This is a genomic window from Ruegeria sp. AF8 (assembly GCF_056541825.1).
This window is the reverse complement of record NZ_JBQFYW010000022.1, coordinates 1-57,671: the sequence shown is the minus strand read 5'-3', so window position 1 is coordinate 57,671 and position 57,671 is coordinate 1. Positions and strand designations below refer to the sequence as shown.

At 55.9% G+C, this 57,671-nt stretch carries 49 protein-coding genes (1 of these 49 running past the window's edge); 29 read left to right on the top strand and 20 right to left on the bottom strand.

The annotated features are described in order from the left end of the window. Window positions 1–834: the 5' portion of a LysR family transcriptional regulator gene (locus tag ACR0AO_RS22045; RefSeq protein WP_480608559.1), read on the bottom strand. 60 nt of this gene lie to the left of the window's left edge; the window shows 834 of its 894 coding nt (coding positions 1–834); it begins with the start codon at window positions 832–834; its stop codon lies beyond the left edge, outside the window. A 136-nt stretch (window positions 835–970) separates the two neighbouring features. Here ACR0AO_RS22045 and ACR0AO_RS22040 point away from each other — a divergent pair, with 136 nt between their 5' ends. From ACR0AO_RS22040 to speB, 4 genes are all read left to right on the top strand, one after another. Then, complete coding sequence (locus tag ACR0AO_RS22040) at window positions 971–1,987, top strand: TRAP transporter substrate-binding protein (protein WP_480608558.1); 1,017 nt, start codon at window positions 971–973, stop codon at window positions 1,985–1,987. 81 nt (window positions 1,988–2,068) lie between these two features. Continuing rightward, entirely contained in the window at window positions 2,069–2,674 is a 606-nt protein-coding gene (locus ACR0AO_RS22035; protein WP_480608556.1) for a TRAP transporter small permease, read from the top strand. Further along, the gene (locus ACR0AO_RS22030) at window positions 2,671–3,951 is read left to right on the top strand and encodes a TRAP transporter large permease (protein WP_480608554.1); all 1,281 of its coding nucleotides are present in this window, start codon (window positions 2,671–2,673) and stop codon (window positions 3,949–3,951) included. Before ACR0AO_RS22035 ends, ACR0AO_RS22030 begins: the two co-directional genes overlap by 4 nt. A 22-nt stretch (window positions 3,952–3,973) precedes the next feature. Continuing rightward, on the top strand, window positions 3,974–4,939 hold the full coding sequence (gene speB, locus ACR0AO_RS22025; RefSeq protein WP_480608553.1) for an agmatinase: 966 nt from the start codon (window positions 3,974–3,976) through the stop codon (window positions 4,937–4,939). 266 nt (window positions 4,940–5,205) lie between these two features. Here the strand turns inward: speB and ACR0AO_RS22020 are convergent, their stop codons facing one another. Continuing rightward, window positions 5,206–5,367, bottom strand: a complete 162-nt coding sequence (locus tag ACR0AO_RS22020; RefSeq protein ID WP_480608551.1) for a hypothetical protein — start codon at window positions 5,365–5,367, stop codon at window positions 5,206–5,208. A 436-nt stretch (window positions 5,368–5,803) separates the two neighbouring features. On the opposite strand from ACR0AO_RS22020, the gene ACR0AO_RS22015 reads away from it, so the two are divergent. Together ACR0AO_RS22015 and ACR0AO_RS22010 are read left to right on the top strand one after the other, a co-directional pair. After that, window positions 5,804–5,962, top strand: a complete 159-nt coding sequence (locus ACR0AO_RS22015) for a hypothetical protein (RefSeq protein WP_480608549.1) — start codon at window positions 5,804–5,806, stop codon at window positions 5,960–5,962. A 9-nt stretch (window positions 5,963–5,971) separates the two neighbouring features. Continuing rightward, window positions 5,972–6,715, top strand: a complete 744-nt coding sequence (locus tag ACR0AO_RS22010) for a 3-methyl-2-oxobutanoate hydroxymethyltransferase (RefSeq protein WP_480608563.1) — start codon at window positions 5,972–5,974, stop codon at window positions 6,713–6,715. A 72-nt stretch (window positions 6,716–6,787) separates the two neighbouring features. On the opposite strand, the gene ACR0AO_RS22005 is transcribed toward ACR0AO_RS22010, so the two are convergent. After that, window positions 6,788–6,934, bottom strand: coding sequence for a hypothetical protein (locus ACR0AO_RS22005; RefSeq protein WP_480608547.1), 147 nt, complete (start codon window positions 6,932–6,934; stop codon window positions 6,788–6,790). 94 nt (window positions 6,935–7,028) lie between these two features. Here ACR0AO_RS22005 and ACR0AO_RS22000 point away from each other — a divergent pair, with 94 nt between their 5' ends. Continuing rightward, complete coding sequence (locus tag ACR0AO_RS22000; protein WP_480608546.1) at window positions 7,029–7,340, top strand: non-heme iron oxygenase ferredoxin subunit; 312 nt, start codon at window positions 7,029–7,031, stop codon at window positions 7,338–7,340. Between the two features lie 89 nt (window positions 7,341–7,429). On the opposite strand, the gene ACR0AO_RS21995 is transcribed toward ACR0AO_RS22000, so the two are convergent. Then, on the bottom strand, window positions 7,430–8,365 hold the full coding sequence (locus tag ACR0AO_RS21995) for a LysR family transcriptional regulator (protein ID WP_480608544.1): 936 nt from the start codon (window positions 8,363–8,365) through the stop codon (window positions 7,430–7,432). Window positions 8,366–8,476: 111 nt separating this feature from the next. On the opposite strand from ACR0AO_RS21995, the gene ACR0AO_RS21990 reads away from it, so the two are divergent. From ACR0AO_RS21990 to ACR0AO_RS21965, 6 genes are all read left to right on the top strand, one after another. Continuing rightward, window positions 8,477–10,936, top strand: a complete 2,460-nt coding sequence (locus ACR0AO_RS21990; protein WP_480608542.1) for a CoA transferase — start codon at window positions 8,477–8,479, stop codon at window positions 10,934–10,936. A 63-nt stretch (window positions 10,937–10,999) separates the two neighbouring features. Then, on the top strand, window positions 11,000–11,167 hold the full coding sequence (locus tag ACR0AO_RS21985) for a hypothetical protein (RefSeq protein WP_480608541.1): 168 nt from the start codon (window positions 11,000–11,002) through the stop codon (window positions 11,165–11,167). Then, window positions 11,168–11,377 (top strand): BCCT family transporter, encoded by a 210-nt coding sequence (locus tag ACR0AO_RS21980; protein ID WP_480608561.1) that lies wholly within the window; start codon window positions 11,168–11,170, stop codon window positions 11,375–11,377. 1,045 nt (window positions 11,378–12,422) lie between these two features. Further along, window positions 12,423–13,928, top strand: coding sequence for a tyrosine-type recombinase/integrase (locus tag ACR0AO_RS21975; RefSeq protein WP_480608539.1), 1,506 nt, complete (start codon window positions 12,423–12,425; stop codon window positions 13,926–13,928). Window positions 13,929–13,969: 41 nt separating this feature from the next. Beyond that, the gene (locus tag ACR0AO_RS21970) at window positions 13,970–16,906 is read left to right on the top strand and encodes a VPA1269 family protein (protein ID WP_480608537.1); all 2,937 of its coding nucleotides are present in this window, start codon (window positions 13,970–13,972) and stop codon (window positions 16,904–16,906) included. Window positions 16,907–17,147: 241 nt separating this feature from the next. After that, the gene (locus ACR0AO_RS21965; RefSeq protein WP_480608536.1) at window positions 17,148–17,930 is read left to right on the top strand and encodes a hypothetical protein; all 783 of its coding nucleotides are present in this window, start codon (window positions 17,148–17,150) and stop codon (window positions 17,928–17,930) included. A gap of 138 nt (window positions 17,931–18,068) precedes the next feature. On the opposite strand, the gene ACR0AO_RS21960 is transcribed toward ACR0AO_RS21965, so the two are convergent. The 3 genes from ACR0AO_RS21960 to ACR0AO_RS21950 all read right to left on the bottom strand — a co-directional run bounded on the left by ACR0AO_RS21960 (window position 18,069) and on the right by ACR0AO_RS21950 (window position 23,187). Further along, a protein-coding gene (locus ACR0AO_RS21960; RefSeq protein WP_480559386.1) for an IS3 family transposase occupies window positions 18,069–19,228 on the bottom strand; the annotation gives its coding sequence in 2 pieces (ribosomal slippage) (window positions 18,069–18,979 and window positions 18,979–19,228; 1,161 coding nt in all). 148 nt (window positions 19,229–19,376) lie between these two features. Further along, the gene (locus ACR0AO_RS21955; protein WP_480608535.1) at window positions 19,377–22,745 is read right to left on the bottom strand and encodes a DEAD/DEAH box helicase family protein; all 3,369 of its coding nucleotides are present in this window, start codon (window positions 22,743–22,745) and stop codon (window positions 19,377–19,379) included. 238 nt (window positions 22,746–22,983) lie between these two features. After that, the gene (locus ACR0AO_RS21950; protein ID WP_480555544.1) at window positions 22,984–23,187 is read right to left on the bottom strand and encodes a hypothetical protein; all 204 of its coding nucleotides are present in this window, start codon (window positions 23,185–23,187) and stop codon (window positions 22,984–22,986) included. Window positions 23,188–23,788: 601 nt separating this feature from the next. Between ACR0AO_RS21950 and ACR0AO_RS21945 the strand changes: the two genes are divergently transcribed. Next, complete coding sequence (locus ACR0AO_RS21945; RefSeq protein WP_480608534.1) at window positions 23,789–24,541, top strand: IclR family transcriptional regulator; 753 nt, start codon at window positions 23,789–23,791, stop codon at window positions 24,539–24,541. 1 nt (window position 24,542) lies between these two features. Here the strand turns inward: ACR0AO_RS21945 and ACR0AO_RS21940 are convergent, their stop codons facing one another. The 5 genes from ACR0AO_RS21940 to ACR0AO_RS21920 all read right to left on the bottom strand — a co-directional run bounded on the left by ACR0AO_RS21940 (window position 24,543) and on the right by ACR0AO_RS21920 (window position 30,092). Further along, entirely contained in the window at window positions 24,543–25,526 is a 984-nt protein-coding gene (locus tag ACR0AO_RS21940; RefSeq protein WP_480608532.1) for a GlxA family transcriptional regulator, read from the bottom strand. Next, on the bottom strand, window positions 25,523–27,010 hold the full coding sequence (locus tag ACR0AO_RS21935) for an aldehyde dehydrogenase (RefSeq protein WP_480608530.1): 1,488 nt from the start codon (window positions 27,008–27,010) through the stop codon (window positions 25,523–25,525). The genes ACR0AO_RS21940 and ACR0AO_RS21935 overlap by 4 nt, the downstream gene beginning before the upstream one ends. Window positions 27,011–27,013: 3 nt before the next feature. Then, window positions 27,014–28,537, bottom strand: coding sequence for a tripartite tricarboxylate transporter permease (locus ACR0AO_RS21930; RefSeq protein WP_480608528.1), 1,524 nt, complete (start codon window positions 28,535–28,537; stop codon window positions 27,014–27,016). A 9-nt stretch (window positions 28,538–28,546) separates the two neighbouring features. Beyond that, window positions 28,547–29,083 carry a tripartite tricarboxylate transporter TctB family protein gene (locus ACR0AO_RS21925; RefSeq protein WP_480608526.1) on the bottom strand — a complete coding sequence of 179 codons (537 nt, stop codon included), beginning with the start codon at window positions 29,081–29,083 and terminating at the stop codon, window positions 28,547–28,549. Between the two features lie 67 nt (window positions 29,084–29,150). Then, a complete protein-coding gene (locus ACR0AO_RS21920; RefSeq protein WP_480608524.1) occupies window positions 29,151–30,092 on the bottom strand; it encodes a tripartite tricarboxylate transporter substrate binding protein in 942 nt (313 codons plus the stop codon). A 149-nt stretch (window positions 30,093–30,241) separates the two neighbouring features. On the opposite strand from ACR0AO_RS21920, the gene ACR0AO_RS21915 reads away from it, so the two are divergent. The 6 genes from ACR0AO_RS21915 to ACR0AO_RS21890 are packed head-to-tail and all read left to right on the top strand — an operon-like array spanning window position 30,242 to window position 38,104. Beyond that, window positions 30,242–30,967 (top strand): helix-turn-helix domain-containing protein, encoded by a 726-nt coding sequence (locus ACR0AO_RS21915; protein WP_480608522.1) that lies wholly within the window; start codon window positions 30,242–30,244, stop codon window positions 30,965–30,967. After that, window positions 30,964–33,414 (top strand): FAD-dependent oxidoreductase, encoded by a 2,451-nt coding sequence (locus tag ACR0AO_RS21910; protein ID WP_480608521.1) that lies wholly within the window; start codon window positions 30,964–30,966, stop codon window positions 33,412–33,414. The genes ACR0AO_RS21915 and ACR0AO_RS21910 overlap by 4 nt, the downstream gene beginning before the upstream one ends. Before the next feature lie 24 nt (window positions 33,415–33,438). Beyond that, the gene (locus ACR0AO_RS21905; RefSeq protein ID WP_480608519.1) at window positions 33,439–34,674 is read left to right on the top strand and encodes a Tm-1-like ATP-binding domain-containing protein; all 1,236 of its coding nucleotides are present in this window, start codon (window positions 33,439–33,441) and stop codon (window positions 34,672–34,674) included. 1 nt (window position 34,675) lies between these two features. Next, window positions 34,676–36,715, top strand: coding sequence for an oxidoreductase (locus ACR0AO_RS21900; protein WP_480608517.1), 2,040 nt, complete (start codon window positions 34,676–34,678; stop codon window positions 36,713–36,715). 14 nt (window positions 36,716–36,729) lie between these two features. Next, the gene (locus tag ACR0AO_RS21895; protein ID WP_480608515.1) at window positions 36,730–37,839 is read left to right on the top strand and encodes an aminomethyl transferase family protein; all 1,110 of its coding nucleotides are present in this window, start codon (window positions 36,730–36,732) and stop codon (window positions 37,837–37,839) included. Continuing rightward, on the top strand, window positions 37,808–38,104 hold the full coding sequence (locus ACR0AO_RS21890) for a hypothetical protein (RefSeq protein ID WP_480608514.1): 297 nt from the start codon (window positions 37,808–37,810) through the stop codon (window positions 38,102–38,104). The genes ACR0AO_RS21895 and ACR0AO_RS21890 overlap by 32 nt, the downstream gene beginning before the upstream one ends. A gap of 492 nt (window positions 38,105–38,596) precedes the next feature. Here the strand turns inward: ACR0AO_RS21890 and ACR0AO_RS21885 are convergent, their stop codons facing one another. Together ACR0AO_RS21885 and ACR0AO_RS21880 are read right to left on the bottom strand one after the other, a co-directional pair. Continuing rightward, on the bottom strand, window positions 38,597–38,950 hold the full coding sequence (locus ACR0AO_RS21885) for a cupin domain-containing protein (protein ID WP_480608512.1): 354 nt from the start codon (window positions 38,948–38,950) through the stop codon (window positions 38,597–38,599). Between the two features lie 15 nt (window positions 38,951–38,965). Then, complete coding sequence (locus tag ACR0AO_RS21880) at window positions 38,966–40,348, bottom strand: NAD(P)/FAD-dependent oxidoreductase (protein WP_480608510.1); 1,383 nt, start codon at window positions 40,346–40,348, stop codon at window positions 38,966–38,968. A 246-nt stretch (window positions 40,349–40,594) separates the two neighbouring features. Between ACR0AO_RS21880 and ACR0AO_RS21875 the strand changes: the two genes are divergently transcribed. Beyond that, a complete protein-coding gene (locus ACR0AO_RS21875; protein ID WP_480608509.1) occupies window positions 40,595–41,197 on the top strand; it encodes a helix-turn-helix domain-containing protein in 603 nt (200 codons plus the stop codon). Window positions 41,198–41,636: 439 nt separating this feature from the next. Beyond that, a complete protein-coding gene (locus tag ACR0AO_RS21870) occupies window positions 41,637–42,239 on the top strand; it encodes a hypothetical protein (RefSeq protein WP_480608508.1) in 603 nt (200 codons plus the stop codon). A gap of 159 nt (window positions 42,240–42,398) precedes the next feature. Here ACR0AO_RS21870 and tnpC read toward each other — a convergent pair whose 3' ends face one another. Further along, entirely contained in the window at window positions 42,399–44,069 is a 1,671-nt protein-coding gene (tnpC, locus tag ACR0AO_RS21865) for an IS66 family transposase (protein ID WP_480608507.1), read from the bottom strand. A 1,584-nt stretch (window positions 44,070–45,653) separates the two neighbouring features. Here tnpC and ACR0AO_RS21860 point away from each other — a divergent pair. The 6 genes from ACR0AO_RS21860 to ACR0AO_RS21835 all read left to right on the top strand — a co-directional run bounded on the left by ACR0AO_RS21860 (window position 45,654) and on the right by ACR0AO_RS21835 (window position 51,651). Continuing rightward, on the top strand, window positions 45,654–47,105 hold the full coding sequence (locus ACR0AO_RS21860; RefSeq protein ID WP_480608505.1) for an alpha/beta hydrolase: 1,452 nt from the start codon (window positions 45,654–45,656) through the stop codon (window positions 47,103–47,105). Window positions 47,106–47,698: 593 nt separating this feature from the next. Then, the gene (locus ACR0AO_RS21855; RefSeq protein WP_480608504.1) at window positions 47,699–48,412 is read left to right on the top strand and encodes a hypothetical protein; all 714 of its coding nucleotides are present in this window, start codon (window positions 47,699–47,701) and stop codon (window positions 48,410–48,412) included. Between the two features lie 8 nt (window positions 48,413–48,420). After that, window positions 48,421–48,867, top strand: coding sequence for a very short patch repair endonuclease (locus ACR0AO_RS21850; RefSeq protein WP_480608502.1), 447 nt, complete (start codon window positions 48,421–48,423; stop codon window positions 48,865–48,867). A 56-nt stretch (window positions 48,868–48,923) separates the two neighbouring features. Beyond that, complete coding sequence (locus ACR0AO_RS21845; RefSeq protein ID WP_480608501.1) at window positions 48,924–50,249, top strand: DNA cytosine methyltransferase; 1,326 nt, start codon at window positions 48,924–48,926, stop codon at window positions 50,247–50,249. Then, the gene (locus ACR0AO_RS21840; protein ID WP_480608499.1) at window positions 50,249–51,037 is read left to right on the top strand and encodes an endonuclease; all 789 of its coding nucleotides are present in this window, start codon (window positions 50,249–50,251) and stop codon (window positions 51,035–51,037) included. The genes ACR0AO_RS21845 and ACR0AO_RS21840 overlap by 1 nt, the downstream gene beginning before the upstream one ends. A 14-nt stretch (window positions 51,038–51,051) precedes the next feature. After that, window positions 51,052–51,651, top strand: coding sequence for a hypothetical protein (locus ACR0AO_RS21835; RefSeq protein ID WP_480608497.1), 600 nt, complete (start codon window positions 51,052–51,054; stop codon window positions 51,649–51,651). Window positions 51,652–52,004: 353 nt separating this feature from the next. Here ACR0AO_RS21835 and ACR0AO_RS21830 read toward each other — a convergent pair whose 3' ends face one another. From ACR0AO_RS21830 to ACR0AO_RS21810, 5 genes are all read right to left on the bottom strand, one after another. After that, complete coding sequence (locus ACR0AO_RS21830) at window positions 52,005–52,973, bottom strand: O-methyltransferase (protein WP_480608495.1); 969 nt, start codon at window positions 52,971–52,973, stop codon at window positions 52,005–52,007. Then, window positions 52,970–54,310, bottom strand: a complete 1,341-nt coding sequence (locus ACR0AO_RS21825) for an ATP-binding protein (RefSeq protein ID WP_480608493.1) — start codon at window positions 54,308–54,310, stop codon at window positions 52,970–52,972. Before ACR0AO_RS21825 ends, ACR0AO_RS21830 begins: the two co-directional genes overlap by 4 nt. A gap of 235 nt (window positions 54,311–54,545) precedes the next feature. After that, window positions 54,546–55,646, bottom strand: coding sequence for an AAA family ATPase (locus tag ACR0AO_RS21820; RefSeq protein ID WP_480608492.1), 1,101 nt, complete (start codon window positions 55,644–55,646; stop codon window positions 54,546–54,548). A gap of 76 nt (window positions 55,647–55,722) precedes the next feature. Then, window positions 55,723–56,073 carry an IS66 family insertion sequence element accessory protein TnpB gene (gene tnpB / locus ACR0AO_RS21815; RefSeq protein ID WP_480608490.1) on the bottom strand — a complete coding sequence of 117 codons (351 nt, stop codon included), beginning with the start codon at window positions 56,071–56,073 and terminating at the stop codon, window positions 55,723–55,725. Beyond that, window positions 56,070–56,474 (bottom strand): transposase, encoded by a 405-nt coding sequence (locus ACR0AO_RS21810; protein WP_480608488.1) that lies wholly within the window; start codon window positions 56,472–56,474, stop codon window positions 56,070–56,072. Before ACR0AO_RS21810 ends, tnpB begins: the two co-directional genes overlap by 4 nt. A gap of 244 nt (window positions 56,475–56,718) precedes the next feature. Between ACR0AO_RS21810 and ACR0AO_RS21805 the strand changes: the two genes are divergently transcribed. Then, window positions 56,719–57,351, top strand: coding sequence for a tyrosine-type recombinase/integrase (locus ACR0AO_RS21805; protein ID WP_480608486.1), 633 nt, complete (start codon window positions 56,719–56,721; stop codon window positions 57,349–57,351). Window positions 57,352–57,671 lie beyond the last annotated feature (320 nt).

Genomic DNA, 57,671 nt, shown 5'->3' with positions numbered 1-57,671 from the left:
GTGCAAGTTGGTGGGTCGGGTCGCCAAAAAAAAATTCGAAAACCAATGCAACCGGCTTGGCGCAAGCTCTCTGAGTGCGCCGTTCTGCCGGCGACTGTCCACGAAATGCACTGGCAACGGTCCCAGATAGTGGCCGGTTTCGATCAGTGTCGCCATCGCTTCCATGTTCGCCACGACGGCTTTCGGCTCATTGGATTGGAGTTGCGGAGACATCAGTGTATTGTAGGATCTTTGGCATATTTGGTATTGTGAAATGAGATCGAGATCGATCTTGTCATTGTGCAATTCAAACAGCGGATGGTCGCGGCCGCAATACAACCTATGCTCTTCCTTACACAGCTCAGTATAGGTCAGTTCAGCAACCTGATTGCGAAAGGGCGCGATTGCGACGTGCAGTTCGCCGGTTATTAGTTTCTGCGTCAGCTCCGTTGGAGAAGCGACAACGATTTCCAGACGGACTTCGTTGGGTCGATCTAGAAACCGTTTGATCGCCTGAGCCAGTTTCAGGTCTGAAAGCGTGTTCACCGCATCGATGATTCCGATACGCAGGTCGCCGGTAATAGTACCGCGAAGTTCCAACAGTTCTGCGTCGAAATCACGTGCACTGCGCAGGATATCCCTAGCTTTACCATAGGCGATTTCACCCCGTTCCGTTAGGTGGAATCCGCCACGACCGCGTTCGCACACGCGATAACCGAGCGCGGTTTCCAGATCGCGGATTCGGATGCTGATCGCGGATTGAGTGATGCCCAACGCAAACTGTGCGTCAGTGAAACCTCCGCAATCCACGACCGCCACAAATGTCTCGAGAAGTGTATTTCTAAGCAGTTTCAATTGTTAGTCCTGATGCTGGGTCAATACATAAAAACTCTGAATGTTAACATTAGCAAGATGATATTTTTTCATGAAAGATTCCATGATGTGATCCTGCCCAGAAGTGACAAGCAAAGCGAAATGGGAGGACATTCGCGTGACATTCTCTTTCAAAACGATGAAGACGACCGCAGCCGTTGCGATACTCGGCCTGACGCCGCTTGCGGCCTTGGCCGAGGACTGGAAGTTTGCAATCGAAGAGATTCCGGGCTCGATCATGGACGCCTACGCGCAGGAATTCAAATCGCGCATCGAAGCGGCCACCGACGGCGAAGTGACCGTGACGGTCTATCCAATGGGCACGCTGGGAACCCCGACCGAAACGGTTGAACAGGCCGCCGATGGCATCATCCAATTCACCAACGTTTCGATCGGCAACCTGGGTACAATTGTTCCCGAAAGCCAGGTGTTTCTGCTGCCCTACCTTCTGCCGTCCGATCCGGCGGCGATTTCGAATATCCTCAGCAGCTCGGAAACCATCTACGGTCCATTGAACGACGATTTCCGCCAGCGTGGCCTGGAAGTCATGACCATGTATTCCGAAGGCCCGCAGGTCTGGACCACCAACCGCGAAATCCGCACCCCGGAAGATTTCGACAATTTCAAGATGCGGGTGATGGTGTCGCCGATCCTGCTGGAAACCTACAAAAACATGGGCGCCAGCCCGACGCCGCTGCCGTTTGGCGAAGTGTTCGGCGCGCTGCAGCTGGGTGCCGTTGACGGTCAGGTCAACCCGATCCCGACCATCGAAGAAATGAAGTTCTACGAAGTCACCAGCCACCTGATCTGGGCTGGTGAGCAGGAGCTGGTGACCACCGTTGTCGCGGGTTCGGACTGGTTCGAAACCCTCAGCCCCGAGCGTCAGCAGTTGGTGCGCGACACAATGGCCGACATGACCGGCTTCATCGATGGTGTCGTCACCGACTTCAACCAGCAGCGTCTGGACATCATCAAGGAAGCCAAGCCCGACATCGGCCTGGTGGTTCTGACCGAGGAAGAGCGTGACGTCTTCCGCGCTCAGAGCACCGACACCTCTGCCGCCTATGTTGAGATCGTTGGCGACCGTGGTCAGGAACTGCTGGACGCGCTTCAGTCTGAACTGGCAGGCAACTGATCCCGGGCTCCACCACCGCTCAATCATAACCACTGCCTCACGCGCAATGTTGCGCGTGAGGTCTACCAAAGGGGGGAAACCATGCAGACCGGTACTTCCACTCCCTTCGGCTTTTTGGGAAAGATAGACGCCGTCATCGGGCGGATCGAAGTCTGGATCCTGAGCTGGGGGATCATCCTGATGGCCGTGAACACAATCGCCAACGTCTTTGGCCGGTATGTGTTCAACCAGTCCATCTATTTTTCCGAGGAACTGAACGAGTTTCTGATCGTGATCGTCACCTTCATGGGGCTGGGCTACGCCACCCGTAAAGGCATACACATCCGAATGTCCGCCATTTATGACGCGCTTCCGATCAAGATGCGCAAGGGCCTGATGGTCGTCATTGCGGCAACCACGGCGGTCGTCATGGCGGTGCTGGCCTGGTACGCGTTGGAATACGTTCAGAAAGTTGCCTCGCGCGGGCGGATCACCCCGGCGCTGCAAATGCCGCTTTATCTGACCTACGTCTGGGTGGTGATTGGCCTGAGCCTTGCGTCTTTCCAATACCTGCTGACGGCAATCCGCAATCTGAATTTCGCCGAGGAAGAGGTTTATGTCTCGTACCTCGAGGTCGACAGCTACGAAGACCCCGAAACCGCTGCGGCGATCCAACGCTATGAAGAATCCGAGGAGGCGGGCAAATGACCGAGTTGATGCTGATCGTCATGATCGTCCTGCTGCTGGCAGGCTTTCCGATGAAAATGCCGCTGATTTCGGCGGCGGTACTGGGGTTCCTCGTCTATTTCCCCGACATGAACATGCAGATCCTGATCCAGCAGATGATCGGGGGCGTGAAACCTGCCGCGCTGATCGCGGTGCCAATGTTCATTTTGGCCGCCGATATCATCACCCGGGGGCATTCCGCCAACCGGCTGATTGATCTGGTGATGAGTTTCATGGGTCATATCAAGGGCGGCCTGGCCATCTCAGTCACCTCGGCCTGCGCATTGTTCGGCGCGGTCTGCGGCTCGACCCAGGCGACCGTTGTGGCGATCGGTGGGGCAATGCGGCCCCGGATGCTGAAATCCGGCTACAGCGACAGTTTTTCGATCGGTTTGATCGTGAACGCCGCCGATCTGGCCTATCTGATCCCACCCTCCATCGGTATGATTATCTATGGCGTTGTTTCGGGCACTTCGATCTCGCAACTGTTTATCGCGGGCATTCTCCCGGGATTGCTGATCGTGGTTCTTTTCTCGGCCTATTGCATGGTCTATGCCTATCGCCACGACATCCCCGTGCTGCCGCGCGAGGGCTGGGGACAACGGTTCACTGCCCTGCGCAAGGCCCTGTGGCCGATGGGTTTTCCTGCCATCATCGTGGGCGGTATCTATGGGGGTATCTTTTCACCCACAGAAGCGGCGGCGATCTGCGTGCTCTATGCCGTCGTGCTGGAGGTGGTGATCTTCCGCTCGATCAAAGTAGGCGATCTGTTCGATATCGCTCTGTCCACGGGCGCCATCACCTCAGTCGTGTTCATCCTGATCGCGGCAGGCGCGGCGTTTAGCTGGACCCTCAGCTTTGCACAGGTACCGCAGACTATCATCGCAGCGCTGGGGCTGGAACAGGCTGGCCCGCTGATGGTGCTGCTGGCGATCAACGTGGCCTTCTTTATCGGTTGCATGTTCGTGGATTCGATTGTGGTCATCCTGATCCTGGTACCGATCTTTGCACCGATGATCAAAGCCAGCGGGCTTGACCCGGTGCTGGTGGGCGTCCTGATCACGTTGCAAGTCGCCATCGGCGCCGCAACGCCGCCCTTCGGCTGCAACCTGTTCACCGCTATAGCCGTCTTCCGTCGCCCCTTTGTCGAGGTGGTGCGCGGCGTTCCCCCGTTCCTGATCATTCTGTTGATTGTAACGGGCTTGCTGATAGCTTTTCCCCAAATCGCGCTGTTCCTTCCGGAACTGGCCTATCGCTGAACCATAAGAAACGGAGAATTTCATGTCGGGACATGGTTACGAAGCTGGTCGTCTGAACCTGCCCTTTGTCGGCATCTCAACCTTTGGCAAGAAACCCTATGTCGAGAACTGGGACGAGATCGAAGCCGATGTTGCCATCCTTGGCGCACCGTTCGATTTCGGTTGCCAGTTCCGCTCTGGCGCGCGGTTCGGCCCGCGCTCGGTGCGCGAGGCATCGACCCTGTTCAGCTTCGGCCACGCCGGGGCATACGATCACGAGGATGACGCCACATATCTGGGCGAGGACGTCCGCATTGTCGATCTGGGCGACGCCGACATCATCCACACCAAAACCGAGGAAAGCCACGCCAATATCGAATACGGCGTCAAAAAGATCCTCGACGCGGGCGCCATTCCGGTCACCATCGGCGGCGACCATTCGGTCAACATCCCCTGCATCAACGCCTTTGCCGAGGATTGCGCCGAAAACGGTCCGATCCACGTGATCCAGATCGATGCGCACCTGGATTTCGTCGATGAGCGCCACGGCGTCACCGTCGGCCACGGCAACCCGATGCGCCGCGCCATCGAAAAGGACTATGTCACGGGCATGACGCAGCTGGGCATCCGCAACGTGTCCTCGACCGCGAAAGAGGGGTATGACGATGCCCGCGCCCGCGGCTCCGACATCCTGTCGGTGCGGCAGGTGCGCAAGCTGGGCACCCAAGGTGTACTGGACCGTATCCCCGAAGGCAGCCGTTACTATGTGACCATCGACATCGACGCCTTCTGCCCCTCGATCGCGCCGGGCACCGGTACGCCCAGCCATGGCGGGTTCCAGTATTACGACGTGCTGGAAATCCTGCAGGGGCTGAGCAAGCGCGGCGATGTGGTCGGAATCGATCTGGTCGAGGTCGCACCGGCCTATGACTCGACCGAAAGCACGCAGATTCTGGCTGCCCAGCTTTTGCTGAATTTCATCGGCTTCATCTTCCACAACAAAAAATAAGCTCCCTCCCACGGCGTTGTTTCACTTCAATGCCACGGCGTTCCGGCACGGGGTAATCTTGCGCTTCGTGTCGGAACAAATCGGACAGGTACGCTCCAGATGGTTCGGTGATGACGCTGGCCGCCGAATTGATCGGTGTTCAATTCCAGAAGTATTGCTCCGATTGAACGATCCTGTCGAAGGCGCTCAGCGGCAGTTCCGAAATGCCGACTGAAAGCATGTTTAAAGCGAGGCCAAAGCAAAATTTCGACCCCGCCATGAATGGGTTATTGATGGACGTTGATTTTGCGGATTAACATGTTTTCGACTTCGACCCAGTCGATATCAAGTCCCAAGCCTGCGCCACCGGATGCGTTGACGTAGCCTTCGCGATCGACCTCGAACCGACCAAGCGCGTCGACCTGGAAGTCTGCGTAGGGGACGGGCATTTCGAAGTAGTCGCAGCTGCATCCATTTCCAGATGTCTTCGCGCCGCGCGGACCGGCAGCCCTTTTAGCAGCGGGCGCATCCCTTCGGCCACGGCCCGGTCGAAATCATGCTCGGTGCAGGAAAACACGTCGCCGGCACCCTCGTACCGGTCTGAGGTGGTGATTCTGGCGATTGTATTTGTCGTCAGCAATGCGGGCATGGTGGGCGACCATGAGAATTTGGAAATTCCTGTCTTGACCACATGGACCTGGATTCTTTCGATCCTACCAAAACGATCTTCTATCATTTCAGTCATTTGCGCGCCTTCGGATGCGGGGGGTGAGGTTGAGTTTTCTTCCTGCGCGTAGCCCAACTATGACAAGCAATAGATATATCAACTAATGCGCCAAAATCGCCCTTCACCCATTGGCATGTCAGATGAAGAGGAGACCGCAATTGGCCAGCCTTGAATCGCAGTGGCAGAGCACTTGCAAGGAAACACCGCAAAGCAATCTTCCTGTGTTCGCCGATGTCGACGTTGTCGTTGTTGGCGGTGGGGCCGCTGGTGTTGCGGCGGCAGAAACGATGGGGCGCAAGGGGCGTTCGGTTTTCTGATTGAACGGTGTGGTTTTTTGCGGCGGCGGTGCCGTGGCGGGCCTGTCCGGCACCATTTGCGGTATGTTCCTGTCGACCGAAAACGAAAAGGCCGCGCCCGAGCAGGCGGTCTTTGGCTGGGCCGAGAAATTCCGCGCCGCTCTGGAAAGCCGCAATGGCGTCAGTGGACCGCAGCGCTATGGCAAGACCTTTACCGTCACCCATGACCCGCTGGTCTGGCGCGAGGTCGCCGACGGGTTCCTGCGCGAGGCCGGTGTGCAGATCCTGTATCATTCACACGGTCTGATCCCCACCTTCAGCCACCATTGCGGCGGATTGCGGGCCTTTGGCCGTAGGGCGGATGAAGCGATGGAAATCTGGGCGACGCTGAAGCGCATGGAAGATGTCGGCGTTTTCGCCGTCGAGGCCGAATGCATCGCCGAAGAGGTCCTTGAGGCGGTGAACGACAAGACCACGGTTGTCACCTTCTCGCTGGGATCGGGCATGGCCGGAGATGCCATTTTCTCGTTTTTGGCCGATGTCTGCGGCGAGACCAGTGAAGAGGACAAGCCGCCCAAACACGCCCATGCTTTTGGCCAGGTCGGGCGGTTGCACAAGCAGATACACGACGAACGTGTCGCAGCCTTGGGCGAATTCCACCGCGAGGTCGCGGCAGGTAACTTCCCTTACCCGCAAACCAATATCTCGATGCATGCGGGCGAGAAAGATAAGTTCCTCGAGGCCCTCGATAATTGGACGCCGACCCACCAATGAACGACGGAACCGACTACAGACAGGCTTTTGCGGCGAAACCCCAGCCGTTGACGCTTGAACCGGCGGCATGGATCACATCCTCCGATGCAGGCGGTCGATACGGAAGGGTTGATCGACGTGCCGTGCATGCGCCGGTATCGTCAGAACCGGCTGCGCGAACAGATCAGGGCGTAAGACCTTGATGCGGTCATTCTGGTTCAGCCGCTTTCGATCCGCCATTTGACCGGCGTGCGCAACTGCGTCGTGTTCCAGATGCACACCCTCTCACGATATCCCTTTGAAGAAGAACCAATGACAAAAGAGGTCTAGGCACATGAGCAACTGGGTACAGGCGTGCAGCACGGATGACGTCGATGAAGAAGACCTGATCCGCTGGGATCATGGTGGTCAGACCTATGCGATCTACAACACCGAAAAAGGGTTCTTTGCCACCGACGGGCATTGCACGCACGAAGAGCAGCATCTGGAAGACGGCCTGGTCATCGATTGCGTCATTGAATGCCCTCTGCACGGGGGCCGGTTTGACATCTGCACAGGCAAGGCGCTGTCGGCCCCATGCACCGAAGACCTGAGAACCTATCCGGTCAAGATCGAAGGGCGGCAGGTTTTTGTCAAACTTGGCTGACACCCCTCTGATGGAATACGGCGCCTCAATCTTCCAAACATAAAAAAAAGGCGCCATCAGGCTAAAAGCGAACCACCATGATTGGTGATTCATAAGGGTCGCTGAATTGTCCGCCGTTCGGATGCTGCACGTTCAAACCACTGCAGCATCCGCCCCAGAACACTGCCCTCGTTGCGAACCGGGCGATGCTGAAGATAATAGGACACCGCCCGATCCGAGACGGTCGGCCCAAGGCGCAGCACCTCGCCTTTGGCCAACGACTGATCCACGAGGCCGCGCCAGCCAAGGCCGATACCTTCTCCGCGGCGAACGGATTGCAGCAGGAAAGGGTAGGCATCGAACGCCGTAAATCGCCCAAAGGCAGGCGGTTCGAGCCGAGCCTGAGCGAACCACTTGTCCCAGGTCATAAATCCCGACTCTCCAATGTCGAAATGAAGGAACAGATTTGCAGAAATCTTGGATATGGACTCTTTTACTTCGGGGTGCGCTTCGAGGAACCCAGGGCTGCAAATGGGAAAGGTTTCCGCCGGAATCAGCGGAAAGCAGGGGCGGTCCGGCTGGCGCGACGGGTCCCATACCACCGCGGCATCCAGCCGGCTGAGGTCAATATCCCCCAACTGATCGGTCGTCACCACTCGAACGCGCCCGTCGCCCAGATGGTGCCGCAGATCAGAAAACCGCGGCATCAGCCACTGATCGGCAAAGCCGAACGTGCAAGCCAGAGTAACCTCTTTCCGGTCGCGGGGGGTCAGAATTTCGGCCCAGATCTGATCCACATGCCCGAACCCCAGCGCAATGGCATCGGCCAGTCGTGCCGCGTTCGCCGTCGGGGTGATCTGGTTGTTGTTACGCTCGAACAGGGGCTGGCCAAGCCGGTCTTCCAGCGTCGTGATGTGGCGCGAAACCGCAGGCTGGCTCAGCCCCAGTTCCTCTGCCGCGCGCGACAGGCTGGAATGGCGAACCGCCACTTCAAGGACCAGCAAGGCATTCAGCGAGCCGGAGATGGGTCGTATCAGTCTTTCCATAACAAAACATTAGGGAGCGCATCAGGTTTAGACCAGTGTCCATTTTCTATGTTCGTGCGTAGGTTCCACGAGAACGAAACGCCCATACGAAAAAATTAGCGCAGGTCTGACATGTCTGAACGTCCTCTTTCCCACATCCGCGTCCTTGATTTCGGGCAATACCTTGCCGCGCCGCTGGTTGGCATGATGCTGGCCGATATGGGGGCCGAGGTGATCCGCGTCGACCCACCCGGTGGCCCCGCCTTCGATGATCCGGCCTTTGACATGATCTCGCGCGGCAAAAAGGTGCTGACGCTGGACCTCAAGTCGGATGAGGGCCGTGAGACCGCCCTTGAACTGGCAAAACGCGCCGATGTGGTTCTTGAGAATTTCCGCCCCGGCGTAATGGACCGTTTGGGGCTGGGGGCCGATGCCCTGCGGGCTGTGAATGACCAACTGATCTATCTGTCGATGCCCGGCTTTGCCTCGACCGATCCCACGCTTGCTGATCTGCCCGCATGGGAGGCGGTGATTGCCGCCTATACCGGGCAATTCACCGATATGGGGTTGAACCGGCGGCTGATGGGGATCAACCCGTCCTTTACCCCGCTGACCCTGGCCTCGGCCTATGGTGCCAGTTTCGGGGCGATGGCGGTGCTTTTCGCCCTGAACGCGCGGGACCGCAACGGTGGCGACCATATTGAGGTGCCTCTGGCCTCGGCCCTGCTGGAGGGTCTGATCTACAATTGCGAGCAGATCGAGGATTACCCCGAACGCTATAAATCCCCGCGCGAGGTGGAACTGGACCGGCGCGCCGCCGAAGGCCTGCCGATGAATCTGGAATTCCACGAGCTTTCAGAATTCCTTGACCCGTTCTACCGAACCTATACCTGCGCTGACGGGCGCGGCTTTTATGTGGTGTCTGGATCGGTCGCCACGCATCCGCGCCGCGTTCTGGAAACCCTGGGCCTCAAGGGACTGGCGGATAAGTTGCCGGATTTCTCGGCCTATCTGGATACGCAGGATTGGCCTGCCGAATGGTCGATGCGCAATTATCCCGTGGGGCCATCGGACCGGGCGCGGGTGTCTGCGGCCATGAAAGAGGCGTTTCTGACCCGTCCCGCCCATGAATGGGAGGAATTGTTCGGCACCGCCAAGGCCCCGGCCACGTCGCAGCGGTTCAGCAAGGAATGGCTGGCCGACCGCCATGCGCTGGCCTCGGGTCTGGTGCTGCGGGTCGAGGACGCGCGCCACGGCGAGATGCGCCAAATGGGCAACGTAGCCTGGCTGTCGGGGGACGCCGAGGCAGCGGTGAAAACCGGTCCGGTCGCGGCAGATCTTGCGACGCTACTGGCCGACAGTCCGCGCAGCGGTGGGAATGCCGGCACCGGCAGCTGGCTGGACGGGCTGAAGGTTCTGGACCTGACCAATGTGATCGCAGGCCCAACTATTGGCTCGACGCTGGCCCGATTTGGGGCAGAGGTGACCTTGGTCCAGCCGGTCGAGCCGTCGGTTGACCCGTGGAACACGGTTGTCTTCGGCATCCATGCGCAGCGCGGCAAGGAAAGCATCCTGCTGAATCTGCGCAGCGAAGAAGGGCAGGAGGCGCTGGCCAAACTCATCGCGCAGGCCGACGTCATCACCATGAACGCCACCGATGAACAGCGCGACAAGCTGGGCCTTGCGCCGGATCGTCTGGCTGCGATCAACCCGCGGCTCATTCTGGTGCAACTGGATGCCTTTGGCGGGCCGATGCGCGGGCCGAAATCCGATCATCTGGGCTATGACGACCTGGCACAGGCCGCGACCGGGGTCATGGTGCGGTTCGGCGGCGGCATGGAAACACCCGAAGAACACGCGCATTTCGGCACTATCGACGTTTTGACCGGGTTCTGTGCCTGTGTTGCCCTTGGCGGGGCGCTGCTGCGGTTGCGCGAAACAGGGCAGGGTGGTATCGCGCGGGCATCACTGGCGGGGGCTGGCAACCTCATTCAGGCGCAGTTCATGTATGATTTCGACGGCCGCGCGCCTTTTGACGAACCTTCGGGGCGAAAGGCATTGGGCTGGGGCCCGTTCTATCACTGCTATCAGGCCGAAGATCAGTGGATGTTCTTCGCTGCCCCGACCGAAGGGCGGGCGGTGTTGGCTGGTATTCCTGAACTCTCCGACCTTGCTGACATGGACACAGAGGACCTGCACGATGCACTGGCTGAGCATTTCAAGCTCAAACCGCTTTCGTACTGGCAACAGACCTTTACTGGGGCAAGTACGGTGGTCCCATTGGCTTCGCTGCTTGAAACCCGTGACAAGGCTCTGCAATTGGAAAGCGCGGGCGACATCGACATTGCCAATGATACGTTCCGCGTCATCCGCCACGATCAGCACCCTATGGGACGGTGGTGCGATCTGGTTGCGCCGAACGCGGTGCGGCCGACAACGGGCCGGATCACCATTCCCGGACCAATGCCCAAATACGGAGCGCATACGGCCAGCATTCTGACGAGAATCGGATACGACAAAGAGCAGGTCGAACAGATGATTGCGCGCGGCGCAGCGGGCACCAGCTGGTCCGAAAAGTACCTACCCGAATAGGTCGGGCTGCAATGGGGGGGTCTGGAGAATCCGCCTTCATTTCGTCAATGAAGGCGGACCCATATGTCCGACGAAAACCCCAATGCCCATCTGGTGGCCAAGTCAGGTTTCTTTACCGGCCTGCACCCCGGAATGGGCATGGCTTCAAAGGCGATGATCGCCGCTTTCGTGATTTTCACGATCCTGAACGTGGATTTTGCTGGCGGTACCTACCCGTCGATCCGGTCCTGACTGGAGAGCGGCCTGAGATGGTATTACATCTCGGTCGTGGCCGGGATCATGCTGCTCTGCTTTTTCCTGATGTTCTCGAAATACGGCTCGCTCCGTTTGGGGGATGACGATTGCCTCGAGCTCGCCGGCAATCGAGCGGAGCAGCACGGCGCGACGCGCTCGGCTGGCCCGCCCTTTGAGCAGCATCGTACAGGCTGTAGATGCCGATGATATTACCCTGCAAAACCGGCTCAAAAGGTTGCTCGACCAATACGCCGCCCAAGTGCAACACCGCGTCGCAGCCTACTGCCAAGCGGTCGACAAAGTCTGCGCCCGCCAGGTCTCCGACTATTAGCTCTTTCTTGGGTCCGTTGAGGCGAATGTCGCGTCGTGCAGTCACGCGTAGCGATTTTGCGAGGTGGTCAAGCCGGGGGCGCATCATGTTGCCCGTTCATTGGTCTCCTGAATACCAGGCGGCGACGCAGAGAACGCGAGAAGCTGCTCAGCAGTTCAAGGTAACGCATCATGAACGACGATTGGACCGGAATCACCGGGCGCGCGTGCCTGGAATACGATTCCAATGCGCAAACCTCACATAGGTCGTTGATTTAATAGAGATATTCTGGCGACCCGGGGAGGACTCGAACCCCCAACATCCTGATTAGAAGTCAGGTGCTCAATTTACCCCCTAAAGGAACTCACCACTTCCCACCATTACTTTGATTTTTCCACTTCTGAACCAAAATTTTCGCGACTATTTTTTGGAATCCACCCCCTTTACCACATCACCAATTTCAGAACTTCTTTTCGAAGTCATAGAACCAGTGAAGCAACATTCGATTGTAGGCCTGCTGAGCGGAGCCCCGCGTAGCTCAAGCGAAGCAGGCCGGGTGCGACCTGCGTGCAAAGTGAGCCTGCTCCCATATTGCCCAGTGCACCCAGACCTAGTTTCTTCTCTGAATACTTGGACCCGTACTCGCAAACTCATCTTTGTATACCACTCGAAGGGAACGGCACCGCAAGACAATGGGCAAACCGGCGAAAGCTCTTCAAACGAATCATCAACCTCATCGAACCAAATTCGATTTTGGGAGGTAGTAGCGGACACAAGGATAGTTCTTCTATCTATTCTTGAAAAATGGAAAATCGGCGACAATTTTTCAAATCTATCCTTTATTATTAATAAAAAACAATACGTTGGCAGAAATTAACGCCTGTGCTCGGCTAGTTGGAGAAATCCTATTGAGCTGAAAGTCAAACTGGCAGGGTAAGTGAATTGAAAAACATTGATCAGATCTCAGGCAGGCACCACGCGGTGCTGATCCACAAACCAGAGAACAAATCTCACCCAATCACGCCCGTTCTTTGGCTTTTTGATGAGACAAACCCAAGAGTGTTCCAACCGCTCCTAGATTACTTTGCAGACAACCAGGACAAGAGCCTTGGGTGGAAGCGTCGATCTGCAAGAGCAATCGGTCTCTTCTTCGACTTTTGCTCTGTCTATGAGTTCAACGATAGTAATAGCGTACGAAACGTGCACTCAGCCGCGTGCAAGGCATTCATTCGGGCGGTCCAGAGAGGGACAATCAACAAAGACGGTGTCGACAAGACGGGTTTATTTTGGGCGCCGATGTCACCCAAGGTCGTTTGTGAGCTAGCTCGACACTTAGATCATTTTGTCGACGGAATCCTACACAATTTAAGTGACCTAAGAGATGACCACCCCCTCAAGCAATTGGCACGTTCTTTTTCTTCCAAGCCTCGTAATGACGGCGAGTTGGTTCGATTTCTGGTCGGCGCCAGAAGGCGGCACGAAAAGTGCTTTCTGAGACATCTAAAAAACGATGACAAGGAAGCAGCGAAACTGCGCAGATTATCGAGGGAGTCACTGGGGCTCGAAAAACTTGCTTCTGGGCAAAGAACTGTAAAACGAATGAACCCCCAGCTAATCGTCAGATTGCTGGAAGTTGGATTTGTAAAGAACGAGTCTGCCGAAAACCTCTTCGACCGCGAAGACGTTACGGCAAAAATGATCTTTCTACTACTAATGGGTGCAGGCCTAAGGTTGTCCGAACCATTGCAACTTTGGTTCAACGACGTGGTTTATCTTACCTTTGGTGAAGAAGAGCGCTGCGTTCCTATGCTGCGCCATCCTGACCAAGCAGAAACCTTCCTTGTTGGTGAGACAGGAACTAGGCGCCAGTTCCTCGATAGGTTGGGATTACCGCCGCGAAAAGAAGCCGCTGAGAAATCACTGCGAGCATACTGGAAAAATTTGGACTTAGATCCAAGCACGAACCAGACTGAAGCATTCTTTTTCCATACCTCACTCGAAGAACTGTTTTCTTCCTACTACAACGCCTACTTGGACTATCGGCGCAGACTCGTTGGCATGCGGGTTGCTAGAGGTGAATGTCCGCACCCATTTCTGTTTGTCGCCAAAGGAGAAGATCACTCCTCGGGACAGTCGTGTATTGGAAATCCCTATTCATACTCAGCTTTCGAACGAGCTTGGGAGCGTGCCTTAAGACGTATTGAAGCAAGGTTCGTGGAACCCATTCCACGAGGCAAAAAACTTGGCACGACTCCCCACGCACTAAGACATGCATATGCCCAAACGCTTGTGAACGCGGGCATTGTTCCGCAGGCGATCAAGAAGGCAATGCACCACCGTCATATCGAAAGCCAGCGAGTTTACACCGAGCCCGAATGGGAAATGGTGAATGCTGCTCTCAGCAAAGCCAAAACAGAGTTTCAAGCACTTAGCCCAAACCCAAATTGAAACGGCTACTAGTCAATTGTTAATTGAAGGAGCGTCGGTAGATGGCGGCAATCGAAATCAATGGGTGTCTTATCAACGGTTCAATCGGCAATTTTTGTTGCTTGCAACATGGGAAACTCGATGGCGCTACTGTTGGCAAGATTGTAGCACTGACAAAACAATTCGAAACCGCCGCAGACCCATCCCTGGTCGCAGAAATACTAAGTATCGCCGGCAATGGTAGCATTTTATTTCCACTCAGATTTGCCTTTGACGTTGCACGCAAAAATGCACAAGCATCTAAGATTTTCGCGGATACCGTCGATGTATTTCCGGCAGACTTTGATAGAGTTAACTCCTATTTACACCAAACCGACCTTCCGAGAAGCACTCACCCATACGTACGCCGTATTTTGCATTCTTTGTATTTCTCCACCACGCTTTCTTCCATTTCTGGCATCTCAGAAGAGTTTTGGACAAATTTTGTTCTTCAGTTCAAAAACCCCGACACCCAGTGGAAGTCTACTCTCAATTTCAACGAGCAGCACAAGCGAGGGTTCTCTAAATTAGCTGAATACCTAAACGCCAACTTTCCGACGAGCTACGGCTACGACAAGCCAGTAAAAGTGAAACGCCGCGCGGCGGTCGGGCGCAATACTGGCAAATCAATTGAATGTATAACCAACCCTCCGCCGAACTTAGTAAAATGGGTGGAGATTCTCACTGAGTATCGTTCGGGTCCAAGACTGGCCAAGACCACTAAGTACAGCAACAACGCGTTTTTGAACTTTGCTTGTTGGTTGGATTTCTACCCTGACGACGTGCGAAGCGATCCAGAAGTGTTTTTGTCTTCCCCTCGCACCTCGCCTAGTTGGGTCGATCATGTAATCAAATGCGGCGGTGGAACCCTGATGGGCAAAATGGTTCCAATAGTTAACTACATGACAGACATGGTGGACTGGTTCATCGAAGAAAACATGGTCGTTGTCGAAGGGGAAGACCGGATAAGTTACGGCCATGCCTTGTTGACGAACTTAGAAAAAAAGCAATTTGAAAACCGGGCGAAGGCAGTTTCTGCGGGCAAACCCACACAGACTACATCTGCGTTCCTACCCAGGCGGCTCGTCAGAATAGTTCAACAGATACTTACTGAAGACAACTGGGCATGGCCAAAATCACAGCAAGCAGACTATGTCACAATCAACGTGAACGGCAACGCTAAGCAGGTTTGGAACCCCGTCGTCGCGTACTTAATCTATACTATGACCGAACTGCCTTGGCGAAAGATACAAGTAAAGTGCCTGGATTCCGGCGAAGGTGATGCACTTCGTTACAACGTCCAGTCCGGCACTTGGGTGAAAAACCGTTCAGCCGGTGCAAACTACTGGGAAAACGACATTACCGCGAAGCGGAAAGCCCGCGGGATTCTCAATTCGAAGTACAATGATTTCTGCTTCTACGTTTCAACGAACAAAACTTCAGATAGGCAGCATGGCTTTGGCGAAATGTCGGGATACTACGTCCCATGGAAATACACGCCGATGATCAAAATATTCGATGAGCTTCGGCGTTGGCAGGAAAAACACAATCCACTGCCCGTCCCAACACCCTACTCCGACGTTATGTCTTCTATGGGGGCGGATGCTCCGCCGCAAATGGTCGTCGAACAAATTCCGGATCGGTTTTACTTGTTTCGTGACATGAATGGGGCCGAAAATCGTGTTTCCCCGCCCACCGACAACCGTATCTATAGCTTCTGGCGCCTTCTAATGGACGAGTTAGAGAAGCGTCTAAGAGATCGAGGTGACGAAACGATTATAATTAGATCCCGAAATACTTCGGGAGGGCCGGCGACTACATTTTACCCTGTACACGGATTGAGGGTTTCTGGGCTTACCGCTTTCGCAGAAGCTGGTGTGCCTATTGAAATTCTCTCGAAGCTGGTCGCAGGTCACGCCTCGATACTGATGACGATATACTACCTGAAGTACACGAGCTCTCACGTAACCGATTTGCTGGACGAAGCACGTTTAAGAATTGAAGCCAATGCTTCTAAAGAATTTGTTCGACACCTGCGGGAGATGAACTTTCAGCAGGCCAGCCAATTGGCGGTAGCGAACGAAAACTACACTTTAGAAAAGGTGGCAGAAGGAAAAATACAGACCGAGTTGTTTCATGACACAGGTCTTGGTATCTGCCCGTTTGCCGGGTCAAGGTGTGATGACGGAATTGATTTAGGTAGCGGCAGAACCGAAGCCGTTCCAGGTGGTGCAAAAAACTGTCTAAGGTGTCGACACTTCATAACTGGAGAACCATGGCTTGTGCCACTTGTCCTGCACCAGCAGAAGTTATCGGCCGATTCCCAATCTTTGAGCCAAAAACACAATGACGACTCTGAGCACCTAGATTCTTTGGAAACCGAGCGTGCCAGAATTTGTAAGTCAAAAGGAATAGCCGCTGTACCTTTGGAGTTGAACAGAGCCATTTCACAGCTTGAATCTTCTGTGGAAAGGGATGCAGAAAACCTGGATTTCATACTCAACACTATGCATGCGGCTGACAGGCTAATTGAAGGCATCAAGAAGCTTCAGTCTTCAACAGACGATCAAGACCTTCCAATACTCGTGTCAGAAACTCCATTCAGGTTTGGTGAATACAGGGAGGGGACCAGGTTCGAACTCATCGACTCTGTTCTGCAAGGTAGCAGAATTTACCCAATCCTTAAGGATGAAGGTTTCGAGCTTGAAAGGGAAAGGTACATAGACGCGATATTGTATCACAACTCCCTAACTCCCTTGTCGATGATGACATTGACGAAGGAGCAAAAAAAGCGCGCAGCAGATGCCGCGAGCGAGTGGCTCCTGCGCAAAGTAGGAGCCTGCGAAACAGAACTACTTATCAGCGGCGCGCAAACTCTCCAAGAACTTGGATTTGAGCACCGAGATTTTCAAGTCGAAATCGAAAAGGCCACCTTAAGCATCGAGGACCATTCAGACTGAATGAGGGACCGAAAACATCAAGCATCACATCGTCCAGCTCGCTACCCACGTGTGAAGTTGCAAGGCCCGCGTCCTTTGATACCTGCCTTTGGCATCCGCACTAGCAAGGTCAAATTCATGAATCTAGGAAGGTCGCTCTTTGTAACGCAGCAACCGCAAGAGAAAAATCAACCAGTAAAGCCAGGTTATTCTATGCGTATTTTTTAACAGGCGCGTCGCCTGCCTTACTCCGGAGGAAATAATGGGAAAGCAATTGAAAAATCAAATGCTAATGCAAGCTCAGAATTTCACTGAGGCACTTGCTAAAGACGCCCGTGCAGACCTCGCTGACAGACTTTATCTAATAGACAAGGCGTGCAATTCTTTGTTGGAAGCTGGTGGTGTCGTCACTGCAAAAAGCGTCAGAAGTTGGCTTGCTACGAATTCGGGGCTAGCAATTTCAGCGGCTAGTTTTTCAAATTCTAAGATAGATGCGACGACTGGCAAAAGAACATATCGACCTCAGCGTCGAATTGTCGAGAAATACGCTGAGATTCAAAGGATCATAGAAGATTCTTCAGGACGAAAATCAGCTCAACCTAATGTGAGTCATCCGCCCAGCACGAGTGTGGCATTTCTGAGCAATGATGAACTCGGGGCAATCAATGACAATCAGGTTCGATATAAGATTCAGTTGCTCCAGAGTCGAGTGAAAAACTTGCTGAACCAAAACAACAATTTCCGCAAGATATCCAATCTGCCATTGCTATCTGCGTCCATGTTCGGCGAACAGTTTAAACCCGCAGAGAGCCAGTGTACTACCAACCCGATTGGAAAACTCGGCGATGTTTTGGTGGAAAACGAATTGAGTGTCCTCATAGACTTTTTGGAGAATGGATCTTTAAAAAGTCGGCAACTACGCTTTGATGATGTAGGCACGTTAAGGGTTACACTTCCAGCCATTTCCAGAAGAAAAGAAGTGCGTATTTCCAAACCCGGGCTGGAAGAGGTGCTCAGAAAGTTGATCCGCGCCATTTCTGGGTAAGCTTCTGCATACCACGTCGGCGACAGATCGCAGCCCAGAGCGGACGTAGATTTTACGGGTGGTTAGTCGGTCTCGACGGCCTTCGCCTCAGGACGCCAAACCTTGCCGCCACTGACCTGCCCCCCGAGGCTCCCTCGTTCATAACGAGAGTCTGCGGGTCTGGTTTTCATATTCTTCGGTTTTGGTTTGGGCAAGCGCGCCGGGCGCGGAGCCCTCATTTTGCTCAAGCGTCCGGCGCGCTTCTGCGGGTGTTTGGTTTCCGAGCGACGAGTGCGGTCTGACGTTGTTGTAGTCGTAGCGCCAGAGGGCCAGCTTTCGCCGCGCATCTTCCAAGCTGTCGAACATCTCCTCGTTCAGCAACTCGTCCCGGAGGCTGCCATTGAATGACTCGATGAAGGCGTTCTGCTGCGGCTTGCCCGGGTCGATGTAATGCCAGTCCACGCCGTTTTCGTTCGCCCATTTCAGGATCGCCCGACTGGTGAACTCGGTGCCGTTATCACTGACGATACTGGCGGGCTTGCCATAGATGCGCACCAGCGCGTCCAACTCCCGTGCCACCCGTGCGCCCGAGATGCTGGTATCGGCCATCAGGCACAGGTTCTCACGGCAGCAATCATCGTTTACGGCCAGAATGCGGAACCGGCGCGATGCCCCGAACGTGTCGGACAGGAAGTCGAGCGACCAGCGTTCGCCCGGCCTCAGCGCCTCCGGCATCGGTGTCCGCAAGCCACGGGCCCGTTTGCGGCCCCTTCGCCGCCTGACGCCCAGCTTCTCATCCGTGTAGAGCCGGTAGAGTTTCTTGTGGTTCATGATCATCCCCTTGCGTTCCAGCATCACGCCGATCCGCCGATAGCCGAACCTGCGCCGCTTGGCAGCGACGGCCTTCATCTCCTTCCTGATCTCAGGATTGTCGGGCGGGCGTTCACGCCTGACAGTTTTGGGATCGACACCAACGAGCCTGCACGCTCGGCGTTGCGAGATGTCATGATCCCGCATCGCCCTGAGCGCCGCACCCCGCCGCTCGGTTGGCGTCGTCAGTTCTTTCCCAAAAGATCCTTCAGAACAGCATTGTCCAGCATCGTATCGGCCAGCAGGCGTTTGAGCCTGGCGTTCTCGTCTTCCAGCGACCGCAGCTTGGCGACATCCGACACCTCCATGCCGCCATACTTCGATTTGTATTTGTAGAACGTACCCTGGCTGAGGCCGTGCTTGCGGCACACCTCCGCCGTCGGCATTCCGGCTTCCTGTTCTTTGATCATCCCGATAATCTGCGCCTCGGTGAAACGGCTCTTTCGCATTCGTTTGCTCCTTCGAAAGGTTGAGCAAACTCTACATCAGAACGAGGGAAGTTTCGGGGAGCAGGTCAGTTCACATGATGCGAACCATGATTTTGCCTCTAGACGAGCAAGACGGGTTTGTTTACGTTTCGCTGCTGTCTGAAGCTGCCTAATGCTCGCCTGTACCATCCGAAAAGAACACCACTGAAATGCGCTGTCCAATTGCATGTTCGTGGTTGCGTGAAACCTGCTCAGCTTCCTCGATGACCCGGACCATCATTTCATGGATCTCAGCGGACGCCTGATGATCGCTTTCGAGCTTTTCCAGGATAACCTGAAGCGCGATGTACCCCTTGGGAAGATCCTCATAGGCGAAGCTGTCACGCACCTCGTGTTTTGCTTGTTCCCAGAAGGGATCAAGCTCACGGCTCCACGCCTCGCACACCATTTCCACGGCCGGCAGTGACAGATGCCCAAACCACTCTTGATCACTTAGTTCGACACCACCTTTGCGTCCCATGAACTCGGCGCAGGCTTTCATGAGGCTCTCAACGCGCGCCGGGCGTAAGTCCCACTCGGTCAGCTTGCCGATCTGCTCTGAAATCGTCTCTAGCGCTTCAGAGAGATCTTCCAGTGACATGTGGGCGTGTTCCATGCCAAGGCTTCTGGTCCGTTCGTATGCAGTCTCCAGAGTTTGGACACAGGCCAGCTGGTCGCGTTCCAATATCAGGCCTGGCGCAGTATCCTTTAGAAGCAGCAGGCGAGGCGGAAAGAAGCTATTGCTCTTGCCAAGTCCCTTGAGATGCAGGGCCGTGAATTTCTCACGGGCCGATAGGAGCGCCAACTCGGCGCCCCAGGTGCCCCGGATTTTGGCCTTGTCGATGAGTTTGTAGCGGTTTTCGGGGATTGTTTGCTTGGTGCGCTCCAGCACGTCGTGAAAGTTATTGTCGCGAAGCCGCCGCGGGGATCGCAGATATTCAACAACACTATCGAGGATCAGTTCTGCGTCTTCGGTGCTTTCTTCTAAGACGGCGTCGAGTAGCGCCTCCCCAGCTAAAGTTTTGTAGTTCTCTATGCGCTGGGCGATTTTTTCGTCGGATGCAAACTGACCTACTGGCACATCAACAAGGTGGTAATTGACGACCCCGAACTCACTATCGATCCTGTCGATCCTACCCAGACCTTGGATGAGCTCTTTCAGGTTCGAGGTCAGACCAAGCAACACCAGCGTGTCTGACGACTGAAGGTTGATGCCTTCAGCCATCTTGTAAGTCAGAAAAACCGATGCAGATCCTTTTGGTTCGTTCTTTCCTCCAGGTCGGAAGTAAGACTCCACGGACTTGCCCTGTTTGATACGCTTGAAACTGTCGGGGCCATCTCCAAAGATCGCCTTCACGGCGCGATCTTCACCCTTGGTTTGGTTTCCCACGACATAGTTGGTGTGGTGGCCTCTGCGCGACAGCGCTTCTGCAAAAATCTCGAGTGTGTCCGTCCGTTCTGCGAGAAAGACGACCCTGTCTTTTTCGTTTTGTATTCTCAGGCACGCCTCATACCGCTTCTCATCAAGCTCCTTGAGAACACTGAGACCCAGTTTTTGGTTTAGAGCGTCGCATTTCTTTGTGGGTTCAGGCGCTTCTATTCCCAGTGCCACGAACATGTCGGACTGGTCGCGGTGGGATACCTTTTTCTTCGATTTTCGACCACGCTCGAAGTCGCGAAGCGATTTGCCAATAGCTCCATGAGACATCTCCCAATGGGCTTGGGCAGCACTTACGCGCAGAATGTTCAAAAGGTTTCGGATGTAGAGCTGATCCTGCGTGCTTTGTTGCGTGCTGACGTGTCCGAAGCGGCTTTTCTCGACTGCGGTCACCCTACCGCCAGGCGCAAGTTCTTTGCAGAGAGCAACAATCTCATCCAGGCGCGTTTGCTGAGGCTTTGTCACCTTAAGTTTCTTCGGGCGCCCGTGGTTTTCTAGTCTTGGGTAACTGTGCTTGGTCGGATCTTCGTCCTCGCCAATGCATTTCCGTTGTCTGCGTGTCAAAAACGGCGAAACCAACTGAGCGAGTGCGTTGCGAGCCTCTCGCGTGAGCGTCGTGTCAGGTTCTGACAGGACGGCCAGTTGCGCATCCTGGTTGAAGATATCCTTAGGAACTTGGGTTTCGCGCTCGAACAATTCACCCATGGCCTGAATGAAATGCGGAGTCATGAAAATGGACGCTCGCTTTTCCTGCATATGGGTCAACCAGTCGACATCGCGGTTCCCGAGCAGAGTCGCCGACAGACAGACGTTCCAGCTTGGCGGGGCAAGTTCGATGGCTGAGGCCATTTGAGATGCTTGTTCAAAGCCCGGTGTCACAGTGTGGCTTTCATCGATTATCAGAATGCCAAACTGATCGAGCCTGAGCCCAGATTTTTCTTCATCGCCAGCGCCGCGGAGGTGTTGTTTGGCAAGTTTGCTGTTTGCGACAGGTTGGAGCGAGTTTGTCGAGTATTTGCGCCAACTGGGAATAACTTTGGGCGGGGCAATTACAGCTGCATTTTTTCGCGCAACGCCATGGACCGGGGAGCGGGGCACGACTTCTGAGAATGTTTCTGACAATGCTTCAGCCAGGTGACAGCCGATCTCTGTCTTTCCCGAACCGGTTGGCGCTTCTACGAAGGCGATCCCATGGTCATAGACGATGGAACACGCCTCATAGGTCAGCTCCTGTTGATACCCAAACAGCGTGTGGCTCGTGATATCTTTTCGGTCTCCGGTGAGCCAGGGTTCGAACCCCTTTTGCTCCGAGATAGTTCGCGCCATCGCGTCTTCAGCGGTCACCGGTTTGATAAGCTTTTCGAGTATCTCCAGCGCTTCGGTATTCCAATCGACAGACACATCCCAAGCCTGCTCAGCGGCTTCTGTGCGTTCGACCTGAAGTTCATGAGTGCCCGCATCCAGGTCATCGGCATACTCGATGTTTTTGTAGAGCCCTGAGTAGGAAAAGTTTGCGGACCCGGCGACGGCACCTTTTGGTGAGCAGACGATTTTTGAGTGTAGCCGTCGATCCCCAGATATCCCCAACTTGCGTTTGGCGAGCTCTGGATCGAAAACACGCAAATCTATTTTCCCGGTTTTGATGGCGTGTTTTGCCAGCACTGCGATGAGATCGTGATCCTCCTCCACTTGAAGCCCGGAGCGCGCCAGCCAGTAGAGTTTCATTTCTTCGGTGACCGGTTTGGGGTTGGTTAGACGTTTGGTGTTCGCCGTATCGATCCCGAACGATATTCGGATCCGGATGTCGCTGTCACTTTCCGGATCCCTCAGCTCGGGCAATTCCTTCATCAAAATCGACAGTGAAGACAAGAAATCCTGATACCCGGTGACAATCAGACAATCCCCAGAGGTGATATGGGGTCGATAAAGATTGATGACCGGCCGGTCGATATTGGTGCCGACCTTCGCAACCGGTTCGGCATCAAGCTCGCTTGCGGGCTTTTGATTTGCTTCGGTGAGTTGCTTTGGCTTGGAGCGCAGCCAATCTGGGAGTGAAAACAAGGAACAAGTCTTAGTTTAAGGACGTTTAGTCTAATAGTGATACTGCGCGCACCGTCCTTCAAGACATCATCGGCAGAAACATTCGATTTCCGAAAACTGTCGGAAACTCGCACCGTTTTTTCGTGGGCGATGACCAGATTCTCGAACACAAAATGAGCCGCCAGCCTGCTAGGCAGGCTTACCGGTGACTGAGAGTATTTTGAGTTAGGGGCCCGGTGGCATACCAGGCCCTCTCTAATCAAGTCCCGGCGCTAGAGACTTCGAAGTAGGAATTCACCACACGCAACAGATGCTCAAAGTCACCCTGAACGGCGTCCTCCAGAAAAGTCTGAATTCTGGCTTGCTCGACTCCGGCGCTTTCGGCAGCGGTCTGACAGCGCGCCAGCACTTCAAAGGCGTTGGCGTTTGTCCTGGGCAGGTCGATGGTTGCAAGTTTTTTCATGTCAAATCCTCATTTAAAATACCGGGCAACCATCGCAGGTCGAACTTAATCTCAGGTATAAGAATCGCTGACTTTGGCCTCATCCAACGAACTTCTCCAGATTTGACATAAGCCGCGATAATAGGCTCAGCGGCAAATGATCCCTATTAAAAGCGGCCATACGCTCAGTATGCAGCAAATGACGGTATTGAGCCCAACTTGGTTCTTGTGATTTTTCGCTGCATGCGCTCGCAGCTAAGATTTTTCTGCACGCGCGCAAATTCTCATGTTGCGGTGCAGCGGCCGTTCCGGCCGTTCGCGCACCGCGCAGCATTCTTTAAGGTGGGAATTTACAGGTCGCGGACGTTCCTGCCGTTCGCTGCACCTGCTTTGTTTTCGCTGCGTCTGCGCGGGCGTCGGGAGGTCGAGCGGAAAGCAGACTTTCGCTTCAGATCCATGCCGCGACTTAGGAAGCTGCCGTTCCCATTTTTTAGAAACCAGGGCCTTGGAGCCGTCTCCGAATTCATTTCTAGTTTTGGTGCGGTTCCGGTTCACTATTGTCACCTGACGGTGAAGATGCGACACATGGCGCGGACACCAACAGCCCATTCAAGAGGCCCGAATGAAGACCGTGGACAAAGCACTGACTGTGCTCGATCAGTTCTCGCTGGAACACCAGGAAGTCGGATTGACTGAGTTGTCGCAGATGGCTGGGCTCGACAAGGCTGCAACCCGCCGGTTGCTCTTGGCGCTCTCCAAACACGGGTTTGTCGAACAAGTTGCCGAAACACGCAAATACAGACTGGGTCATGGTTTTTTGAGGCTGGCGCGGATCCGCGAAGACACCGTTACAATGGAGCGTGCGGCGCAGGAAGTGGCGGATTGGCTGGCATTGGAAGTAAACGACACCGCGCACGTTGCAATTCCAGGGGCAACCGGGATGGTAACCATTGGCTACAAACTTCCCAACAAAGGCAACTGCATCAACATCATTCGATCACAGGTGCTTTTGTATCACGCCACCGCCTCGGGCATTGCCTTCACTGCATTTGCGAGCGAAGCGACGCGCAAGCGCATTCTGGGCATGAAGCGCACGAAAGAGAGCGACTTCACCCTAACCTCAAAGTCGGAACTTCTCGAGAAGCTGGAGCAGACACGAGCAAATGGGTATTCGGAAAGCCGGAACGCGCTGGAGATAGGGGTTGCCTCCGTTGGGATGCCATTCTTTACGGGCGGAGAAGATCCAACCGGTACAGTGGCCATCGCTGTACCGGATTCAAACATGGATGCGGGGAGGATGGATGAGCTGCTGCCGCCACTTCGCGAGGCAGTTGCAAGGATCGAAGTGGCATTGACGGGCGGGGCTGCAGGGTAAGTTACATGCGATAGCGCGACGGTGAACAACCAAACTTCCGGGAAAACAATTTCGAGAAATTCGACACTGTGGCAAAGCCTACGGCAGTTGAAATTTCGAGCACACTCATGCTGGTCTGATCCAATAGGTCACGAGCCCTATCAAGGCGCACATCCTTAAGGAAGCGTGCAGGTGTAGTGTTGCAGAATTGTTTGAACAGCCGTTCGAGCTGGCGGCGCGAAATGCGGTGTTTCTTAAGCAAGTCGTCAATAGTCAGCTCGCCTGCCTCGTCGGCGGCAATCGCATCCATAATTGCCAGGAAGTGAGGATTTCGTGTGCCATAGCGGTTGGCGGCAGCCTGGCGCTGAGGTGTGCCGGCAGAGCGCGGAGCTGGACCAAGAAGATAGTCCGCCACGCGCACACCAAAGGCAGGATCTACATCCTCCGACAGGATGGAAATCATCATATCACCTGAAGATTGACCGCCTGCACAGGTGAAGAACCGTCCATCTTTGGCAAACAGTGTGTCTTGAGTGCGGTAGTGTGGGAAAAGCTCGCTGAAAATAGGCCGTGCGCTCCAGTGAAGTGTAAACTCTCGCCCCGTCAAAACACCAGCTTTGGCCAGAACCACGGCGCCAGTGCCAAAGGCCCCCATCATGTTTCCCCGGCGGGCCGCCTTGCGCAGCCAGCCAAGTATTTCGGGAGCATGGCGGCTCATTATGTCGTCAAAGGCAAAAACGAACGCCCGGGCATGTAACGGGAGATCATCTAATTTTACATCAACCGGATAGGCGGTGCCGTTCGAGCAGCACACAGATTGTCCTCCCGAAGAGGCGATGGTCCAGGAATACTTCTCTGTACCTGCAACCCGGTTTGCCGCGCCAAGAGCGCTGATGGCGGTGGCAAGATCCATCAGACAGAAGCCTTCACACAGAATGAAAGCGAAGCAAATCGTCTGATCCTGCGTTGAGAGAGGGGCTCTGGCGATTTGGCGATCATGTTTCACAGCTGAATCCACGCTGTCTTGAGATCATGGAACTTCTCGAGCGCATGTAGCGACTTATCGTGACCATTGCCGGATTGTTTAACACCGCCCAATGGAACCGTGATATCGGGACCGCCATAAGTGTTCACATGAACCACCCCTGCCCGCACAGCCCGGATCATGCGATGCGCGCGGCCAAGGTTTGAAGTCCAAACACCAGCTGCCAGTCCATAGACGGTGTTGTTGGCGATCTCGACAGCAGAAGCCTCGTCATCAAATGGCGTGACGGCCAGAACGGGGCCGAAGACTTCCTGCTGCGCCACACTGTCTGTGGGACTGACTCCTGTCAAAATAGTCGGCTCCATATAGTATCCGCCGGTGTTTTCCAAAATGCGGCTTCCACCCTGGTAGAGTGTTGCACCCTCGGCTTGTGCGGTATCGACAAAGCGCAAATTCTGCTGCAACTGGGACAGGTTGTTCACCGCGCCAGCATCCGAACTCACGTCCAGAGGATCGCCGGTTTTCATTGCACTCGCCTGTTTTGCCAGTTCCGCGACGAATTCGTCATGCACGGATCGCTCGACCAACAGACGGGATCCGGCAACGCAGACCTGGCCCGAGTTGCGGAAGATGCCTGACGCGCTGACTTTGGCTGCTCGCGACAAATCCGGTGCATCGGCAAAAACGATATTGGGAGACTTACCGCCCAGCTCAAGGTAGCAGCGTTTCATGTTCGAGCGGGATGCATTTTCAAGCAACCTGCGCCCCACGCCGCCTGACCCGGTAAAGGCCATGATGTCCACATCCATTGACAGCGACAGGGCTTCGCCAACCACACTGCCAGCTCCGGTCACAACGTTGAGAACGCCAGGCGGCACCCCTGCATCCAGAGCGAGTTCTGCAATGCGCAAAAGCGACAAGGACGCCGTTTCCGCCGGTTTCAATACTACTGAATTGCCGGCTGCCATAGCCGGACCCAGCTTCCAGGTCCCGATCATCAGCGGGAAGTTCCAAGGCACAATGACGGCGACAACGCCAACAGGTTCGTGATGCACCAGCCCAAGTATATCGGTGGCCGTGGGGGCGATTTCGCCGTATACCTTGTCAATTGCCTCCGCGTAGTAGCGGATCGTGTTTATTGCCGATCCGACTTCGGCTTTGATAGCCATCGCGATCTCTGTCCCGTTATCGCGGACTCCTAGAACCGCCAAATCCAGCGCCTCAGCTTCAATCAAATCGGCCCAGCGGTGCATGATCTTCTTGCGGCCGGCTGGCTCCATACGAGACCAACGGCCATCTTCAAAAGCTGCGCGGGCGGCAGAAACCGCGCGTTCGGCATCCTGTGCGGTCCCTGCTGCCGTGGTCGTCAACACACCGCCATCAATCGGTGAAAGCACATCGGCGACTTCACCAGTCAGGCTGCTACAGATTTGCCCGTCGATCAGATGCCCACGCGGCGGAACGGGTTTGGCGCGAAGCGTATCGATCTTGTTCTGGTCCAGCATGACTTACCCCTGTTGTGATGTGTGGATGTCGTGATCGTGCTCCGTCTCGGCAATCCGGTCCCGATGCTCCTTCATCAGGGTGCGGATGTGCAGGCCGATCACGACAATGATCATGATCACCAGGAACGCAGCGATCGGGCGATCAACAAAATCCCACGGAGACTTCACCCGCACCATTGAAGTGCGAAGTTTCGCCTCCATGATGCCCCCCAGAACCATGCCAAGAATGATTGGCACGATGGGCAAGTTCAGGCGTTTAAGCACAAGGCCGAAAATCCCGAAGGTGCTGGCGATGGCGCAGTCCACGACAGAATTGCGTAATGAGAAGACGCCGACGAAGCTAAGCGTCAGAATAATCAGCCCCAGAAACCGGGTCGGGATCTGGATGACTTTGGTCAGGATATTGGTCGAGAACAGCAGGAAAATGATCACGATAACGTTCAAGATCAGCATTGCCATGTAGAGCGCGTAGACAAAGTCCATTTGCTCCTGAAACAGCTGCGGCCCTGGGATCACGTTATGGACATAGAAGACCGAAAGCATCATCGCCGTGAGAGCCTCACCTGGAATACCCAGGGCCAGCAAGGGGATCATTGCAGCCCCCGGCACAGCGTTATTGGCGGCTTCTGAGGCGATCAGGCCTTCTGGAGCACCCTTCCCAAATGCCTCGGGCGTTTTTGAGGTCTTTTGGGCATAGGTATAGGATAGGAATTGTGCTGTGAATTCGCCAACACCCGGGATCATACCCATCAGCACACCAAAGCCAGAGGCAACCGAGGCGACACGGCGGTAAAGCCAGAGTTCTTTCATGTTGCCCAGCATGGCGCCTTTTACGGGCTGCGGATGGGGCGAGGTGTCCTTGTCAGCTAACAGCAGGAAGGCCTGACTTAGGGCAAACAAGCCCAGAACGACAACGATTAGGTCCACCCCGCCTGCCAACCAGGTCTGGTCGAATGTGAAACGGCGGGTGTAATTCACAGGCTCCAGTCCGATTGTGTGAAGCAGGATGCCGAAGCCGGCCAGCATACCCGCGGCCAAGACCTGCCCCCGGTGGGCCAGAACCACCAAAATGATCCCCAGTAGCGCGGCCAGGAAGATCTCGCGCGACCCGAAATGCGGAGCGATCAGCGCCAACAGAGGGGACAGCAAGATGAGGCAGAGAATGGCAAAGATGCCCCCAAAAAAAGAAGCCGAATATGCCAATGCAAGGGCACGGCGTGCCTCGCCACGCTTAGTCATCGGATAGCCGTCGTATGTCGTCAGGGCATTGACCGCGGTGCCCGGAGTGTTGATTAGGATAGCAGGTAGCGCCCCGCCATACATTGAACTGCCATAGATACCCAAAAGGATCGTCAAGCCGACCAACGGATCAAGTGAGAAGGTGGCGGGCAGCAGAATTGCAATTGCTACCGCTGCGCCGACGCCGGGGATTGCTCCGATGACGACACCACCCAACGATCCGATCAGAAGGGCGATCAGAACGTCCCAGCGGGCCAACAGGTTTAGGCCGGAAACGAAGTCTTCCATTTGAGTCTCTCAGAAGTAAGTCAGCAAAAAAGTGCGCAAGGTATCAGGCAGAAGCTCGTAGGCCTGCCCGCCAGGCACTTTGACTTGCAGAAGTGATTTGAAGACGACCACGACACTCAGTCCCACACCAGCGGCGGCGGCAATCATGGCTGGACGGCGGTATCCCAGCCTGAGCGTCAAGGTGATTGTGAACACAAGCGTTGATGGTAGATATCCCAACTGCGGCACCACCAGCACATAGGCCAGGAACCATCCTGCGTATTCGGCTGAGCGGATCCAGAAGGCGACCTCAAGCCACCGTCCGTCGAGTTTGGGGGAGACGAGGGAGCCGATCAGGTGCAAAGCTGAAAACCCGACCATCAACCCAACCGCGAGGTGCGGCCAGAATGCTGGTTGTGCAAGCAGTTTGCCGCTGCCCCATTTCGCTTGAGCCTCAAGATTGGCCAGCAAGAATAGGCTGAATGTCAGGAATGCCACGGCAAAAACCAGGTCGCCGGGGCGGCGGTATCGCTTAAAAAGGTCTTGTAAGGTTTTTGCGCGGACCATCTGAAGCTCCTGTCTAGTTGAGAGCGGCCGCTGAACAGGCCGGCAGCCGCTCTAGGGAGATCGGGCGTTATTCAGCCAGCATCTGACCAATGGCATCGAGTGTGGCGATATCCCTTTTAACCTGCGCTGAGGCCTCTTCAGCGTTCTGCCAATAGACCAAGGCACCGGTTTGAGCGGACAACTCCTGCGCGCGTTCTGAGGACATGGTTTTCTGCGCTACAGCGATGATCTTTTCGCGCACGTCTTGTGGTGTGTCTTTGTGAACGAAGAGGCCATTCCACAGGGCGATATCCAGTGCGGGGGCGATCTCAGACACGGTCGGAGTATCCGGAGTCAGGCTGATCCGCTCGCCGCCAATTGATGCCAGCACCTTGATCTCGTCCTTGCACGGCAGAACCAGCTGCAGAGTTGTATTCATCACGTCCACGTCGCCGGAGGCAAGCGAGTTGCAGTCGAGCATGTCAAAGGCTGCGTCTGTGCTCCAGCTGAAGCCTTTGGATTTTGCCAAGGCCATGGTGACTTGCGTAGGTACCAGCGGTGCGCCGAAGTGGCCTAGGGCTAAGTCATTGTCCTGCGCATAGGCAGCCAAACCGTCGATGTCGTCATAGGGGGCATCCTTTCCAGCGACGATCACGAAGGGGTAGGTCAGGAACGCGCCCAGGGGCTCGAACGGGTTCGGGTTCAACTCTGGAATACCCAGTTGAGGACCGATGACTGGCACCGCCAGAATGAAAGAACCGATCGTATAGCCATCGGGGTCCGCTCCTGCGACGGAAACTGCGCCGGGGAAGGGGCCGCCACCACCGCCGGGCTTGTTCACAACGGCTGCAGGCACGCCGTACTCAGCCTGAAAATCCTCAGCGATCATACGTGTGAGTACATCTTCAAGATCGCCGGGAGGCCAAGGCACGACGAATTCAACTGGTTTCTCAGGGTATTCTGACAGCGCTGCTCCAGGTGCGATGGCAGTAACAGCAAGCAAGCTTGCAGCAAGTGTTTTCTTCAGCATTTGGGGTCTCCCTGTAGTGATTGTTGATTCCTTAAGGGTTCATTATTGTCACCGTTGGTGCAGATAATTATTGTGATCTCGGGAGGTTTCTGTCAACACTCAAGACAATCCGAGCCACTGAAAGCTCGGCAATCACAAGGGAGGATGACATGGGAACCGTTTCCAACGCGCTGAAAATGCTAGACCATTTCCCCTTGGACGCAGCGGGAATCGGGCTGACCGAGCTTTCTCGTGCAACTGGCCAAAACAAGGCGACAGTCTATCGTTACTTGTGCGAACTCGAATCGAACTCTTTTGTTGAGCAGGATCAGGAAACGCGAAAGTACCGCGTTGGACCTGCGTTGACCCGGCTGGCGCAAGGGCGCAAGCGGCGCGCAGGTGCGCGCGAAATTATCACGCCTATCGTCGGCACGCTGTCGGCAGCAATGAAGGGGTGGGCTGTACTATTTGATGTAGCTGAAGCCACGGTTGCGCCCGTGGCCCTGTTCCACGGTGGTGATGCCCGCGACCCCGGGCAACACGTGGCCTTTGCCCGTTTGCCTCTGGATAGTAGCAGCACCGGCATCGTTTGTTTCGCTTTCGGCCAGCAATTCGACACGCCGACTGCACATAGGGAAATCGTCGAAACCTGCCGGGCGGAGGGACTTGCTCACACGCCTGGCGTCCGTGCGGACGCGCTTCAGTCGATCTCGGCGCCGATATTCGGGAGCACTGGCGACCTGGCCTTTGTGGCTACCCTGGTTCTGCCTGCAACCGACGACCGCCAGCTGAACGCGCAAACCCATGAAGCCACCCTGACCTTGGCCGCGACAGCTGCGACAATGGCGATCGGTGGCCGGACTAAGCAATTTCACACCTACAGGAGAGCCCAATGACCCGACCACTTCCTGACCAAGCGCCTGTTGTCATCATCGGGGGTGGGATCATCGGAGTGTCCACCCTGTATCATCTCGCCCATCGTGGCGTGCCTGCCGTACTGATTGAACGCAAGAAACTCGCGTCGGGAACCACTTGGCACGCGGCCGGAATAGTCGGGCAACTGCGCGACAGCACTTCGCAGACCGAACTGGGAAAATACACCGCAAAGCTTTTTCAATCCCTGGAGCTCGAGACCGGACAGGGCACTGGTTATAAGCAGAATGGCACGATCAATATTGCACTTGGTGAAGTGAGGCACGAACAGCTCCTGCGCAGTCATGATCATGCGGCGCGCATGGGTATCGAAACCCGGATGCTATCGCAGGAAGAGTTGCTGGAGCACTGGCCGCAAGTCGAAGTCGAGGATGTAAGGTCAGCCTTCTTCGTCCCGTCAAACGGTCAGGTAAACCCCCTGGACGTCACAGTTGCACTGTCCAAGGGCGCGCGCACCTTGGGTGCGCAAGTCTTCGAGGACACCAAGGTCACCCGCCTGGTGCTGAATCAAGGTAAGGTGACTGGGGTCGAGACCGATCGTGGCACCATTGCCACGGGAATAGTTCTGGTCGCTGGCGGTATGTGGAGCCACCTGTTCGCCAAGACTCATGGCGTAACAGTGCCGTTGCACGCCGCAGAACATTTCTACATCGTGACCGAACCGGTGGCCGATCTTCCCCGGAACCAGACGATTTTGAACATTGCCGAGGAGCGCACTTACTGGAAAGAGGATGCCGGCAAGCTTCTGATCGGCGGGTTCGAAGCATTGGGCAAACCCTACGGGCGTGACGGCATTCCGGAAGATTTCGAGTTCGACGAGCTGCCGTTCGATATGGAGCATGTGGAGCCTGAGCTGGAACGCATGTTCGCCCGGATGCCAGCTCTGGCCGACATGGGCATTCAGACCTTTTTCAACGGTCCCGAAAGCTTTACCCCGGATGGGCGTCCTTACCTCGGGCCGTCGTCAGAGATCGAAGGGGTTTTCCTGGCCACCGGCATGAATTCTAACGGCATCCTAAATTCGGGTGGCGTCGGTCTGACCATGGCGGAGTGGATCATTGATGGCATGCCGTCACGCTCAATGCTGCCGCTTTTGGCGGTGCGCGCACATCCATTCCAGAGAAACACAGCCTACAACGCCGAACGCGTGGCCGAGGCGGTGGGTTTCCACTACGGCCTCCAATGGGCTGGACGCCAGGTTACCTCGGCGCGCGGTGTACGGCGGGTGCCCTTACATGATCGCCTCCAAGAAGCGGGGGCGCAGTTTGCTGAGCGGATCGGTTGGGAAGTCCCTATGTACTACGGCGCGGATTGGCGGGATGAACCCTCGATCCGGTGGAAGCCATGGTCTGCCCATGTGCGCGACGAGTGTATTGCGGCGCGGGACGCGGCAGTCCTCCTTGATCAGTCCATGTATGCCAAGATACTTGTGCAGGGGCGGGATGCGGTCAAGGCGCTGAACCGAGTTAGCGGGGCAGAAATGGATGTGCCCGTTGGAACGTCGGTCTACACACAATTCCTCAACACTCGTGGTGGAATCGAGGCGGACGTGACTGTGACCCGCACCGGTGACCAGGCGTTCATAGTTGTCACCGGTCACCCCAGCCAGATGAGAGATCAGTATTGGATCAAGCAAAATGCTGACGCCGACTGGCAGTTTCAGATTTTTGACGCCTCTTCTTCCTACGGCCTGCTAACGATCCACGGGCCCAAGTCGCGGACAATCCTGCAAGCAATTAGCGGTGACGACCTGTCCAGCGAAGCCTTCCCCTTCGGCGCCGCCAAAGAAGTCGACATCGCTCATGCTCGGGGCTGGGTTATCCGTAGATCCTTCTTGGGGGAATTGGGGTTTGAGTTAATGGTCTCGACCGAATTCATGGCAGGGGTTTATGAGGCGCTGATTGAGGCTGGCAAGCCTCATGGTCTGCGTCCGATGGGCATGTTTGCAATGAATGCCTGCCGGTTGGAGAAGGGTTTTCGCCATTTTGGCCACGACATAGGTGAAGACGATACGCCCTACGAAACGGGCCTCGGCTTTGCTGTGAAACTCGACAAGACCGATTTCCTCGGGCGCGATGCGCTTGCGGCTCAGAAAGCCGCGGGCCCCGCCACGACACACCGGACCGTTTCGATTCTTGTTCCAGGCCTAACGGCGGAGGATGGTCCCTATCTGATTCACAACGAGCCGATCTGGAAGGACGGCGCCATCGTCGGCCATGTGACCTCAGGAGATTGGGGGGTGCGCATCGGGCAGATGATTGGGTTGGCGTCGCTGGAAAACCCTGAGGGTGTCTCAAAAATCTGGATCGAAGAAGGCGGGTTTGAAGTTCAGATTGCCGGCAAGATGTATCCGATCAAGGCGCAACTGGCACCATTCTATGACCCCAACGGCGACATCATGCGCGGCTAACACGCGAGCAGGGAGGAGAGAAACATGCCTGACAAAACTATCCTGGTCATTGGCACTTTTGACACCAAGAACGACGAACTGGATTACATGGCTAGCCGCATCCGTGCGGGCGGCGGTGGCGTCCTGACAATGGATGTCAGTGTGTTGGGCGACCCGGTCAATCCCACTAATCACTCCAAACATGATGTGGCCGAGGCTGGAGGGGCCTCCATCCAAGCTGCGATTGACAGCGGAGATGAGAACTCGGCCATGCAAATAATGGCCCAAGGCGCCTGTGCGCTGGCAACACGTCTTTATGCCGAGGGAAAGTTCGATGGTGTGGTTATCCTTGGTGGCACGATGGGAACCGACCTTGCGCTGGACGTCTGTCAGGCGTTGCCGCTCGGTGTTCCGAAATACGTGGTTTCGACGGTCTCGTTCAGCCCTTTAATTCCTGCAGACCGCCTATGCGCTGACATTCAGATGATCCTTTGGGCAGGCGGACTTTATGGGTTGAACTCGGTCTGCAAGTCCTCGCTGTCACAGGCAGCTGGCGCGGTTCTGGGGGCAGCGCGCCTGGTCGAACCGCCGGTGAAGGACCGCCCGGTAGTCGGCATGACCTCGCTTGGATCCAGTTGCCTAAGCTACATGAGGGCACTGAAGCCGGCGCTGGAGGATCGCGGATTTGAGGTTGCCATCTTCCACGCAACGGGCATGGGCGGCGCAGCGTTCGAAAGCATCGCTGCCGAGGGGGGCTTTGCCTGCGTGATGGATTTTGCTCTGCCGGAACTGGGCAACCTGATGGTTGGTTCAGTAATCAACGGCGGTAAAGACAGGATGCTAAATGCAGGCCGGAAGGGCATTCCTCAAATTATCGCACCGGGATGTATCGACCTGATCGACTTTGCCGGGTGGCAGGAAATACCGGAGCGGTATCAGGATCGCCCGTTCCATGCGCACAATCGGTTGATCAAGTCCTCTGGGCTGAATGCCGAGGAACGGCGCGAAACCGCAAGGGAAATGGCTAAGCGGATAAAGGCCAGCAAAACGCCCGCCCATGTCATCCTGACCAACCAAGGAATCGAGGAATGGGACCGCGCGGGCCAGGAAGCCCACGATCCTGAAGCCTTCGCCGAGTTTTGTGACGAGATGCGCAAAGTCATGACGGACCCGGTCATCTTTTCGGAGTTGGACTGCCACATCAACGACGACGCCTTCGTCAGCAAGGTGCTTGAGATTTTCGATGCTTGGGTCGCGGACGGCACAATCAAGGTGAACTGACATGTTGACTGATCAGTACGATATCCTGTTCGATCCGGTCAGGATCGGTCCTGTCACGGCGCCTAACCGTTTCGTCATGATGCCCTATGCCAATGGGCACAGTTACCTGATGCCAAATGGTGCCATTGGCATCCGCGAGACGCGTGCTGAGGGCGGATGGGGCATCATCGGTATGCAATTGAGCGAGATCGACCCCACCTCGGACTTGTCAGGCCTGCCTTACGAGCGGCTTTGGGACGACGGGGACGTCAAGGTCCACGCTGTATCGGTCGACCGCATCCACACCCATGGTGCCCTTGCTTCGATCGAACTGGCCCACACCGGCATCCGCTCACGCGGGATCGAAAACGGGTACCCGGCACTGGGGCCGTCACCGCTGCCGACGCTGAAACCAGAAATGCCCTACAGCGCCAAAGCGATGGACAAATCTGATATCAAGCGCCTGCGCGCATCGTTCCGAGCTGCCATCAGCCGGGCGAAACAGGCTGGGTACGATGTTGCCTACGTCTATGCCAGCCACGATGCCTCGATCCTGTGGCATTTCCTGTCGCCCCACTACAACCACCGCTCAGATGAATACGGTGGCTCCTTTGAAAACCGTTTGCGTCTCCTGCGCGAGGTTCTGGAAGAGGCGCAGGAGGAAGCTGCTGGCGACATGGCTATTGCCTTGCGATTTGCTGTGCATGAGGCCTCTGGTCCCAAGCGGATAACTTGCGACGGAGAAGGGCGTGATGTTGTCGAAGCCCTGGCTGAATTGCCCGACCTTTGGGATGTAAACGTTTCCGGTTGGAGCATAGACAGCTCGACTTCGCGCTACGCGCGCCAAGGATACCAAGAGGAGTTTACCTCTTTCGTCAAGCAGGTCACGAACAAGCCCGTACTCGGGGTCGGACGCTTCACGTCCCCCGATACAATGGTCGGCCAGATCAAACGCGGGGTGTTGGACATGATCGGCTCCGCGCGGGCATCCATTGCCGACCCGTTCTTGCCGACGAAAATCCGCGAAGGCCAGATCGAGGATATTCGTGAATGCATCGCCTGCAACGTCTGTGTTTCGACTGAACTGGCGGGTGTCCCCGTGCGCTGCACGCAGAACCCCACCATGTCCGAAGAATGGAGGCGTGGATGGCATCCGGAGAAAGTGCCGGCGGCACAGGCTATTGAAAACGTTCTGATCGTTGGTGGAGGCCCCGCCGGACTGGAAGCTGCACTGACACTTGCCAGGGCAGGTCATGAGGTGACACTGGCTGATAAGGCTGAGGAGCTCGGAGGACGCGTTCGCCGCGAGGCGGCGATCAAGAACCATGCCACATGGGGCCGCGTGCAGGAATACCGTCTCTACCAGTTGCAACAGATGGGCAACGTGAACCTCTACACGGGCAGCGAACTGGATGCTGAATCCATTGGTGACTTCGGCGCCGACCAGATCATTCTGGCCACAGGTGCGCGGTGGCTGTCGGACGGGCGGGGCCGGTCCAACTTGTCACCGATACCTGGTTTTGAAGCTAAAGCCATGACACCCGACGACATCTTGGACGGTGCCGAGATCTCGGGACCGGTCGTGATTTATGATGACGACCATTACTACATGGCCAATGCTCTGGCCGTTGATTTGGCTGCCAAAGGGCACGAAGTTCACATCGTCACTCCTTTGCCTTCCTTGGCAGGATGGATGGGCAACACTCTGGAACAGCCCCGTATGCTGCGTGAACTGGCTGCGGCGGGGGTGCGAACCTATCCTAATACCACAGCGTTGGGCTGGCAGGATGGCGCCTTGCAAGTAGTGCGAACAGATACCGGCGAACACCTTGCCGCCATTCAGTCTGAAACGCTTGTTTCGGTCACCATCCGCAGACCGGAAACCTCACTGGCGGAAGCACTGAATGCACAGGGCACTCCCTATCGGGTGATCGGCGACGCCGAAGTGCCTGGCACCATTCAAGCGGCGATCTATTCCGGCCACCGCCATGCTCGTGAGCTCCTGGGCACAGAACCCGAAGATCGCATTTTCAAACGTGAGCGGCCGACACTCTTTCTCTGACCCTAGGATCAATCATGACCACCAAAAAGACCCCACTCTATCACGCCTTCATGGCTCGAAAGGCTGATGTGCGTGCAGCAGCAGGATACTTCGCCCCTATTGCATTTTCTGACCCCCGAACGGAACATCTGGCCGCTCGCGAGGCTGCCGGGTTATTCGAGATCTTCGGCCAGTTCCTCTTGCAAGTCTCCGGCCGGGATGCCCTTCGCTTGGTGAATGAGACCCATGTGGCAGACATGGCCAAGTTGCCCGACAAACAGGGGGCTTACTGCGGCATTCTGAAAGACGATGGCTGTTTCCTGGACGACGTAATCACATGGCGCGTCAGCGAAGACAAATTCTGGGTTTGCCCTGCACCCCACCGCGTCGCTGTGATTGAAGCCTATTTGTGCGAAAAAGGCACTGGCATGGATGTGACAATTGTGTCGCTGGGCTATCGCTATACGTCCCTTTCCTTGCAGGGGCCCGCTGCGCGTGACTGCCTTCAACCGATGACCCCGGCGGACTTGTCGAATGGCGCGTTGAAACCCTTCGGCATCGTGCAAACCTCTCTGAGCGGGGTTGAGGACGTTGTCATCTCGCGCACCGGCTTTACTGGCGAGTTGGGATACGAATTGTTTATCCCAACGCAAAACGCAGAAGACTTGTATGAGGCTATTCTTGCGGCCGGAGCGGACAAGGGGTTGGTGCCTTGCGGTGTTGCTGCAATGGTTAGTCTGCGGATTGAAAAGCGGTATCCGATCTTTGGCCGCGACATCACCGAAGAAAACAATCCGGTTGAAGCAGGGCTGGGCTGGACCATTCGCGCCAAGGATGCCGGTTACCCGGGAAAAAGCGTTGTCGAAGGTTTGAAGGCAGCCGGGACCAGCCGCCTCCTGGTCCTGCTCGAACTCCCTGAAGGCACTACTCCACCTGAGGCTGGAACCGAGTTGTTCGCCGATGGTGAAAGGGTCGGCAGAGTGACCTCCTCGGCGAAGGGGCACTCAGTAGGGCGCACACTTGCCATGGGCTATGTCGACAGGGCGGTTGCCGAGGACGGCGTCCAAGTAGCTCTGGGAGACGTTATGGCAACAGTCCATACAAATGCGATCTATGACCCGAAAAACCTGCGATCGAGAATTTAAGGCATTCCGGCATGCGTTCACTCAAGGAAAATCATCATCCACGCCCGCCCTGAAACTGAAGGGCGGTGTGAGATTCGAACTCAAAGCCGCAGCAGGATTGAACCATCCCGGCGTGGCTACCGCCTGCAAGATTGTGCCCGCCGGCGGCAAAGTGACCCTGACCGTACTGCTACATCATGATCGTTCGTCGAAGGACAGGTTTGGGCCGGGCTTTCTCGCGGGAATTCGCTGCGGCTGCGAAATGCTGCAACCGCTCGCTCAGTAAAATGGGCTCACTGCCGCCGAATGCCAACGCAGCAAGCACCGCGATAGGGACAGGACGGAACCGGCAATAAGCGAACTGGGCTAATACCTTGAGCTTCAGCGGTCTCTATCGCGGGGCGGCCGTTCGTGTCTATTGAGCCGACCTCCGAACCGGAAGCGGCGAAATAGGGTGAAGAGCCCAACCTGTACCTTGGATTTTCTCGCTGCGCGTGCTCGCAGCAGAAAAATCGCCGCGTGAGCAAGAAATTTGATGCCGCCAAGCAGCAGGAAGAGCGGTCACTCATGCGCGCCGCAGCGAGATCACTCACCCGAATTCACAGGTCGCGGACAAAGTGTGAATTTGCTGCTATGGCACCAACAGCAGCAGTCGGCGCATCGCGGCATACCCCAATCTCTGTAGGCGGAGTATAAGGCAAACGGCTTGCATCGACATCGGCTTTACTGCTGCCTTTGCGACAAGAACTAAATTCGTTGCTTCCGAAAACGAAGGGAATTAGCCCTGTGCAATCACATAAAGCTTCCGAGTCTCCTCAAGCAATGTCCATTCGCCCTTCCATCCCAACGGCAGCATAAGGGCATCACCCGGTCCCAAATCCTCTACGCGGCCGTCTTCATGCCGCATGCGGATTTTCCCGCTGATAAAATGACAAAACTCAGAAGAGGCACTGCGGTCGGCAGTGAACCGGCCCGGTGTACATTCCCAGATGCCAATCTCAACGCGTCCATCGGGCGATGTAAATAGGGCGCGGCTGGCTTCCATCTGATTGCCTTCAAGCGAGGTTGGCTTGGGGGTTGCCGGGCTCAGTGGAGTGTCCGCCAAGGTCAGAAATGTAGATAGGTCAATCATAGTAATTCTCTCTGTTCATCGCCCAGACAAATAGTTGGCAATGCGCGCCAGACGTGAGGTCTGCGCCGTATTGCGCCGGGCTTCGCGACGATCTGCCATGTGATAAAGCTGATACATGCCATGCACCCCCAGCCAACGCAGCGGTTCTGGTTCCCATTTGCGCACGGGCCGGTTCACCCAGGGCAGCGTGGTCAACTCGGTGTTCCGGTCCAGCACTAAATCGGCAAGCGTCTGACCAGCCAGGTTCGATGTGGACACCCCTAAACCGACATACCCACCCGCGGAACCGATGCCTGAGGCCCGGTCATAGTCAACACGCGCGCACCAGTCGCGTGGCACACCCAAAACCCCGCACCACGCATGGTCCAGCTTTATTTCGGCCACTTGCGGTAACAGACGATGTATGATCGCCTGCAGCATCGCGATAGTTTTTTTGGGGGTCTGTCCCCGATCATCAATCCCGTTGTTAAATCGATAGGGCACACCCCGACCGCCCATTGCAATCCGGTTCCCCGCAGTGCGTTGCGCATAACAATAACCGTGCAATGCATCGCCCAGCAATTCGCCACCTTGCCAGCCAATCTGTTCCCAAAGTGCATCCGGCAAAGGTTCTGTCACAACGATTGAGCTGTTCATCGCCAGCATATTGCGGCTATGTCCCGGCAGGCTGGCAGTATAGCCTTCCGTCGCGCGGATAATTTTTTCGGCACGGATTGTGCCATGTTCCGTCGTGACCTGTCCTTTGGACATCCCCGTCACTGTTGTCTGTTCATAGATCACAACGCCTGCCCGCTCCACGGCCTGCGCCAGCCCGCGCACCAGCTTGGCCGGCTGGACCCGTGCCACGCCATGCAAGACAAGCGCCCCAACGGCATTTTGGACGCGTATCCGGTCTGTCATTTCACCGGCGCTGATCAGTTGCATGCGGTCCTGCGGGACTTCCCATAACATTGCGGTCGCGTATTCGTCGCGCAACCGGCCCATTTGCGCCGACGAGCAGGCGGCGACAAGTTCGTCTGTGCGGTGGATATCGGCGTCGATGCCTTCGGATTGTGTTACGCGAATGATCTCATCCACCGTACCGCGAAAGGCCTGCTCGAGCGCGATTACCCCTTCGCGCGAACTGGACTTGGCATACCGTTCTCGGTTCCAATAAAACGCACCGCTCAGCCAACCTCCATTTCGGCCCGACGCGCCAAAGCCCGCGAAATCGCGCTCGACGATGGCTATTGATAAATTGGGCGCTGCTTGCTTCAGATACCATGCTGCCCAAAGACCCGTGTAACCGGCCCCGATGATGCAAACATCAACAACCCGGTCACCTGGCAAAGCAGGGCGGCAGGATGGCAGTCCGCCCATATCTGCGTGCCAGAAAGAAATATCGCCATTGCGGATCATATCATCTTTATCCTCACCAGTTGCCGGTACCTTGGCATTGCCACTCAGCTCATGTGCTTTCCTGGAATGGCTACTGTTCGATCACAGTCGATTCACTTTACAAATCGTAAAGTGGAAAGAAATATTTTTCAAGTGTCGCCTCACATGATTTCACTTTGGCAAGACGGAATGCACCGGATCAGGTTGCGAAACCATCGATACCTGCTATTTTGACCATACAACTCATCAACCAATCAGGGAAAACATGTGTCGCAGGAACTGCCAGATTCTCAGAGCGCAACACCGCCGAAGGACCTGGACATCCTAGCGCGACGCCTGCGATTTTTTCGCACACTGCGGCGCTTGTCACTGCGGCAATTGGGAGAATTGTCGAACACGACGGCTTCTTTTCTCAGCCAGTTGGAACGGGGCACATCAGGTGCCACCACTTCGACACTGATCCGCATTGCAGAGGCCTTGTCGATTTCCGTAGCCGATTTGTTTGATGAGCGTTCCAGCTCACTTCACCGCGTTCTGAGGCGCACCGAACGTTCGGCTTTGCCAGCTGCGGCTGGCCTTCGCAAAACATTGCTTTCACAGCACCCGATCTTGGATTTCCATGTCTATTTGGGCGAATTTGACGTCGGAGGCTCGACCGGAGAAGAGCCCTACATGCACGGAAACTCGCATGAAATGTGTTTTGTCTTATCTGGCGAAGTGGAAGTCCAACTGGACGGGCAGCCGTTTCGTATGTCAGCGGGCGATTGCATTGAGTATTCATCATCCACGCCACATCGTGTCGTGAATTGCGGTACGACTACTGCCGAAGTGCAATGGATTGTCGCTCCCCGTCGTGCCTCTGCAATTTAAAGTAAGGTACTGAAGTCGGGTAAGAGGCTTTGGCATGCACCGAAAGCAGATATGGGCCTGAATTTGTGCGTTACTCTTCTTCATTTCCCGCGCGTTCTAAAAAACGTCGATGACCGCTTTTCACATGTTGCTCCCCTTCGTCAGTTCGTAAGCGGTGTATCGGCCCCGGAAGTTGACTGATCCGCAGAAGATTTTTCTGGCAGGCAGGCATTAGACCAACAATTCACTCAATGGCTGACTGGGCGATTCTCTATGCCGCAGATGTTGCACTGGGCGGCTTCAATCGCTCCAGAATGACCGAGCCTCTCAATGCAAACACGCTCTTTCCAGGCGCCGCCTTAGGCGCATGGCCGCCTAGCATCGCCGGACCTGTTTGCTGCGGCTTGAAGGTCCAGCAGCCTTCCATATAACCCGCGCCATGGCTGCAAAGATATTTTCGATGGAGGCGCGGGAGGACGGCGGTGCCCGGCTCGCGCTCAACTACAAGCACGTCGGCCGCAGTGGCATCCAGCGTATTTCCTGCGATCTGCCGCAGGTCGGCCTTTTGCAGCTGGTGCTCTTTGCGGAAGCGCTTAGCCTGCGCAGGCGTTTCGGTAATCCCATTACATCGGACGTGTCGCTCGATGGGCTTGAGATGTCCTATAACCCGGCGCAGCGGGAGCTCCATGTCGAGCGGCAGGCCGGTTATTCCAGACAGACAGCATGCATGCCGGTTGAGGTTTTTCTCTCTGAGATGGCAGGCATGACCGACATTTGCATTGCCTGGGCCGAGGCGTCAAAACACGGGCTCGCCCTGAAGCGCCTGCTGTTCGAATGCGCGGCACCGGCTGAACTTGAAAGGCTGCTAGGGCAAGACGAGGCCGATCTGGCCATGCATCAGATGCGGGAAATCGCCCTTCTGCTGCTGGTGCAGGAAGCCTCCGCCCGCGGGTCGGCGCTGGCACGCCAATTGCGCGGGAAGAAATCCCAGGGCCAAGCCCAGGAGGCGGTCAGCGGGTTTGTTCTGGAGCTTGCCGCTGAACTCGTCCCAGTTACTGCCTAAGACTGACCGGATGGGCCCAGGGCTCCATGGATTTAGGCATGAAGACTGTCGCCCCCCCACCGGGAGACCGGCCGGACACGGCTTTGGGCCGGAACCCCGCACGAGTTTCCGGCTGTGTGAGAATACGTCACCGCCCCGATTGGGGGCGGTGATAGCCTGTCAGTCGTCGATCCGGCCGACAGGGCAGTGCCAGGGCATCAACTGGCCATAGTCCAACTCACCGCGGTTGCGCTCGATTTCCTGCACCACCCAGTTCAGGTAGCTGCGGGGGTTGACCTTGTTCAGGCGCGCGCTTTCGATGAGCGAATAGTAGGTTGCCCAGACTTCAGCCGCCTCATGGTTCCCGGCGAAAAGCGAGTTCTTCTTCGTCAGAGCAATGCCGCGGATGCAGCGTTCGACTGCGTTGTTATCGATCTCAAGCCGGCCATCGAACACGAACCGCTGCAGCCCGTCAAAGGCGTTGAGCGTGTAGTTGATGGCCGTTTTCAGTTTCCCGGTGGCGTCATCCTGATGTTTCGTCAGGATGGCTTTGAGTTCGGTCAGGATGGGCAGGGTTTTCTCGAGGCGCAACTGTTCGCGCTCCTTCGGGGGCAGGCCTTTGGCCGCCTTTTCGACAGCATACATCTTGCGGTACATCTGAATGACCTTGGCTGCCAGCTTGCTCTTGGTCGCCAGATGGGCTTCGAAGAACTTGCGCCGCGCATGGGCATTGCAGCGCACCGGCATCAATCCGTCATTCTCCCGGCTCTCTTTGAAGAGACAGTTGTAACCCGAGTAGCCATCAGTCTGCAGGAAGCGGAGCGACGCGCCGGAAAGCAATTCCTCTGCAACTGCGCCAGCGCGGGAATGGGCATAGCGGTACACCACAGCTGGCCGGGCCTCGGGATTCCAATTGCGCTCATCGCGATTGATCACCCAGAAGTACCCGGTATCGCACTTTCCCTTTCCAGGCGCCTGAACCTTCACCGGAGTCTCATCCATTTGTGCGGTGGGACCAGCAAGCACATGCGCATGAAGCTCGTCCTGGACCAGCCCCACGTGTTTGGCCAAGTGGGAAACACCCTTGTCGATCGTTTGGCGGGCCAGATTGATGTTGGCGTTCCTGAACCGCCGCGCTTGCCGGTAGGGCGGAATATGCTCGAAGAACTTCTGGCAGGCGGCTTCGACTGCAAACCCCGGCTCCATGCCGCGTCCCTTCATGATGTAGTTTTTGGATTTCGCAGCCACGGGTTTGTTCTCCTTGCAGATCCCGCGGTTGCACGCGCAGGTGTGATATACGTCTTTCACCAGAACCACATGCTCCGGCACGATCCGGAAGCTCCCGGCACGTTCCTCACGCTTGATCGTCTTGAGATCATGCCCGCATGTGCCGCAGCTCATATCGTCGGGGAAATGATCAACGGTGATGACCTTGATATCCTTGGGCACTTTGCGCGAGCGCTTACCCTTGGGTTTTTCCTTCGGTTCATCGTCAAGGTCATCGTCAAGCGCGAGGCCAAGGTCCTCTTCCACGGGATCACCGAGGTCTTTTTCCGAGCTCTGCCCGAAATGCTCCTGGCGCAGCACCGCCAATTGCTCCGTCACCCGGCGCAGATCGCACTTGAGCGCAGAGATCCGCCGTTTTGCAGACTGGACTTCGCCTTCTGTCTCGGAGAACAGCGACAGAATGCTGCTGATCCGTGTGCCGATCTCAACCGTGGCTTCCTCAGGGCTGCTGGGAAGCTGACGAACAGCGCTGAGAATGCCGTCGCAAAGAAGGCCAATAGGGCTCAGCTCGCCAGCATCCGTTTCCTGCTGACCCGGCAGCCAGCCGGGCTCTTGGATGGTCATTGCAAATTTTCCTCATGGGGTATCAGCCCCCGCCCGCCAACCGGACGCAGGGAGTCACACACCGGAGCTGCGCGAAGTCGGCCCGGCTGAGGCACCATTCCGTGAAGACAGGCAAAGACAGCCCGTCCCGCCCTGCCGTTTACGGTCAGGGCCGGTTCGCTCATCTTTCCATTTCGGGAAGTGTGCCTATTGGGTGAGGAAGGCCGTCGCCCACGCAGAAGCCTTGCGACGGATCGCAGGATTTGCTAAGGGACCAGTGTCTAAGCTGGCGGGTTTCGGTCTGCCTCGCACGATCACGCCGGAATGCGCCAACATTCCGGTGTTTTCGTTTCTAATGATGTTCAGGTCTTCATTCCGGTCTCTCCTTCTGCTGATCTTCGCGGCGAGGCTGTTTACACCGGTTCGCGCGAAGATGGAATAATTTCATCTAAATCAGTGACTTGTGTGAAAACGGAAGTGTCATTTCGATAGTCTCAGAGAACGCACCCGCTGCACACGAAGACATTGTGCTTCGCTGCAATTCCCCCACAATTTACAGGTCTTGGCGCTCCCTCGCTGCTGTGCAGGAAACTTGCGAAAACGGCTCCACAGCGGATGCCGCCTTCACAAAGTTTCCGTATGTGCAATGACCAGGGAGCTTCTGGCCCCCAAGTTTCCCAGACCGGCGGCCGCTTTTCGGCAGACGATTCGAGAGGTGATAAGCTGTCAGAGGAACCGTACGGCTGAACGTGCCCTCACGCTGATCCTGGATGGATCAGCGTATGTGTCCGCAGGCGGCGAGGGTGATATGAGAGATATTGTTCAGCATCATGGGCGGAGATTACTCAGCTGCTGCTGCGAAGAGCAATCCGCGCAGTGTGAGGGAAGCCCTTGCTGCAGTAGGTTGTGATATTTTTACAACTTAAGATATTTATTTAGGCGCACCCTTCAATCAACGGGTTGCAGAATCCCCTTCCTATAAAGCCCATAGGGCTGTTAGCTAGGAAGGGGCCGACGGCGAACGCCCTCAACCGACCAGTGGTTTGAGTTAAGCCCTCCTGGCCAGGCCTTCAGAAAAAACATCACCATTCCACAAAGATCTGTTGACAAGACTTGGGCAGCCTCGTTCGAAGTGAATGATTGAAGAAATTGGTTGCATTGATCAATTGGTGGGGCGCCGAAACTGGACTGCGGAACCTTGCCGCCGTTCGCTGCGCCACGACGAGGTCAACAGTCTTGACCGGCCCTTACCGACGTTCGGGCCAAGCGCTGCTAAGGTCTGCAGGCGGCCCAGATCTGCCAGACGTTTCAGGCGTATTGTGCGACTCGTGTTAGCCCGAAGCCACCTGCCGTACGATGGTCAGCATGACCTGTAGTGCTAGTCCCGATACAAGGGAGCGGTCGCTCACGCATCGATAAGCAATCGCATGGTTTGAAGTCGCCTGCGAACCTTTTAGTTTCCGGACGGAGCGAAAGGCGTCCTACCACTCGGCATTTGAAAGCGCACTTGCGGCGCCTCGCTAGCGCGAATTATGTCTGGCGGCTTGTGAGTTCCGCGTGCAACATAGGACCTTACTACCAATTAGATTTAAAGGTAAGATTTCGATGTCCGTGACTGCCGATGCTCTCGCCGACCTGCGGTTCGGACTCCGTTTCGCCGCAGAGCGCTTTGGAGTTTTTGCTGAGATCACTGATCTTCCCGGGAACGCTGAATTGTTCCACTCATTAGCGTTTGAACGCAAAGAAGATGCCGAGAACCTAGATCGCATTGCGGAGCAGCGCGGCCTCCATGACGGCGAACCGACTATGGACGCAAGCAATGCCGGAACCGCTTTGGGCATGGGCGCGGGGGATCCCCTTTCCGCAGCTTCGGCAGCTTTTCGGGTGCAACGTGCAGAAAACACTCTTGGACGTATGGCCGGACAGTTGCGCTCACTTACCTCCCGCGGCGACCTGAGAATGGCGCTTGGACATGTTCGGGACCGTATCGACGAACGACGCGGGGAGGTGCGCGAAGCGCGACGCCAAGCGCGAGCTTTAGAATTTCAGCGCGAACGCGTGGCGCGCGAAGCAACGCCCGAGGAGGTGGGCGGTCAGCAGGTAACAGTGTGGTTCGCCACCAACCGCCAGCTTGGCAACAAGGGCAAGTTTCTAGGAGAGCGATCAAACGACGTGACCTATGGGCGGTGCCGCGTCTTTGTGCCCCATGATCGCGAAGTCGGATCACTTGGAAGGGGATTGCTCGGTCGTGTCCTACACGGGGACAACCGCGTTCGCGTCCAGAGCGTCGACGTTTTGCAACAGCTCGATTACTGGTTGGGGATTTCGTCCGAGATTGAAAGCCTAATAGATGGCGAGCGCACGGCGCTCGTATTCCTCCACGGGTACAACACCAAATTCGACGACGCCGCGCGTCGCACTGCACAGCTCAAGGCTGATCTTTCGCACAATGGCCCGGCGGCCTTCTTCTCTTGGCCATCCTTGGGTTTCGCAGGGGGCTATTCGGGAGACGAGGCGGCTATTGAGGGTAGCGAGGAAGATATCCGTTCGTTTCTGATCGACTTCGCACAGCGCTCTGGAGCAAATGCGGTACATATCATTGCCCACTCCATGGGCAACCGCGGGTTGTTGCGGGCCATGGACGCTATTTCGCGAGCGGCGACATCGGCCACACCCATACGTTTCGGCCAAATCTTCTTGGCCGCACCAGATGTTGATTCTCAGTTGTTTGACCGGCTTGCCGCTGCCTACGGCGCGTTGGCGACACGTGCGACCCTATACGTCACCCGCAACGACAGGGCGATCGGACTTTCGAGGCGCCGGCATCATTTTGCCCGAGTCGGGCTGGTGCCGCCCATATCGGTCGTGCCAGGCATTGACACCGTCGACGCCAGCAACGTTAATCTTGGGCTGCTGGGCCATAGCTATGCGGCCGAGATGCGGCCGGTACTCGCGGACATCCATCAGCTCATCAAAGGCGATACCCCGCCGGACCATCGTTTCGGATTGCGTCGGCCGCCTGGTTCAACAACTACGCATTGGGAATTTGTTCCATAATGATTGGCACTTTCTAAAGAGGTCGAATTGGAACCTGCGGTTCACGGAAGAAAATGGAGATACCCAACTCGGGCGTTTAGCCGACATTCACCGGTCACATACTGAACGACAAACCTCCAATCAACCGATGGAGGCATCGAGTTCAAGTCAATCTGGAACAGAGGGTCGGAGGGCCTTAAAAACTGAGGTCACGTCATCCTCCTTAAGAATTAGCTCATCGTTAAAAACGGTCGGGTCGAAACCGTAACCGCCATTCGCGAGAACACGGATACAGCCTTGATAGTTCACGCGGCGTGACTTCGAACGGTTCCGGCACGATCTCAAGATATTCTTGCGATCAGGGGAATGTTCGGCCCGCGAAGTCGCCCAATGCCGCGCATCACTCAAACGTCGCGCCTGGCGTCCGAGAAACCTGCATCGAAGCTGCCTTGCGGCCCCGCGAACCTCAGTTTCTTCTGAGGTTCCCAATCCTGGCGCCAGCCAGATGGCAACAGGCAGCCTTGCCGGGTGGTCACACCGGCGCGAGCAATACCGCCCCCATCTCAATTCCAGTGCGCCTTTCACGCCCCACTTAATACAGCTAAGATCGTACCATGGAGTACATAGGCGAATTCTCGGATGTTCGACATAAATCCTGGTGCATTCATTGCGGCCAGAGCATCACCAGCGGATCAACCAATCAGGATCACATCCCATCAAAATCACTCCTCGACAAACCCTACCCAGCGGAATTACCTACGGTCGAAATTTGCAAGAAATGCAATAGTTCCTTTTCGAGGGACGAGGAGTACTTTTCCGCTTTCCTGGGCGCAGTGCTGAGCGGAACGACCGACCCGGAAAAACAGGCGTTAAATATTTCCGCGCGTATCTTCAGCCGAAATCCGAAACTGCGAGAGCGCATAGACAAGAGCCGTATAGACTACCAAACATTGGGTGGGGAAACTCGGACTACCTGGAAACCGGAGGATGCGCGTATTCGCAATGTGATCGTAAAGAACGCAAGAGGCCATATCTATTATGAACTCGGTCAACCAGCACTTGGCGAGCCTGCTTCAGTATCTGTCATTCCGATGAGCGCCCTTTCCGATACCGAGCAAAGTGCATTCCTCGATTTCGATCATGGTTCTGGCTGGCCAGAAATCGGAAGCCGTATGATGACGCGGCTAATGACGGGGCAAGACCTTGACGGCAGTTGGGTCGTTGTTCAGGACAGTGTCTACCGTTTCGCAGCGACCGAGGACGATGGCTTTTTCGTCAGGATCCTCATTCGCGACTATCTTGCAGCTGAGGTCATCTGGCGGCACTAACCGTCGATATGGCCACAAGCAGCCCCATGGACACACGAAGCCCCGAGCAACGACGGTTCATAATGCAGTCCGTCAAGAGCAAAGACACTGGCCCCGAGCTACTCGTCCGGCGGCTCCTGCACGCGATGGGCTATCGCTTCCGACTTCACCGCAAGGATTTACCAGGGCGGCCAGACATCGTCCTGCCTCGCCACAAAAAGATCATCTTCGTGCATGGCTGCTTCTGGCATCACCATGGTTGCCCCAAGGGACAACTCCCCAAGTCACGGCTCGACTACTGGGTTCCAAAGCTTGAAGAGAATGTTAAACGGGACAGGACAAAGATAGAACAGCTTGAGTCGCTTGGCTGGAAGGTGCTGATCGTTTGGCAATGCGAGACAAAGGATGCAACAATGCTGACTGCAAGGCTACAAGATTTTGTGGATGATACGCAAATGGCGATCGACATGCAGTAATGAGCGCGCTATGCTAATGAGATGAATCAGGAATTATGGATGAGAGGGGAGTAGCGATGAGACCAATCGGGATTGACCTTTTTGCGGGAGCAGGTGGGCTGAGCCTCGGGTTTGAGCAGGCTGGGTTCGATGTCGCTGCCGCTGTCGAGATTGATCCGGTTCATTGCGCTGTTCACAAGTACAACTTCCCAAAGACAGCTGTTATCCCGCACTCGGTGGAAGGGTTGAGCGCCGAGCGCATTCGAAAGGCTGCAGGGATCGGCAATGCGCCAGTCGATTGTGTATTTGGCGGCGCACCCTGCCAAGGGTTCTCCTTGATCGGGCACCGAGTTCTGGATGACCCCAGAAACAAGCTCGCACTCGACTTCGTTCGCATCGTGGCTGAGCTTGAGGCAAGAACCTTCGTCTTCGAGAACGTCAAAGGGCTCACTGTCGGGAAGCACAAAACCTTCCTCAAGGAATTGGTCACGGCCTTCGATGCTAGGGGCTACGAAGTTCGTCAGCCGTGGAAGGTTCTCAATGCTGGCAACTACGGCACTCCGCAATTCCGCGAGCGATTGATTTTGTTCGGATGCCGGAAAGGAGAAACGCTGCCGGACTATCCCGCTCCCTTCACCAACCTGGCTGGTCGCAAGAAGGCAATCAAAGGTCTGGCAGATGGACCGACCGCCATCGACGCTCTCGGCGATCTCCCCGATGCTGATCGCTTCCAGACCCTGCTGGCGAGCGACACGGTGCGGACCGCGGGCTTCGGTGATCCATCACCTTACGCCGCTGAACTGCGCTGCATGACGAATGACGCGTGGCACTTCGGCTATGTACGGGACTGGAATCCTGCTTTCCTGACTTCGAGCGCTCGCACAGAGCATACGGCCATTTCTCGTGGGCGCTTCTCAGAAACGGAGCCTGGTTCCGTAGAACCCATCAGCCGCTTCTTCAAACTGCCGGGCGACGGCGTCTCCAACACACTGCGCGCCGGAACAGACGGTGCGCGCGGAGCATTTACGAGCCCGCGCCCTATTCACTATCGTTATGATCGCTGCATCACGGTTCGGGAGATGGCACGTCTCCACGGCTTTCCAGACTGGTTCCGTCTCAATGTCACCAAGTGGCATGGAGCGCGTCAGATCGGAAATGCGGTTCCGCCCCCGCTCGCAAGAGCCATCGCGGGACAGGTGATGAAGGCGCTTGGGACCCAACCAAACAGGCCGAAAGAAATCATAGCGCTCGGCGATGAGGCGCTGTTGTCCCTAGATCTCACAGGCGCTTCGGCACATTTCAAGGTGAAGGCACCGCCGAGCCGCCGCGATCAAAAGAGCGGCGCCAAGAAGCGTAAACAAATCGATATCGAGCGCGAGCGCTTAGCGAAACAGGTGGCGTAATGGGAAAGACGCCCAATCGATATGGCGCACTGATTGAAAAAATCTTTCTAGATAGATACCGGAACGGAGCAACGGAAGTCGAATTCGCACGCACGGACATTGAAGACGCAGCGAAAGAGCTCGATGTCAAACTTCCAAAGAACCTCGGTGATGTTCTTTATGCCTTCCGGTTTCGCGTAGCGCTTCCAGATAGCATCACCGCAACACAACCCCTTGGCTTGGAGTGGGTTATTGAGCTTGCTGGCCGGGCCTTCTACCGGTTTCGACTTGTAAAAATCAATCGGATCCTTCCGCGAGAGGATTTGGCACGGATTGACATCCCCGATGCGACACCTGAATTAATCCGAGCCTATGCGCTAGACGATGAGCAGGCGCTTTTGGCCATCGTTCGGTATAACCGGCTGATCGATACCTTCCTGGGCCTGACAACCTATAGCCTCCAGAACCATCTGCGAACGACCGTTAAAGGCGTTGGGCAAATTGAGATCGATGAGCTCTATATCGGCCTCGACAAGCATGGCTGCCACTATGTCATACCAGTTCAGGCCAAAGGCGGAACCGATCAGATCGGCATTGTGCAGACGACCCAGGACGTCCGCTTCGTCGAACAAAAATTCCCCGGCATGCGCTGCCGGGCTATTGCGGCACAATTCATGAGCAACAACGTGGTCGCGCTCTTTGAGCTGACCTTGCAAGACGACGAAATCAGAGTTGCTGAGGAAAGGCACTACCGACTTGTACCTGCCGGAGAACTAGATCAGAACGCCATCCGAAACTACCGCACCTGACAAGAAGAAAACAAATGCCTTCGAAGAAGACGCCGGTTATTGAATATCTTTACTACGAATACCTTAAAGGGAGAATCCCAGACGGGATCGTTCTTTCCAGACACATAATCGATGCGATCAATGCCACGGGATCGGATTTGAGCAAAGCCAATCCCGCAAATTTCCTTAAAGACATCATTCGCAACAAGACCGCCAACGATAACTGGCCAGATGCTCTTACGCTTGCAGGCGTGACGGCCAGACAACGCTACGGCGAGAAAAAGGTATTCCAGTTCCGTCCCTTCGAGCGGGGTCAGACAGAACCCTTTCCAGACCGGTATCTGCCTGGCCCCTCCACTCCAATACACGTCTTGCAATCTGCCAGCGTGCCATTCGCCGCTCGTCAGCTTGGACGAAAGGAAGAGAGCTGGCTGATGCAGGTGGTTGCAATGCTGCGAGTTATCGAAACCCAACTTGCCATCTTCTCGCCGCTGCGAAATAGGCTCCGTGACGTTACCCATCTACAAATGTCCATGAAGACACAGCCAGAGATCGATGCTGTTTATTTGGCCAGCCACGGAAGCACTCAAAATATCTCCAAAGGCGTAGACAGATTTTCTCTAGTGACATGCTAAGCCAAGCAATTGGGCGGGCGCATCCTCGAAGATCAAATTCGGGAACAGGTCGCCGAGGCATTCAAACAAACCAAGATGCTTGCCCGGCCGGATATTAATGCAGTAAAGCCCATAGCCGTCCAGGTTCAAGAAATTACCAGACCCAAGGACACTATTCGCGGAATAAATAAGGTCACTATTCGCGGAATATATATTGTCGAGTTCCAGCGGATAGCACGGCAGATCTTCGAAGCTCACTATGCGCCTGACAGATCCGATCCAGAACGGCTATACCGGATGCCGCTACGTCCGGTTTCGCAAGCTATTTATGCACTCAGTCCGGCCGTTCGTGGAGTGAACTTCTAAGCCTGCGTCTAGGGCTCAAAGGATGCGAAGTTGGGTAGGTATCTGTAGAGATTGGCGTAGTTATTGCCATCAGCTTCTGGGATTGGGCCAAGTTCCAGTTTGTTTTCACCATCACGGGGAAGGCTTCGATCCAGATGGCGCATCTCACGCGGGGTAAGGAGCGGTACCTTGATCCGAAGAGCGTCATCGCCATCGCGGTAGAAAGACAGTTCGCGAAATCCGGCACTTTCGAAGAGGGCGTTTTGTCCCTGATCAACGAAGACGCCAACAATCGTCGTCATTTTCGCGCCATCGGCATATTCGAACGCGCCAATCTGCCGAAACTGTAGCTTTTGACCGGCGCTGCGTACCGCATTGCTTGCGACAAGCCCATCCTCGACCTCCTGACGGATGATGCTCCGTGAAGTTTTTGACAGAGTCCACCCGCGCAAGCCGGCCGTCTCAAGTTCACTCGGCGTTCGTGCATCTCCAAACAAGTCTCTGAACTGCACAGGCGTGGTCACGTTGATCGGCTCTTCGTGGTGCGGTCGTTTGTCATCAAGTTTTTCGGCCTGCACCGAAACTGCGAGGACCGTCCCGCTCATAGCCCGAGTTGCGATTGTTCTGACATCATCGAGAATCGAAGGGGACAGTGGATCGTCGTAGTCAAGCCACAGGATAGATCGGTGCGTCCAATCCAATCCGGGCAAGACTTCCGCAGCCGTTCCCATCATGAGCTGGATGCCGCGAAAGGGGTTGTTGAAGGCAAACCGCTTCGCGTGGGCTTCTTCTTTCTCGATCGAGATTATGTCCTCGATTCCGAGTGCCCTGTGAAACAGTACGCAATCGGTGAACCAGATCGATCCGAACCCAATGTAGCGATAGCTCTCCAGCGATCCAAAAACCTTGAGCCTGGAAAACATCTCACAGAGCATCTTGCGTTCAGCAAACTTGGCAGGGCGCAGTGAATAATCAATAATTCGGTAGCTGGCCGTCATTCGTCGTCGCCGCCTTGTTCGTCGAAGATAATGTCGAACGTTTTCTCTCCGACAGCTTTTGCACTGCCAACTCCGAGCGCCGTCATCAGGCTCTGAATTTTAGCCTCTTCCCTTGAGTACTGAATTTTAACAGTTTTCGGGCCGGGCGCGCGCGGCGTCTTGTTCCAGGAAAAGACCTTCGGACCGCGAAATGTTTCTACATCCTGTGTCAGGGTTTCGCGGTTCAACGCCGAGAGAAGTGGAGATGCCCGGCTTCCAAATTCCTCGATGTCATCATCGAGTGTATTCAAAAAGTTAATTACCGTACGAGTGTGGTCAAGCATTTTGGGATAAGTAACCTGCCACACCGGAGATGACTCATCCAGGCCAGTTTTGGTCGTGTTCCACGGTAGCTTGCCCGACGAGCGGCAACTAAAGAAGACCACCCCCCTGAACCTTGCATACTGGTTGTGATACTTCGGAATACCGTCTTTCTGCTCCGAAACCGTGTTCCAGCCTGTCGCTTCCGAGCGATCAGCAGACAGGATCACCCTGCCATTGCATACGATGTACCACCCTGCATCGGAGGGGGAGGAATCCGATACGCCAGCGACTATTCGCGTGTTCACGGGAGTGTCCGTATCTCTATCCAGCGCGTACTCTTCAAGCGCAGGGCTGAACTGTCCACCTGAGCGAATGCGCAGGTCGGTGTTCGTCAGATGCTGCCCCTCAAAGTCAATGCCCAAGCCAAAGGCCAAGAATTGGCGTTGATGCGAGCGGATCATTCTTGAAAGGTCTCGCTGGAAGTGTGTCGATGAGAATTGCCGCGCCACTTCGGGCCTGAGGCGCTGAACAAGAATACGTGTGCCCACATCTTCTGCGGGGAATTGTCCTTTCTCTAACTTCTCGAAGTCAAAAAACCAATGTGTTTCGTCCTTCTCCCACTCCTCGACATCGACCTTCATCGACCATCGTTCGTTTTTTGTTGTTGAGTGGACCTCGAAATATCGCCCGAATTTGAACAGGGCGCGTTTCATCCCAACCCCAAACTGGCCGATTGAATAGTCAGTGGACTTGGCCTGGTTTGGGCGGCCAAAACGGAATGCGTATTCTCGCGCCGTCTCGACGTCGAAGCCTCCGCAATTGTCTGTGATCTCGAAATGGTCGTTATCCATTCGGATAACGACCTGCAGGCCTTGGAAATTTGGCTCATCTTCCGGGTGCAACCGCTTGGCACCGTCAATACAGTTGTCGACGAGATCAAGGACAGCCCGCTCCAGGGGAATATCGCGGACCAGCATGTCAACGAAAAATGCCTTCGTCGGCATCGCATTGATTTGAGGACTATCGTCTGCCATCTCGTCTCAATCTGTAAGCTACTTGAATAAAGTGGTTAATCCTAGCGGACCAGCGTGGCGTTTGTGTCGCTATCGGTCAAGTATCATTCTGAATGGTCAAACGTTCTGGCGCAAGCAATCGTCGATGCCTGTTCGCCTCAGGCAGCGTCCTACGCATTGCTGTCCTCGAGCCAAACGGATGCGTCCGGAGCAACTCCAACGTGCAATTTCCGCACTATGCCGAAGTTCCACGGGGTCAATGCCAGACAGGTTGCCGCTCCAGGTCTTCAGCGCGCCGGAGCAGCCGGGATACAATCCGGAGATCGACGCGCATCCCATGTTGGCAAGCACGGTCAACAGCTTCTGAAACAGTTTGGACAGCGATGGCGGAGAGATGCCGCTTAACGCCTTCCCGCCCCACAAAGTCACTCAGTTCCGCGGATGTAAGTTCACGCAACCGGACAGGCGGGCATCTGCTGAGAAGCGGTTCGGGCAACAGGCGGCAATAGTTGGACGTCAGCACCCAGGCCACCCAGCTCATGTCGAACTTCACCTGATAGTAAGGGCAATTCCAGCGTTTGGCGGTCATGGGTTCGAGCAACGGCAAGAGGGCCTCAGCCAGACCAAATGTATGGCCTTTGTTGGAAGTAGCTTTCCCGGCCTTCTCCACTTCGTCCACAACAAGAACCGGGTTTGCTACGCGCGCCTGCAGAATTGTTTCCAGCAGGCGCCCTGGATGCGCATTTCCCCAGCCGCGCTGCGACCCGACAATGCCGAACGACGCGTTCTCGCTGGTAGCTTCGACAACGGCCGTCGGGACTGCGAGAAGCTTCCCGAGGCGCCGCGCCCAGTGACTTTTACCGATTCCGGGCGGCCCATCCAGCAGCATGGGCGGCAGCCGCAGGCCCGGCCACCCTTCGCGCACAGACCGGCGCATCGCATGCCACATGATTTCCGTCGCCGGCCCCATCCAGGGCATCTCCCCATGCAGTTCAGCTGCCAGTTCATCAGCTTGGTGTTCAGTAGCGATCGCAGCCAGCCTGACGCCATCCCGCAGCACAGCGAGCCGCTCCCTGTGCTCCCGGGCAAGATGTCCCATGCCAGAAGTGGCTTTCCGGCGCTCGATAAGAAGAGCAACACGGCGTTTAATCCGCGCTCTTTCCTGTTCGCTGGGGCTGGTGGAGTGGCGGCGCCTTGCAGCGCTTTCACAGCTGTCTGCGTGCTCTGCACCAGCGCTGGTATCTGGCAGCTCCCGGCTTCGCAGGTCGCGCAGGTGCTGCACGAACCGTTTCTCCAGAGTGTAGGTGGTGTCATCCGGGTTGAAAAACCGGGCTTCGATGAAGGGGATGCGGGACATCAGGGTAAGGCCTATGGCAAATTGGGCTGTTGGCCGGGAGCACTCCGGCCGCTCAACAAGGAACTGACTGTTGGATTTACAGAAATACGGGCTTGCGGCTGTTTGATGCTGCCACCTGGGTCCAATCGATCCCTTCAAAAAGGGCATCGAACTGGACTTTGCTCAAGGTGACAGGCCCGGCTTGCGGTTTCGGCCAGGTGAAGCGCTTGCCATTCAGCCGTTTCATGATCAGCACAAGGCCTGAACCATCCCAAACCAGAAGCTTCAATCGGTCGGCACGCCGGGGACGAAAAACGTAAATCGCCCCGGAATAGGGATCGAGCTCGAAATTGTTGGCTACACAGGCCGCAAGCCCGTCCATACCCTTGCGGAAGTCGACCGGCTCCGAGGCAAGGTAAATCCGGTAGTTGCTGGCAGGAGAAATCATTGTGCTGCCCTCACTGCCCGCAACACTTCCACCAGGTGGTCGGCAGGATAGCCAGGGGGTATCTCGATGGCAGCCGCTCCGATACTGATCCGGCAGGAGGTGCTGCTTGCAGCCTCATGGTCTTTCTCGTGAGGAGACTCGGCCAGCCGCTGGGCCGCCGGAGCAACGACCTCGACAAAAGCTGGGCTTATCCCGGAAGTGCCGGCCTTCTTAACCCAGAGAGCGACCAGAGATTTGTTGGCGCCAATCTCCTCAGCCGTCTCGCGGATACCGGCTCCAGCCAGGATCTTTTGAACGGCCTTAGCGCGGAGCGCGTCAGGCCATTTTCGCCGCCCGGATGAGGAAACGGGGATCGTGAACCCCCACACCTTCACCTGTTCCGGCATCATTCCATCCAGCATCACCACCTCCTTTCTTCAGGTGGTGCCAGTATCTCAAACCTCTTATTTTATTGAAACATGGGGTCTTTGCACCGCTTACGTCAGTTCCGCAGCAATCAGCACTAAGGGCTCTCTGCTGCCCAATGCGTCTGCGGCGTTCCCCGAAGAAACGGCAAGCTGACAACAGCCATTCAAACCACCTGTAAACTGGGGCGTCAGCGCTGTGCTGATGTCTGGGTTTGGCGGGAGGATTGGAGAGCGTACAATGCCAAGAGTCCAACTACCCGCTGTCACCCCGAAACGAAGAGCCTGGAACAAAGGCCGGATCATCGGCCAGAAACGGCCGCTATTGCCGAAACAGGTCTGGGCGATCCGCGCGCGGCTCGAACTGGCGGGCAACCTGCGCGATCTTGCGCTGTTCAACGTGGCAATTGATAGCAAGCTTCGCGGATGCGATCTGGTGAAACTTGCTGTCGCCGACCTGGTGAGGGATGATCGCGTTCGCGAACGGGTGTCTGTGATCCAGAGCAAAACCAAGCGGCCCGTTCAGTTTGAACTCTCTGAAAACACGCGGAATACCATTGCCGCATGGATCAAGTCGCCAGAGATGCTCGGTTGCCGGTTCATGTTTCCCAGCAGGTTTCATGACCGCCCGCATATCTCGACACGCCAATATGGCCGGCTTGTGAGGGATTGGGTGGCCGCGATTGGGCTGGAGCCCAGCGGATACGGCACCCATTCGCTGCGCCGGACCAAAGCAGCGGAAATCTACCGCAAAACCGGGAATCTCCGGGCGGTTCAACTCCTGCTCGGACACACAAAGGTGGACAGCACTGTCAGATACCTTGGCGTCGAACTTGAAGATGCGCTGAGCATTGCCGAGCAAATCGACATTTGAACCACGTAGGCGGACGGCACTTGCCGTTCGCCAACCCTGAGCGCACCTACGTTCGGGTCGCAGCGGTGGGTCGGATCGAGCCCAAGGCGGCCATTTCCAATTCATGCTGCATGCGCACGCAGCGCGAAAATCGCTGCACCTGCTCAGTTCATGGCACGGCCCGGCAGCGGGAATAACTGCCATTCGTTGGTGGCGCGGCGAAGATTTTGAGGGCAACTCACAGGTTGCGGGACAAAGTGCCAATTCGCTGCGTCTTCACCGACGACTGGAAACTGAGCAATGCGACCGCGCTATCAGACCGCCAAGGAAGGAACGCCGCG

Bases quoted from the DNA above. Each gene is read 5' to 3' on its own strand.
- ACR0AO_RS21995 (WP_480608544.1), bottom strand. From the start codon at position 8,365: ATGGAAAGACTGATACGACCCATCTCCGGCTCGCTGAATGCCTTGCTG.
- ACR0AO_RS21970 (WP_480608537.1), top strand. From the start codon at position 13,970: ATGGCGGCAATCGAAATCAATGGGTGTCTTATCAACGGTTCAATCGGC.
- ACR0AO_RS21890 (WP_480608514.1), top strand. From the start codon at position 37,808: ATGACCCGAAAAACCTGCGATCGAGAATTTAAGGCATTCCGGCATGCG.
- ACR0AO_RS21925 (WP_480608526.1), bottom strand. From the start codon at position 29,083: ATGGTCCGCGCAAAAACCTTACAAGACCTTTTTAAGCGATACCGCCGC.
- ACR0AO_RS22005 (WP_480608547.1), bottom strand. From the start codon at position 6,934: ATGGCGGATCGAAAGCGGCTGAACCAGAATGACCGCATCAAGGTCTTA.
- ACR0AO_RS21920 (WP_480608524.1), bottom strand. From the start codon at position 30,092: ATGCTGAAGAAAACACTTGCTGCAAGCTTGCTTGCTGTTACTGCCATC.
- ACR0AO_RS21820 (WP_480608492.1), bottom strand. From the start codon at position 55,646: ATGTCCCGCATCCCCTTCATCGAAGCCCGGTTTTTCAACCCGGATGAC.
- ACR0AO_RS21855 (WP_480608504.1), top strand. From the start codon at position 47,699: ATGGAGTACATAGGCGAATTCTCGGATGTTCGACATAAATCCTGGTGC.
- ACR0AO_RS21860 (WP_480608505.1), top strand. From the start codon at position 45,654: ATGTCCGTGACTGCCGATGCTCTCGCCGACCTGCGGTTCGGACTCCGT.
- ACR0AO_RS21825 (WP_480608493.1), bottom strand. From the start codon at position 54,310: ATGGCAGACGATAGTCCTCAAATCAATGCGATGCCGACGAAGGCATTT.
- ACR0AO_RS21935 (WP_480608530.1), bottom strand. From the start codon at position 27,010: ATGCTGGACCAGAACAAGATCGATACGCTTCGCGCCAAACCCGTTCCG.
- ACR0AO_RS21915 (WP_480608522.1), top strand. From the start codon at position 30,242: ATGGGAACCGTTTCCAACGCGCTGAAAATGCTAGACCATTTCCCCTTG.
- ACR0AO_RS22020 (WP_480608551.1), bottom strand. From the start codon at position 5,367: ATGCCCGTCCCCTACGCAGACTTCCAGGTCGACGCGCTTGGTCGGTTC.
- ACR0AO_RS21845 (WP_480608501.1), top strand. From the start codon at position 48,924: ATGAGACCAATCGGGATTGACCTTTTTGCGGGAGCAGGTGGGCTGAGC.
- ACR0AO_RS22035 (WP_480608556.1), top strand. From the start codon at position 2,069: ATGCAGACCGGTACTTCCACTCCCTTCGGCTTTTTGGGAAAGATAGAC.
- ACR0AO_RS21945 (WP_480608534.1), top strand. From the start codon at position 23,789: ATGAAGACCGTGGACAAAGCACTGACTGTGCTCGATCAGTTCTCGCTG.
- tnpB (WP_480608490.1), bottom strand. From the start codon at position 56,073: ATGATTTCTCCTGCCAGCAACTACCGGATTTACCTTGCCTCGGAGCCG.
- ACR0AO_RS21805 (WP_480608486.1), top strand. From the start codon at position 56,719: ATGCCAAGAGTCCAACTACCCGCTGTCACCCCGAAACGAAGAGCCTGG.
- ACR0AO_RS21930 (WP_480608528.1), bottom strand. From the start codon at position 28,537: ATGGAAGACTTCGTTTCCGGCCTAAACCTGTTGGCCCGCTGGGACGTT.
- ACR0AO_RS21880 (WP_480608510.1), bottom strand. From the start codon at position 40,348: ATGATCCGCAATGGCGATATTTCTTTCTGGCACGCAGATATGGGCGGA.
- ACR0AO_RS21950 (WP_480555544.1), bottom strand. From the start codon at position 23,187: ATGAAAAAACTTGCAACCATCGACCTGCCCAGGACAAACGCCAACGCC.
- ACR0AO_RS21885 (WP_480608512.1), bottom strand. From the start codon at position 38,950: ATGATTGACCTATCTACATTTCTGACCTTGGCGGACACTCCACTGAGC.
- ACR0AO_RS21985 (WP_480608541.1), top strand. From the start codon at position 11,000: ATGTCCGACGAAAACCCCAATGCCCATCTGGTGGCCAAGTCAGGTTTC.
- ACR0AO_RS21900 (WP_480608517.1), top strand. From the start codon at position 34,676: ATGTTGACTGATCAGTACGATATCCTGTTCGATCCGGTCAGGATCGGT.
- ACR0AO_RS21905 (WP_480608519.1), top strand. From the start codon at position 33,439: ATGCCTGACAAAACTATCCTGGTCATTGGCACTTTTGACACCAAGAAC.
- ACR0AO_RS21810 (WP_480608488.1), bottom strand. From the start codon at position 56,474: ATGCTGGATGGAATGATGCCGGAACAGGTGAAGGTGTGGGGGTTCACG.
- ACR0AO_RS22000 (WP_480608546.1), top strand. From the start codon at position 7,029: ATGAGCAACTGGGTACAGGCGTGCAGCACGGATGACGTCGATGAAGAA.
- ACR0AO_RS21965 (WP_480608536.1), top strand. From the start codon at position 17,148: ATGGGAAAGCAATTGAAAAATCAAATGCTAATGCAAGCTCAGAATTTC.
- ACR0AO_RS21895 (WP_480608515.1), top strand. From the start codon at position 36,730: ATGACCACCAAAAAGACCCCACTCTATCACGCCTTCATGGCTCGAAAG.
- speB (WP_480608553.1), top strand. From the start codon at position 3,974: ATGTCGGGACATGGTTACGAAGCTGGTCGTCTGAACCTGCCCTTTGTC.
- ACR0AO_RS21990 (WP_480608542.1), top strand. From the start codon at position 8,477: ATGTCTGAACGTCCTCTTTCCCACATCCGCGTCCTTGATTTCGGGCAA.
- tnpC (WP_480608507.1), bottom strand. From the start codon at position 44,069: ATGACCATCCAAGAGCCCGGCTGGCTGCCGGGTCAGCAGGAAACGGAT.
- ACR0AO_RS21830 (WP_480608495.1), bottom strand. From the start codon at position 52,973: ATGACGGCCAGCTACCGAATTATTGATTATTCACTGCGCCCTGCCAAG.
- ACR0AO_RS21910 (WP_480608521.1), top strand. From the start codon at position 30,964: ATGACCCGACCACTTCCTGACCAAGCGCCTGTTGTCATCATCGGGGGT.
- ACR0AO_RS21870 (WP_480608508.1), top strand. From the start codon at position 41,637: ATGGAGGCGCGGGAGGACGGCGGTGCCCGGCTCGCGCTCAACTACAAG.
- ACR0AO_RS21840 (WP_480608499.1), top strand. From the start codon at position 50,249: ATGGGAAAGACGCCCAATCGATATGGCGCACTGATTGAAAAAATCTTT.
- ACR0AO_RS21850 (WP_480608502.1), top strand. From the start codon at position 48,421: ATGGCCACAAGCAGCCCCATGGACACACGAAGCCCCGAGCAACGACGG.
- ACR0AO_RS21835 (WP_480608497.1), top strand. From the start codon at position 51,052: ATGCCTTCGAAGAAGACGCCGGTTATTGAATATCTTTACTACGAATAC.
- ACR0AO_RS22030 (WP_480608554.1), top strand. From the start codon at position 2,671: ATGACCGAGTTGATGCTGATCGTCATGATCGTCCTGCTGCTGGCAGGC.